Consider the following 57,573-nt stretch of genomic DNA (forward strand, 5'->3'; position numbering starts at 1 on the left):
GGATGATGGGCGGGATGGGGATGCCCAGCTTCGGTGGTGGCGGCATGCCCACCGGAGGTGGCGGTGGTGGTGGTATCCCCGGACTCAACGCCTTGGCCGGCCTCACCTCACTCGGCCGCGGCCAGAATGGTCACCGCGGCGCATCCGGCGCGGAGCAGCAGGTCAATGCGCTGTTCGGACAGGGCCGCGCCCCTAACGGGACCATCGAGCAAGCTATCGCGTTCGCCAAAGCTCAGCTGGGTAAGCCGTACCGTCTCGGAGCGAATGGCCCTAATGTCTGGGACTGCTCGTCACTGGTCCAAAAGGCCTATGCGAGTGCGGGTATCTCGTTGCCGCGCACAACATATGAGCAGATACGTGTGGGTATGCCGGTGTCGCGCAGCGACATCCAGGCCGGCGACATCATCCTGCAGAACTTCTCGGCTCCCGGGGTTCCTGAGCATGTGGCGCTGGCGGTGTCACCGACGATGCAGATCGAAGCGCCGAATTCGCGCGAGGTTGTGAAGTACTCGCCGATTCCCTCCGGGCCCATCGTGGTCAAGCGGGTCGCCTGACCACCCGGTCATCCGCCTCAATCCCGGGGCGCAGTGATCGCGCGAGAATCGATGGATTTTGGTGTGGTTGAGGGTGCTGGCCACCGTTAGTTTGGGGATACGCGAATGCGTTCGCCCAGGCGGACGGGGAGGTAGACGGGGTGGCTGAGCAGCAAGAACCGGATCAGAACGCGACTTCAAGCGGGTCGCGGTGGCGGGGCCGCGGGCTGGGCTATGCAACTCGAGTGCAGGTGACCGCACACCAGTTCAATGCGCGGCGTGCCGTCACGGCATTGACCCGCTGGTATGTCGGCATGGAGTCCGATCAGCACCGCAGGCAGTCGATGGCTCATCTGGCCGGTGCGACCGTCGTGGTGGTGATCTGCCTCGGCGCCCTGTTCTGGTCGTTTCTGCGCCCGGCAGGGTCGGCGGGCCAGGCCAAGATCATCGCTGACCAGAACACGAACGCCCTGTATGTGCGGGTCGGCGAAACACTGCGGCCCGTTCTGAATCTTGCCTCGGCGCGATTGATCGCGGGATCTCCGGACAACCCTGTGCGGGTCCGCAACAGCGAGATCGAATCACGACCGCGAGGAACGCTGGTGGGCATCCCCGGCGCCCCGGACCAGTTGGCGGTGACGTCCCCGCCCACATCGTCGTGGCTGGTGTGCGATGCGGTCACGAAGGCATTCGGCGCCGGCGCCCCCGAACCGGTGACGGTGACCGTGATTGACGGCCAACCTGACCTGTCCGACCGCCGGCGGGTTCTCGACCCGCAGGATGCCGTGCTGCTGCGCTACAACGACGGGGTATGGCTGATCCGCGACGGCCGCCGCTCCAAGGTTGACCCGGCCCAGCGTCCGGTGCTGCTGGCGTTGGGGGTGAGTGCTGACGACATCTCCTCGGCTCGGCCGATGAGCAAGGCGTTGTTCGACGCGATACCGGTCGGCTCGGCGTTGTCGGTGCCGGTGATTCCCAAACTCGGTGAGCCAGCGAGCTTTCCGAAGGCCCCGGGTCCGGTGGGCACGGTGGTGTCGACACCGCAAGTCGGTGGAGATCTCACGTACTCGGTGGTGTTGGCCACTGGGATGCAGACGGTCTCACCGGTGGTGGCGCAGATCTTGCAGAATGCCAACGGATCAGGTGCAGCGATGCCAGTCCTGGCCGGCCCGGCGCTTGCAGACCTGCCGGTGACCGACAGTTTGGACGTCTCGGCCTATCCGGATCAACGGTTGCGGCTGGTGGATACCGAGGCCAATCCGGCCACGTGTTGGTGGTGGCAGAAGACGATCGGAGAGGGCCGTGCGCAGACCTCGCTGGTGTCGGGTCCGACGGTGCCGATCGCGGCTGACAAGGTCGACAGGGTCGTCTCCAGGGCCAAGCCCGACCCCTCCGGCGCGTTGGCCGACAAGGTGTATTTCGGGCCGGATGCGGCGAACTACGTGGCATCCACGGGCAACGATCCGGCCGCGGCCACCGTGGAAACCCAATGGTTCATCTCTGAGTGGGGCGCTCGGTTCGGGGTGCCTCGCGACCAGGACACAGAGCGCGCGCTGGGGTTTGGCACAGCGACCATCCCGGCACCGTGGGTGGTTCTCAAGCTGCTAACGCTGGGCCCAGTGTTGTCGAAAGCGGATGCGGCGGTGACCCATGACATTTTGCCGACAGATCAACAGCCAGGGGAGTTGAGGCAGCCGAAGTGAAAAAGAGTTTTGGTCGCGAAACGGTTCTTGAAGCCCCGCGCAAAATCACGCCCAGGCAGATCAATCTGCTGGCTCCCTTGAAAGTTCCTGTGCCCGAGGGCAAGCCGTGGTGGCTGGTCGTGGTGGCCATCGGCGTCATCGGTCTTGTCGGCGGCATCGTGGTGGTCTCGTTCGCCAGCGGTGCACGAACCTTCAACGGGGTCGGTGCGCTGTTTCCGATCCTGATGGTCGGCGGCATCATCGCGATGCTGTTCGGTAGCCGGTTCGGCGGCGGCAACCAGATGTCGCGAGGCAAGATGGACGCGCTGCGCGCCCAGTTCATGGTGAAACTTGATGAGCTGCGGCGGGACTCGGACCGAGCCGCCGATGATCTGGATGAGAACTTCCGCTGGTATCACCCGCCGACGTCGACGTTGGAAGCCGGACTCGGTGGGCGCAGGATGTGGGAGCGCAGCCCGGCCGGGCGCGATACCTGGTTCGGCGTGATCCGTGTGGGCGTGGGAATGACGTCGTTGAAGCAGGCACAAGCGGTGTCCTTCAACGAGCCGGCCGACATGCCCACCGATATCGAGATGGAGCCGGCGACCGGGGTTGCATTGCAGGAGTTCGTGCGTGCCCAGCAGGTCACCTATGGAACGCCGGCATTGATTTCGCTGCTCGTCGAACCGGGCTGGCGGCTGGATGGCGATCGCGAACGTGTTCTGGCGTTGATGCGCGCGATTGTGTGCCAGATGGTGTTCTCTCATGGGCCCGATCATCTGCAGCTGATCGCGATCACCGACGACATGGAGGAATGGGATTGGCTCAAGTGGCTTCCCCATGTCGCCGACAACCGCGTCCAGGACGCCGCGGGCGGTTTGCGGATGGTCTACCCGTCAGTGCGCGACTTCTACGACGCGCAATACAGCGCAGTTCTGCAGGGCCGGGACCGGTTCAATCCGCGCCACGGCGCGGCCAAGGATCAGATCCAGCCGCTTCCGCACACGGTGATCATCAGCGACGTGACCGAGGGGTCCGCGTGGAGCTCGTTGATCAACTCTGAGGGCGTCGCGGGTGTCACGGTCTTCGACTTACGCGGCCAGGTGCCCACGAGCGCAAATCCACAGCGCCTGCTGCGGGTGAGTCCAACCGGCGACATCGACGCGGTCCCGCGTGATCTCAACACCTTCGCCCCCGAACTCGACAACGAGCCGACGTTCTTCGCCCGCGCCGACCAGATGGACCGGGAGGACGCGGAGAATTTCGCGCTGGGTATGGCGCGGCTGCGGCTGTCCGAAGCGTACGAAATGATCGATGTCGCTGAGGATCTGGGCACCGGGCCTGCCCGCGACATACTCAGCTACTACGCCATTGACGACCCGGCGAACATCGACTTCAACGCGTTGTGGGGGCCCCGCAGGGACATCTTGTCCGACGACCGGATGAAAGCTCCGTACGGCACGCGAGCAGACACCGGGGAGTTGCTGATACTCGACATCAAGGAGACTGCTGCCGGCCCGCACGGAATCATGGTCGGCACAACTGGATCCGGCAAGACCGAGGGCCTGAAGACCTTCGTGCTCAGCCTGCTTTTGGGTCACTCGCCGGAGATTTTGCAACTGGTTCTCGCTGACTTCAAGGGCGGAGCCGGTGTGAAGCCGTTCACCGGAGCACCTCACGTGTCGTGCGTCATGACCGACCTTGAAGATGACCAGACGCAGCTGGGCCGGTTCGTCGACGCGCTGTTCGGCGAGATCGCCCGACGCAAGGCGATGTGCGATGCGATCGATGCCGGCGACGCGGAGGACTACAACCGCCGTCGAGCCGACGCCGCCCGCGACCCTAACGGTCCTCAGCTGGCTCCGATGCCTCGGTTGTTCGTTGTGGTCGACGAGTTCACCGAGGGCTTCAAAATGGACCCGAACCTACCGGTCATCTTCGACCAGATCGTCCGACAGGGCCGTTCCCTATGGGTTCATCTTCTGCTGGCCAGCCAGGAGGTGGACTCACGAGCGGACAAGCTGACGACGAACATTCGTTATCGGCTGGCCCTGCGAACCGACTCAACGGCCAGTGCAGCGGCGTCCGGAGTTCCGCAGTCTGCGAACCTGCCGAACAAGAAGGGACTCGGGTATCTGCGGATCGGCCTGACAGACGATCTGACCAAGATTCAGTTCGAGTACATGTGGCGGGACTATCGCAAACCCGGCACAGTCAAAGACGACGACAGCGACGCCGACCTGTCGACAGGTTCGTTGGGATACTTTGAGCCGCAGCTGTTCACGGTGGCACCGATCATCGTCGACGAGCCCAGCGACACAGCAGTGGACGAGCAACCGGCGCGGCCTGTTGAGACAGACAGCGCACCGTCCTCGTCGGACGATGACGGTGCTATTCGTAAGCCCAAGGTCGGTGAAGTCATCATCGACCAGCTCCGCGCGATCCCGTTCGAACCGCATCGGCTGTTCGGTCCGCCGTTGGACACGCCGAGCACTATCGACGACGTCGTGGAGATGTATCTGGGCCGGCCGTGGGATGAGCGCTACGCTGCCCAGCCCAACCTGATGTTCCCGATCGGCGTCATCGACCGACCGTTCAAGCAGGACCAGCAACCGCTATTGGCCGACGGCACAGGTAATTTGATGGTCCTCGGTGGTCAGGGCTCGGGTAAGACCACCACGCTGGTGGACCTGATCTGCGCCGCAGCTATGACCCATACCCCAGAACAGGTGCAGTTCTACGTGCTCGCTTTGTCAGGCACCTCGCTGGCGAGCGTGAGCGATTTCCCGCACGTCGGCCGGGTCGCGACCATTCTGGAAGAAGATGCCATTCGGCGAACGGTGTCAGAGCTATTGGAACTGCTGACCCTGCGCCGTCGCGGATTCCTCGAGTGGGGTGTGACCTCTATGGAGGAGTTCCGCAAGCGCAAAGCAGCTCTGCGCCGGCAAGTGGGGGAGCAGGCCTCCGATGATCCGGTGGCCCAGGACCGGTTCGGCGATGTCTATCTGGTCGTCGACAACTTCGCGGCTCTCTCAGACCCCGCGTCGACATTCCGCGGCAAAGAGGTTCTCGTCGACGAGATCAACAAGTTGATCCGCGAAGGCGGCAGCTTCGGCATCCACGTGGTGGTCGCGGTGAGCAAGCCCCAGGAGTTGTCTCCCCAGATGCGTGACCTCTTCAACGAAGGCCGCATCGAGTTGAAGGCCGACGAGACAAACGTGCGGCTGGTGAAATCCACAGAAGCCAAGAAGGTACCCAGTAACCGCCCGGGCCGCGGCATGGTCAAGCAGAACTATCTGCGGGAAGGGTGGGATGTAGTCGGCCTGCACACCATGATGGCGCGCCCAGCTCTGCGAGGGACCGGAGAGCGGGTATTCGAAGCACAAAGCGTGGTGGCCAGGGTGACTCAGCTGGCCAAGGGTTACCGGCCCGCTCCGCGCGTGCGCCAACTTCCCACTCGCGTCGAGCTCGCACAGCTGCGCCAGTCCGCTGCGGCTCATCAGCACGCTGGTGCGGTGTGGGCGGTCAACGAGTTCTCGTTGCCAGTGGGCCTGGACAACGCCCGCTCGCCGTTCTTGGTGATCACCGGTAACCGGCAATGTGGGCGTACCACGACATGTGCAGCGATCATGAGCGAGATCGGCCGGGTCTATGCGCCCGGGTCGTCGAAAGCGGTGCGCGCTGCCGACGACACCCGTCCCACGGCGCAGGTCTGGCTGATCAGTCCGAGCCGCGGGCTGCTGCGGGTGCTCGACGACAGCTACGTGGAGGCCTTCTCCTACCGCACCGACACCACCGCGCAGCTGGCCGAACGCCTCAGCAAGGTTCTCGCCGACCGGCTCCCGCAGGCGGACCTCACGATCGATGCCACGTTCGAGAAGTCCTGGACAGGTCCGGAGATCTTCCTGGTGATCGATGATGCCGAACGGCTGCCGAGCGGCAATTACAACCACGTGTTCACACCGTTGATCGAGGCAGCAAATGCGGCTGAAGATGTCGGCCTTCACATCATCTACAGCCGTCAATTCGGTGGCTGGATGAGCGTGGCAGGACGCGATCCCCTGCTAGCAACAATGATGCAAGCAAATGCAGATTTGCTGGTGATGGACTCCGATCCGGACGAAGGCTTTGTCCGCGCAAGATGGAAAGGCCATCCCATGCCGCAAGGGCGCGGATTCTTGATGGGTACCGGTGGATCGGGATCATACGTGCAGGTGGGATGGGTTCCGGTGGGTATTGAGAATGCTTGATTTTGGCTACGGCGCAACCCCTAGACCGCCGTTATGCTGAGTCTGAAATCGTGACGTCGGGAGGAAACTCATGTTTGTCAACACCAGCCCTGCAGCAATGCTGGCAACTGCCGGTGAACTGCAAGCACTCGGCTCGACCATGATGGCAGCCAACGGTGCCGTCGCAGCTCCGACCACCGGCGTTCTTCCGCCGGCAGCCGATCCAACCTCGGCGCTGCTGGCTCTGTCTTTCGCCACCCATGGCGGGGTGTACCAGGCGGCGGGCGGGGTGGCCACGGCGGTCAACGAGATGTTCGTGACCACGATGGGCGTGGGGGCCGGCAGCTACGAAGCCACCGAAGCCCTCAACATTCTGGCCTCGATGTAGCAACGGCGAACCTTCGATCTGACTGACAGATGACTGATTACGGTGCTCTTCCCCCGGAGATCAATTCTGGCCGGATGTACGCCGGACCGGGTTCGGGCCCCATGGTCGCTGCCGCGGCAGCGTGGCACGCACTGGCCGCCGAGCTCGGCAGCGTCGGTGCGGCCTATCAGGCTGTCGTCGACAGTCTGATAGCCACCTCCTGGCAGGGACCGTCGTCACTGTCGATGGCGACAGCGGCCGCACCGTACGTGGTGTGGATCCTGGCCACCGCAGCACAGTCAGAGGCAGCAGGTGTGGCCGCCACTCAGGCGGCCGCGGTGTTCGAGACCGCCCGAGCCGGAGTGGTTCCACCGGCGGCCATCGAAGCCAACCGCAATCTCCTACAGGCCCTCATCGCCACGAACTTTCTTGGCGTGAACAGTGGCGCGATCGCGGCCACCATCGCGGCCTACGAAGAGATGTGGGTACAGGACGCCACAGTGCTCTACGGCTATTCCGCCGACGCAGCGGGACTGTCCAGTGGACTTGCGGCCACCCCGTTCATCCCACCGCCGCCGAACACCAACCCGGCGGGACTAGCCGCCCAAGGCTTGGCGGTCACCGAGGCCGGCGGCAAGGCGGCAGGCAATGCCAGCCAGAAAGTCGCCAACGCAAGCCTGCAAACCACCTCGATGCCCGGCAACATGGACGCACAGTCCATGCTGTCCATGGGCCCACAGTTCATGAGCATGATTCCGCAAGCGCTGCAAGGGTTTTCCCAGCCAGCGACGGCACCGCTGCAGAGCATGGGCCAGTTTCAATCGCTGTTGAGCCCGCTCATGGGAGCACTGAACAACCCCGGGTTGACCAGCGCCGTCAACGCCTCGGGCGTCACCGCCGCACCGACGGGCGCCCTTTCAGCACTCAGCAGCGGTGGCGGTGGTCTGGCCAGCGGAGGCGCGGGTCCGGTGTCAGCGGCCCTGGGCCGCGGCGGCAGCATCAGTGGACTGTCGGTGCCGGCAACCTGGGCGGCCGGCACCCAGAACAACGCGACAACCAGCACCACGGTGGTACCAGCGTCGGCGACCACACCGACCGGTGCGGTGCCAGCATCCGGTACCGGCATGGCCGGCGCACCGGTGGGCGCGATGGGAGGCCGTGACGGCCAGGGGGACGGCGGGCAGCCCCGCTACGGAACGGTGGTACGGGTACTTCCGGATCCGCGATGACCAGGCACACACGATCCTGTGCGAGTGACACAAAGAGGGGGTCAAAGATTTTTCCAACTAGTTTCTTTTGACCGTTGCAGTGGCATACCCCGCCACTAGACTTCAAATTGCGGCCAGCAAACACAAAATTGAACTGCCATTTTCCATAACAAGGAGAAACACATGCCTGTGGCGAACTTCCTCAGCGATCCGGCGGCGATGCGCGACTACGCCGGCAAGTTCCACGCACACTCCCAGACGATCGACTCTGAGGCCAACAAGGCCTGGGCGTCGGCGAATTCGATCTCCGGCGCAGGCTGGTCGGGCGCCGCCAACACGACGTCGTCAGGGACGCTCGAAGAGATGATGCGCGCATTCCGCAACATCGTGTCCATGACCCAGGACGTGAGCGACAAGCTCAATCGCAGCGCCGATGAGTACGAGACGCGCGAGCACGAGTCGACCCAGATTCTGTCGAGCTAACGACAACCCCCGACATCTACTGAGGAGAAAATCAACCATGTCAATGCCGATGAAGTACGGATTCGAGGACGTCGACCATCACGGCCTGACCCTGACCGCACAGGCCGGGCAGCTGGAGGCGGTGCATCAGGCCATCCTGCGCGACGTCGAAGCGACGGCGGAGTTCTGGGGCGGCGCCGGCAGCAACGCCTACACCCAGTTCGTCACCGAGCTCGGCCGCAACTTCCAAACCATCTACCAGGCGCTGAGCGAGCACGGCAGCAAGGTGCGCACAGCCGGCAACAACATGGCGCACACCGACAGCGCCGTCGGCGGTTCGTGGATCTAGGCCCACGCCCAACGACTCATCGCGGCGAGAAGCGGCGGCACCCTGCGACACGGGTGCCGCCGCTTTGCCGTATTAACGACACTCAGAAACGAGAGCGACTATGAGCGCGACACGCGAGACTACGGCCGACGTGACCGTCAGCATGAAAGCCCTCTGGGTGCTGCAAGCCATGCTCGGAATCCCCCGCCTGGCACCGGAACTGGCGGCGTGGCCCTACGGCGCTGCCCGCACCGATGACTGGCTCCACGACAACCCTGCGGTCGAAGCCCTGCGCGAGCAAGGCCTGGTCGGCCCAGACGGACGCGTTATCGAGGCACTGACGCGGAGGCTTCGGGTGCTTGCGGTTCCCGACGTCGAGGTGGCCGTGCAGGTTGGCCCGGGCGCGCGGCAACAGTCCGTTCCCGATCTCAACGATCCGAGCACATGGCGGTCGATTCCGGAGGGCGAGTTGAGGGTGGTGCTGGCGCGTCAGGACGGACATTGGGTATCGGCCGTACGCGCGGGCGATGACGTGACGATCGACGACGTCGACGGCGGCGACGCGCGTTGGCTGGCCGACCTTGTCGTGGGATTGCTCGACACGCTGCATCCATGTGGGCCTTCGCGGATGACCGCGATCAATGTGCCCCTGGAGGAGATCCTGACCGCGGCCGCCGAACGGGCCGGCCTTGAGGCGGATTCGCCGCAGCGTGACGCTGCGTTGCGCACCATCGGTGTGCGGGCGGCCGACCTCGCCGAGCTCGGTGAGCTCATGGATGCGCCGGTGGCCGAGGCGGTGCTGTATGCGCGCGCTCACGACGAAGCGGCGGTACATACCAGTTCTTCCACGCTCGACGTCCGAGACAGCGATGCTGGCAGGGTCGTGCTCTATCAGCTGCCCTCGGTGCGCGGGGCTGCGCAGGAATGGATGACGATCGCACCGGGCAGCGCCGCCCAGGTCGAGCAGGGGGTCAAGACGGTACTGGCAGGGGTGGGAGTGCGGTCGTGGGAGACACATCGCCGTTCATGACATGCAACCGATAACGGCTGGTCATAGTGACAAAACGCGAACCGGCAAATGGATCACGGAAAGTCACGGTTGACCGTCGCTAAGCGGTAATTGCGGGCCATAGGATTGGTGCAGAGCCCGACAGAGTGAGCAATTGGGGTGGATTAAGAAATGGACAACCAGGATTTCGCAACGCGCTATTTCAGCGATCAAGCCAGTAGCGGCGACAACGCGGACGAGGCGGCCGAGGGGAAGAAGGATCCGTTGACCGAACCAGCCCTGCCTCCCGAGCCAGAGGTCAGCGAGCCCAGCCGGCCCGTCGATGACCCGACGATCGTCGGCCCGATGCCGGCCGAGGTCGCCGAGGTCATCGCGCGGCACGCCGCTCAACCAGACACGGCCCGACGACCCGACCAGCGGCAGGCCGAGGCTCCCGCGAGCCGGCGCCTACCAGCACCGCCTGCCACTGCAGAGGGCGCCCCGTGGCCGCAGCAATACCCTGGGCAGTACCAGCAGCCGGGCCAGCACCAGCCCGTCAACGGCCAGCAGCAAGCACATCAGGGCAGCCAGACCGGGCAGTGGCACGCGCGGCAGCCGTACCCCGACGCCCATGGTGTTGCAGTCTCACGGCCCGGATCAGACAGTGAAACCGCAGCGCCACTGCAGATTGCGAGTTGGGCGGCGGCCAGTAACGGGTCACTCACGCCGGCATGGGCCAGCGAGGCGACCCGTCATCTTCGTCACGACGATCTGGTCAAGACACGGCGGATACCACCCGAAGAGGGCTGGCGCCACGCGGTTTACGTGGGCAGCGGGCACCTGGTGAATCTCGGTGCGGGACCGGCCGAGCGCCTGCAGCTGGAGCGGCAAGCCCAGATCGCGGGGAACATTCCGGGCAACTACCAGGTTGCGGTGGTGTCGATCAAAGGTGGTGTCGGCAAGACACGCACGACAGCCGGCATCGGCACGGTGTTTGCGATGTACCGCAATGAGCCAGTCATCGCGATTGACGCCAATCCGACCTACGGGGCGCTCGGCCGCGTTGTCGATCCCCGCGCCACGTCCACCATCCGCGAATACCACGCCGATGGCGAGGAGATCGCGAAGCGCAAGCACACCGACACCTATCCGCAGTCGCGCGCCCGGACCGGCCAGAACCCGCAGGGCCTGGAAGTCCTTGCCGGAAACCAGAATGTGGCCAACCCACTGGGTCTGACATCGGACATGTTCAACACGACGCTTGCACGCACGCGCCGGTTCTATCAGCTGGCGTTGATCGACTGCGGCGCCAATGTCGAGCACGAGGTGATGCCGGCGGTGTTGCGTGCTGCGAACGCATTGGTGATCGTGGGCACGGCGAACTTTGACGGCGCCGCGGCCGCCGAACAGACCATCGACTGGCTCGCTGCCCGGGGAAAGCATGATCTTCTTCGCCGGTCAGTGGTGGTGCTCAACGACGTATACGACTGCGCCGAAAAGAAATTCGTCACCGCGGTCACACACTCGTTGGAACAGCGGGTCGGCGCGGTGAAGTTTGTTCCGTTCGACGAGCATCTTCGTGACGGCGCGGTCCTGGACTTCGACGCTCTGCGTAAGCCAACTCGGCTGGCCTACACCGAAATCGCCGCATGGGTGGCGGAAGGCTTTCCCACACCCGGCGGGGTGAGCCCCCGATGACGGCCGTGCAACCGCAGCTGAGCGGGGTATCGGCGTCCCCGTCGCCAGCGGCCAGCCGTGTTCAGGTGGCGTTGATGGTGGCCGACGTGCAGTTCGGGGTCGTGCTCGATGCGGTAGCCCCGGTATCGCGACACATGTCGGCCCTGGTCGATCTGTCCAACCAGCGGCTTGACCAGATCGGACGGCCGAAGCTGCAACCGGCCGGCGCGACCGACGGCAAAGGAAAGGTCGTGCGGGGCCGGTGGGCGCTGTGCTGGGTTGACGGCACCATGCTGCGCCCGTCGCGGTCACTGGCCGAGCAGGGCGTGGTCGACGGCACCAAACTGTGGTTGCAGTTCGTCGACGACACCGAATCACGCACCCCGGTTATCGAGAACGTGACCACAGCCGTCGCGACGGAGTTGCGCCGCAACCGCCAGAAGATCACCCCGGGCCTGGCTGCCCGCATCGGTGTCGGGATGTTGTCGACAAGCGTGTTCGTGGTGCTGGCCGTGCTGGCGCGGTGGCGCTACGGGCACGACGGGTTCCTGCCTGCGGCGGCCGCGGCCGTGATCGCGCTGGCGCTGCTGGTGGCCGCGACCGTGCTCGCGATGCGGTCCGGGCAGACACGGCGTGCGCTCGTCGACGAGGACTCTTCTGACCGGCACGCGTGGGCTGAATGGCAGACCGAGGTCACCGTTGCCGACACGTTGCGGCTCACTGGATGTGCTGCTGCAGCTGTCGCCGCTGCTCTTGTCGTCCCCGGTCCGCTCGGGGCTCCACACGGTGCGTTGGGGGCCACGGTGGCGCTGGCCGCCGCCGGACTGACGTTGCGGTACACGGGCCGTCACATCTCGTTGTGCACGACGGTGATCGTTCTTGGGTTGACCGCGTTGGTGACCGGGGCGCTGCGGATGCTGTTGGTGACGTCGGCTCCGGTGCTACTGGCCAGTGTGCTCCTGGTGGCCATGGTCGGGATGAAGGTCACCCCGGGCCTGGCCCGCATTGCCGGCAAGATCCGGTTGCCGGTCATGCCGCCTCCAGGCCGGCCGTGGGTGTTTGAGACTCGGCCGTATCTGCCCAGTGAGGTTGTGGTGGTCGTGGGTGGCCGGCCGGTGCTGGAAGGCCCGGAGTCGGTACAGCAGGTGGCGCTCAACACCGAACGGGCCCGGGTCCACATCACGGGCATGCTGCTGGCATTCAGCATCTTGCTGGTGATCGCGTGCCTGGGGCTCTGCGATCCGCATGCTGCGCGCCGGTGGCTGATGGTCGCGTTGGCCGGCGTGGTGGCCGCCGCGGTACTGCTGCACGCCCGGTCCTACACCGATCGATGGCAATCGTCGATCCTCGCCGTGACCGCGGTGACGATCGCCGTGGTGGTGGCGCTGCGATACATCTTGCAGCTCTGGTCGATTCCCGCACTGCTCGTCGGATGCGGGCTCATCGTGGCGCTTCCGACCATCGGCTTGATCGCCGCCGTGATTGTCCCACGCAGCACCTACACACCGGTGTTCGAGCAGTTCGTTGAATGGATCGAGTACCTGCTGCTGGCAGCGGTATGGCCGCTGTCGTTCTGGGTGATGGACGTGTTCGCCGCGATCAGGTACCGCTCATGAACCGGCCCAGTCGCCTTCTGGCACCGATAGTTTCGGCCGCCGCCGCGGTGAGTTTGGTGGCCACCTCCACGCTGTGGGGTGCGCCGACCGCCTGGGCGATCGAACCACCCAGCGTCGACCCGGGCGCACTGCCGCCGGACGGTCCACCCGGGCCACCAGAACCGATGCGCCAGGGCGCCTACTGCACGCGCGTGGCCACGCTTCCCGACACCGACTACCGGGTGCAGCCGCGCTACATGGACATGCTCAACCTGCCCGAGGCGTGGCGGTGGGGACGCGGCGCCGGAGTGAAGGTCGCCGTGATCGACACCGGAGTGAGCCCACATCCGCGCCTGCCCAACCTTATTGGTGGCGGCGACTACGTCATGGAGGGCGGTGACGGTCTGTCGGACTGCGATGCGCACGGCACGTGGGTGGCATCACTGATCGCCGCAGCGCCGATGGACGGCAAGACTCCGTTGCCGCCTCCGCGCGAGACCCGCCGGCCGGACACGGTCCCGACCAGCGAGGCGCCGCCTCCGCCTCCGCCGCCCCAAACGGTGATCGTGCAAGTCCCGTCACCGCCGCCACCGCCTCCGCCGGCCCCGGCTGGACCGCCGCCACCGCCAGGGGAACCGGGTGTCGCGCCGTCGGCGTGGCAGCCGACGGGCACGACCGTGCGGGTGCAAGCGGTGAGCAACCGGTTCAACATCCCGCAAGAGCCCGTCGATGACGTCGAGGTGCCGGCCGAACCTGCCCCGCCACCGCCGCCGCCTCTGCCGCCGGCCGACGGATTCTCCGGTGTGGCACCGGATGTGGAGCTCATCTCGATCCGGCAGTCCTCAAAAGCGTTCAGCCCCAAGGATGCGTTCGGCGGTGATCAGGATCCGGCCACCCGGAAGAAGGCCGGCGACATCCAGACGATGGCCCGGGCGGTCCGTCACGCCGCGGACATGGGTGCCCAGGTGATCAACATCAGTGCGGTGTCGTGCATGAACGCGTTGAACGTGATCGACCAGGCTGCGCTGGGTGCCGCCCTGCGCTACGCCGCGGTGGAGAAGAACGCGGTGATCGTGGCCGCCGCCGGCAATACCGGGACGGGCGGCAACACTGATTGCGAACAGAACCCGCCGTACAACCCGATGACACCGAATGATCCGCGCAACTGGGCGCAGGTGAAGACGGTGGTGACGCCGGCGTGGTTCGACCAGTACGTCCTCACGGTCGGGGCGGTGGACTCCGCAGGCAATCCGTTGACCGATCTGAGCGTCGCCGGCCCGTGGGTGGGAATCGCTGCGCCGGGCACCGACGTGGTCAGCCTCTCACCCCGTGACGATGGGCTGATCAACGCCACCGAAGGCCGCGACAACGCCATGGTCGCGCCGGCCGGGACGTCGTTCTCCGCGGCGATCGTGTCCGGGGTCGCGGCTCTGGTGCGCGCCAAGTACCCGGAGCTCACAGCTCATCAGGTGATCAATCGGCTCATCAGTACGGCTCGTCCGCCGGCACGTGGCGTCGATAACCAGGTCGGTCACGGCATCGTCGATCCGGTCGCCGCACTGACCTGGGATTTGAAGGATCCGGGCGCTCGTGTTGGGCCGGAACGTCTTTCGTCGCCGCTGTTCATCCCGCCACCGCCGCCTCCACGGAACATGACGCCGGTGTGGGTCGCTCTCGGCGGGATCGGCGGCGTGCTCGCTCTGTGCGTGATCACTGTGGGGTTGACCGCGATGCGATCGAGGAGGGTCCGATGAAGCCGATGTTCGCGCTTGGCGTGCGAGCGAGTTGGGCGCGGCTGGCTGTGGCGTTCCTCGCCGCTGTAGTGGTTCTGATCGTGGTCTCGTCGACGCTGGCGGGCCCGGCCGCACTGTGGGTGTCGATCGGGGTCGCCGTGGCGGTGGTCGCTGCTCTCCTGGTGACGTGGCGTCACGAGCATGTGCTGACCCTTGTCGGGCGGGTGGCGCGGCGGCGGCCGGCGACGGGGCTGCTGGAGGTTGCTGAGGCTGCCGATCACACGACGCAGTGGCCACCGACGGCCGCTGCGGTGCGGGCCCATGACGAAGAGCTGATCGCGGTGGTTGCGGTCGATGGCCGCTCGCACACTCCCTCGGTGCTTGACCACAACCGCGTGCAATCACCGGCGAGTCTGCCGATCTCGGTTGTCGCCGACGCGCTACGGCAGTTCGATGTGACGCTGTCGGGGATTGACGTGCTCAGCGTCGGTCGGCGCCGAGCGCCCAACCAGCACCACCCGTACGCGGCAACGTACTCGCGCAAGGTTGGCGATCACGGGGCGATGGGCAGTCGCCGCACCGTCTGCGTGCTGCGGATGAACAGCCACGACAACGTCGACGCGGTCCGGTACCGAGAATCGGTGGCCGCCACGTTGACCGCATGTGCGCAGCGGTTGGCCGCCGAGCTCACCGCTCAGCACTGCCCGGCCCGGGTGGTCGACGCCGACGAGCTCGCCGACATCGACGCCATGTTGGGTGCCGGCGTTGGTGAGCCGGCTCGTCCAGGCTGGACGGGGCTGCATCATGATGGCGGTTCGGTCACCGCGTATTGGGTGTCGCCGCAGGATATTTCGAGCGAGACGCTCGACCGGGTGTGGGTTCCCGACTGCGACTACACCGCCACGGCGCTGCAGTTGCGGCCCGGGCCCGAACGGTCCACCGAGGTCGGGCTGTTGGTGCGCTACGCCACCGGTGGTCCGCTCCGCGAAGCCCCCATCCTGGGCCTCAACCCTCTGTCGGGCCGACACGACCTGGGCGTGCGGGCCAGCGTCGCCGACGCGCCCACACCGCAGCTGAGGATTCCTCATCGGCGCCTGGGGGACGGCGAGGATCTGAGGGCGCCGATCGGCTCGACTGGCGTCATCATCGGTTCCACGATGAGCGGGCATCTGCTGCTGGTCAGCCTGGCCAATGCGATACCCGCGTCGACGGCCAGCGTCACTGTGGCCGGTGAAGTCGCCCAGCTGCTGCAACTGGCGATGAGTCACGCCGCGATCGGCTACCAAGTACTGGTGCGGTCGTCGCGGCCGGAGGTGTGGCGCGATGCCACCGGGGCGGGTCTGCACATCGTTCCCGGCCTGCCACCGAAACTGCCGAACAACGGCGATGGCGTGATGGTGGTCTACGACGATCCACGCTCCTCGGCAGGGTCCAGTGCGGCCCGGGCGGCCGCCGGCCCCCGCGCGGCCATCACGGTACGGTTGGTGCCGGCGCGCACCGCCAGCGTCGCTGACGTTCACCTGGAGCAGGACTCGGAGAACACGTGCGTCATCCGCACCGCTGAGTTCACACACCGGTTGAACTCCGACTTGAGCACCGAGCGCAATCTGATCCGGACACAGAAGCGGGGGCGGGTGGCCTGATGACCGTGACGAACATGGCGAACGCGGAGGCGGCCCGCCAGGCGCTGACTCGAGGACTGTTGGCCTCCGGGGTGAGCGTCAACAACATGATGCCCAGCAACAACCCCGAGGTGGCGGCCAAGTCCTTCCGGATCGCCACCGACACCGACCCGTCGATGTGTGACGCCTGGCTGGCCCGCGTGCGGGCCGGCGACGACTCGGCCAAGACACTGGCCGGCGCGTGCGAGGCACGGGCAACGTTCGGCTGGGAATTTCAGCGTCTCGGCGTTTTGCAGTCCTCGTTCTGCCCAATGGTTTTCGACGGGCTGTTCGTGAGCCTGGAGATCACCTCCCGCGATTCCCTGCTGACCGCCTATGCGACGGCGCTGGCCCGCGAAGGCCGATATGCCGACGCCGACGAGGTGCTCTCGGGGCAGACACCGACCGACCCGTTCGACGCCGACCTGCACACCTACGCACAAGGAGTGCTGTACTTCCGGGCCAAACGCTGGCCCGACGTCCTGCGCTTCTTCACCGTCGACAAGGTTTGGCGCAAACCCGTCTACGGTGCCGCGGCGGCCGCGATGGCCAGCACGGCGCTGGCCTCATTGGGCGTGTTCGAGGACGCCTTCCGCCGAGCACAAACCGCGATCGACAGCGAACTGGTGCCGCACGCGGCCACGATCGCGCTCTACACCCAAGCCATGTGCCTGCGCCACCTGGGTAAGCATGACGATTCTGCGCAGCTGTTGCGGCGCGTGTACGCGCGCGACGCGAAGTTCGCCCCGGCACGTGAGGCGCTCGACGACAAGGACCGCCGGCTGACGGTGACCAACCCTGAAGCGATCGAAGCGCGTACCGATCCGTGGGATCCGAACACCGAGCCCACCCCGGAGACCGAGCAGGCCGATCATCAAGCCGAGCTGCTCGCCGAGGCGGAGGCCGAACTGGACAGGCAGATCGGCCTTGTCGAGGTCAAACGGCAGGTGCACAAGCTGCGGGCGTCCGCGAAGGTCAACAAGGTTCGTGAGGAACGTGGGCTGCCGCTGATCGTCCGCAGTCACCACATGGCGTTCACGGGTCCGCCGGGGACCGGCAAGACCACCATCGCCCGCGTGGTGGCCAACATCTATTGCGGCCTAGGAATTCTGCCCACACCGAAAGTGATTGAGGCCAAACGCGCTGACTTCGTCGCCGGCTATCTCGGGCAGACTGCCGAGAAAACGGACAAGAAGATCGACGAGGCTCTTGGTGGGGTGTTGTTCATCGACGAGGCCTACACCCTGATCCAGGAGGGCCTGTCGGGAGGGGACGCCTTCGGTAAGGAGGCCGTCGACACGCTGCTTGCGCGCATGGAGAACGATCGGCACCGGCTCATGGTGATCATCGCGGGCTACGACGACGAGATCGACCGATTCCTGGCGTCCAACGAGGGCCTGGGCAGCCGGGTTCCGCGGCGGATCCGGTTCGCGTCCTACAACCCCACTGAGCTGTCCGCGATCGCGGCTTCCATAGCGGCCCAGAAAGAGTCGACCATCGACCCGGCGGCGAGCGAGCTGCTGGAGCAGGTGTGCGCCAAGCTGGCTGAGCACCAGGTGGAGACCACCGACTCCAACGGCCAACCCGGCAAACCTCGGCCTGTCCTCGACGTCGCCGGCAATGGCCGCTTCATCCGCAACGTGATCGAGGAGAGCTTCGACGAGCAGATGCTGCGTATCGCCGAAGAACTCGACACTGGCGACGTCGACGACACGACCATGACCACCATCACCGAACGCGACATCGCCGCCGCGCTGCGAACTGTCCTGGCCACCGCCGTACCAGGTGCCGTCGACCTCGACTGGATCATTCCGACCACAGCTTGACCTCCCTCATGACCGCCCACGCGGTGGCCACGCGATGGCGGCGAGTGGGTAAACCTGATGACTGAACCAAATCTCCCTCCCGCCAAGCACAGGCTCGGGTTAGACGGCGCCGCGACGCTCAGCTCCCTGTTGTCTGTCGGTACCTGCCACTACTCTCGGTGTGCCCGGAAAGCCTGTCCCCTAACAGCTACTCCAGAAGCGACGGGTGTGCCTGCGGCGTTTCGCGCTCGTTGCCCTCGTGATGGCCGATACCCTCAGGCAGAAGAGAGGTGGTGTTGTGGCCGCGAACAGCGGGATCGAGTGGACTGAAGTCACCTGGAACCCCGTCACCGGCTGCGATCGCGTTGCGGCCGGCTGCGACAATTGCTACGCGCTCGCACTCGCGAAGCGTCTCAAGGCCATGGGCGCCGAGAAGTACCAGAACGACGGGGATCCGAGGACGTCCGGGCCTGGCTTCGGGGTCACGATCCACCCGCGCGCACTGGACCAGCCGTACCGGTGGCGCGCGCCGAAGGTCGTCTTCGTGAACTCGATGAGCGACCTGTTCCACGCCAAGGTTCCCGTCAGCTTCATCCGCGACGTCTTCGACGTGATCCGCGAGACCCCGCAGCACACCTACCAGGCGCTGACCAAGCGCGCCCACCGCATGGCGAGGATCGCCGACAGGCTGGACTGGCCCGAGAACCTATGGATGGGCGTATCGGTGGAGTCGCACGAGGTCGTCGACCGAATTGATCACCTGCGGGCCTCGCCTGCGGCCACGCGGTTCCTGTCCTGCGAGCCGCTCCTCACAGCCCTTCCCGACTTGGCCCTCAACAACATCGACTGGGTAATCGCCGGCGGCGAGTCGGGTCCGCGGGCGCGGCCGATGGATCCGGCCTGGGTCGAAGACATCCGCGACCAGTGCGTCCACGCCGGAGTGGCGTTCTTCTTCAAGCAGTGGGGCGGCCGGACACCGAAGGCCAACGGTCGTGAGCTCGACGGCCGCACCTGGGACGACATGCCGGTGCTGGCAGCAGCGCACTGACCTGGCCGGCCGTCAGCCTTCCAGAGCGGGGAACTCGACGAAGGTTCCGTCCGGGAAGGTTCCCTTCCTCTTCTGGTTGGGCGACGAGATGCGCCCGGCGGCCTGCATCGGCTTGAGGGTCTTGACCTTCACCTGACCGCTGTGGAACGGCGTCTTCGTGACGACGTACTGGATGACCTCGTGTACGGGTACGGTGCGGCCGGCGAAGTGCTGTGCCAGCTCGTCCTGAAGCGGTCCGGTGTTCGCCTCGTCCTCGAAGAGAACCTGTTGGCCGGCGAGACGGTCATCGAACCTGTAGCCCCCACCGGGGGCGAGCTTCCACATCGCCTCCTTCATCCGGTCGTAGGCCTGGTCGTCGCGCGTGCAGAAGAAGAGGTAGCTGCCGGTGTGACCACTCTGGTTGACCATCTCGAAGCTGCACACGTGGGCGAAGTCGCATTCGTTGCGAAGCTGCCTCTCGTAGAGGTCGTGGATGAACTGGGCGCGACCCTGATCAGCTGGCGGGGCGTTCTTGTACTCGTCGCACCCGAAGAGCGCCGTGAAGTGCGGGTCGACGTTGCCGGCATTCGCGAACCGGTTGACGCTGTTGAAGTCGAAGTAGATGAACAGCTCGCACGACGGGTGGCTGACCAGGTCGCGGATGAGGGACATCGGAACGTCCTTGTAGCCGAACGGGTCGACGAACGCGAACGTCGGTGCCAGCTGCTTCCCCGCGGGGATGGAGTCCAGCAACTCACGCGCCAACTCCTGGAAATTCAGGTGGCGCTCGTGGATCCGCACGGTCTGCGGCCACGGGGTGCGGCTCGCCTGGACGCCAGCGAGAACCTCCTGCAGCGACGCGAACCGCTCGTCGTCCCACTCGTTGAAGATGAAGTTGAACAAGGTGTCACCGAAGGCTGCGAACGACCGATGGTCCAGCAGCTTGTTGAGGGTCAGGACCGGCGAGCCGGGCTCGTCGTCGTCGTAGCGGCCCGGTCCTGCGAAGCCGTCCAGCACGTTGACCCTCTGGTGGTACCTGCTCGTCCCGAAGATTCCGAACCACGCGCCGAGGTATCGCGTCAGGATGTCGTGCTTGGCCTTGGTGTGCGGAGGGCGTCTCCACACGGTCGGCAGGCTGTCACCCTTCGGCATCGTTGCCTCCTGGTCCCTGGTGGTGTGCGCTACCTATTGCCCTTGGCGCGGTAGTGGGGGACGCGGAGCCCGGTCACAGGTTGACCGGGCTCCGCGAGCCGCTCTGGGAAATCCTATCGGCGGGCTGCGAACAGGGGCGGTAAGCGGGCCCAACACAGTCGAGGTGGCACGCCTGCCGAGCCCGATACCGAGGAGCCGAACCCCACACCGCAACCGTAGGGTTCAGTGCCGCTGGTCTCTGCCGGGTGCCGGTGGCTCATTCCAGTAGTCGTCGGTGTCGGTCTCGAACACCGGTTGCTGCGGTGGCGGTGGGGGAGGTGGCAGGGTCCGTTGTTGTCCGTAAGCCGGCTGGTTTGTGCGACCATCGGCCGGAGCTTGGGAGCCGTAATCTCCTGGTGCCCAAGAATGTTGGGGACCGTTGGCGTCGATGACCGGGGGAGCGTCGGACGAAGGCCTCCCGTTGCCGTTGCTTCGTGGCACCGAGTGTTGTTGACGGCCACCTTGTACCTTTTCGGCTACCGCCAGACCAGCTACGACTTCTGGAGCGACCACTGCGGCTGCACCGCCTGCCGCCGAACCGCCGCCCGCGGCCGCTGCACCGCCTGCGGAGCCTCCGCTGGCTGGGAGAGTGCCACCTCCGCCGCTCGGTACAGGCAGCGATTCAGTCAATCCGCCACCGCCGCCACCGGTGCTCGACGAGGGCTTGTTGACGCCGGAGCGTCCTTGGACGGGCTGGCCGGTGAGTGGTTGATCGTCTCCTTGTTCACCTCCAGATCCACCTCCGCCGGCGGCTCCCTTTTCCATCAGCCAGTCTCTACCGCGTTGGCTGGCGGCCATGCCTTTGTCGATGGCCTCCTGGCCCTTGTCGTAGCCCGCACGAGCGCTGTTGATGACTTGGTGCACCGCATGCACGAGGTCTTGGCGGGTGTGGTCGTTGAGCTCCTTTTTCAACCACCAGAACAGGCCGATGGCCACCGCCGACATGATCGCGATCATCATGAGCTGCGCGACGGGGTGACTCATGCCGACCTGTGCCGCATATCCGTTGGGCGCAACGGTTTTCAGGATGATTACTGCGGCGAAGGAGACGTAGAGCACGTAGACGAAAACGAGGAACGCGTGCTTGAAGAACTCCTTGATCCGCCGCTTGGCCCGCTGGCGGGGCTTGCCGTCGATCATCGCGGGCCCAGCAGCGAACAGAGCCATAAATGCGTTGAGGAACGCTGCACCGCAGACCATGACGTACGAGTAGGCGACATAGCAGATGAAGAACGTGAAGAAGAGCCCCAGGATGCAGAACCCGAAACCGACGGCGAAGCTGCCGAAGTCGAGTTGTTGAGCGTGGGCCAACGCCTGGGGCGCACCGCATTGAGCCATCGCGTGGGCGGGACGGGAGTGGTCGCCGCCGCCGATGAACGGCAACGCATCGATGGCCGACATGGACCCCGGCGCACCGGCGGGCACGCTCGGGGGCAGAGACGGCAGCATCTGTCCGTCTCCAGCCATCAGCGCTTTCGAGTAGGCCGTACCGCAGGTGCCGATGTTGTCGACGACCATGCCGAAATTCATGAGCTGCAACGGGTGCCGTAGGACAGCGTCGGCGGTAACTGCGGTCAGGTGATCGAGATTGGCTGCATTGTCGGCCCCGGGGACGAGCGAGCCGTTGTTCACAGCGCCTTGGGCGGCCGTGAAGGCCAGTGTGCGGGCTTGAAACAGTAGCCCGTGGTCCCCGGAGAGTTCCCCGAGCGGATCGCCTTGGAACACCAGGATCATGCCGATCACGCCGATCGCCACGCTACTGAGCATGATGCTCCAGCCGAGACCGCGCCGGCCATGCCACAACATCTGGTAGGCGCCGTAGCCGAGGGCCAGGACGAGGCAGATCGGGAACACCCACAGGTCGATCAGCAGGGTGCGCAGGACATCGAACAGTGGGCGAAACCAGGTGGCCAGCCAGTACAGCCAAGTCGAGGACATGGCGAACCGCAGCAACCACAAGGCGACGGTGATCATGAAGACGTAGAACGACACCTGGGCCTGCAGCCAGCTGACGACGGTGTCGTGGCTGACGCCGGTGACAACGGCGTTGCCGAGCCACCGCGCCCAACTCACTGGGTTGATGGACAAGTCGGGTCCGGCTTGCGTGATGGCTTCGCCGGCCGAGACCACCGACAGGTAGTAGCTGCCGAGGGGAACACCGTAGGTGTCCTTGATGCCCGTCCAGTTCAGAACGCCGGCCATCGTCGAGGCGAATGCCGGGGGTGCGGCGACGACCGACCAGAGGGTGAGGAGGTGGCCGACCGACCAGAAGATGGTGACGCGACGCATCTTAGGGTGGGTCGCCATGAAGTAGCCGAATCGTTCGGCGGGATGCTGCCGTGCAGCTGCGGTGGCCATGGTTACGCTGCCTCCTGGCCTGGTGTGGTGTCGTAGGCGGCGTGGACGCGTGCGTCGGGTTCGTGAGCCACGACGATCGGTGAGGGCCGGCGGAATTCGTCGATGAAGAAGGCCTTGCCGATCCGGGAGCCCCGATTGGGACGTTCGGTGACCTCGTCTACGTCGTCGTCGAAGTCGGTCGGTTCACGCATGTCTTCGGGATCCGGGTCGGCTAAGAAGTACTCTTCAAGGTCGTCGTAGTCGGCCGCTCGTAGGCCGGCTTTCCGCGCGACTTCTTTTGCCAATTCCTCATTTTCGAACGGGACGATGAGTTGTTGGGTGATGAACCTGTCGCCCATCAGGGTGAGGTCGGCCACCGGATCCTGGGTGATGATCAACAACCCGGTGTAGTGCTTGCGAGCGCGACGGCTGATGAGATGCGCGTCGGCGGCGCCGGCGCGGGAGTTAAGCAGGCCTCCGGCTTCTTCGAGGACGATGAGGCCGAAGCGGGACTTGTTGGCGAAGAAGGTGGTTCGGGCCAGCCGGACGAGCATGCCGTAGATGGCGACGGAGGCCTTCTTCCGGTCGCTGAGGTCGTTGTACAGGTGGGGTGTGCTCATCTCCTCGGCGTCGGGCAGGTCGAGGCTTTCAGTGAGCCAGATCGTCATGTCGAGGTTGGCCAGGTCCGGGATGGGCAGGGTGTCGTCGAAGATGGCGCGGGTGAAGTCGTAGGTCGACCACGATTGCAGCGCGACCAGGATCGGGTAGAGATCCTCAGCAAGCCTGATGACCTGGCCAGGCCGTGTGTCGGGTCGATCGATCGGGGCTTGGATGCTGGCGATGTAGGCCATGAGCGCCGCGGTGCTGGGTATCTGGAGTTGTCGGCGGGCGCGCGCTGTGAGGATGGTGCGCAGTCGTTGCACGGCGACGCTGCGTGAGTCCAGGCCCATCATCGGGATCATGTAGTCGAGCCAGTAGCCGCCCGCGACGGGTTCAGGGAAGATCCGCAGCGGGTCGCAACCGAAGTTGTTGCCGGCCATATCGATCACGGCTTTGCGGTCGGTGGGGACGTCGGCAAATGCCTTGGCCCATTCGATGCCGGGGTCGACGATGAACAATTGGGCGCCGCGCTGATACTCGCCGCGGGCAATGCGTTTGGAGGCATAGGACTTGCCGTAGCCGGGTGCGCCGCTGCAGACCAGGCAGGGGTTGTGGTTGCGCCGCGCGGTGCCGGGAAGGTCGATCAGGACGGCGCTGTTGAGAGCGTTGGACGTGTTGAAACCCAATAGAGTTCCGTTGGTGTTGCCGACCTGCGATGAGGTGATCGGAACGAACCGGGACCATTTTGTTGCCGTGGTTCGGTAGCTGAACTGGTCGACCGAACTCTTGTGGGTGGGAACTCCGGAGTTGAACGCGGCCCAGAGTTTGGCCTGGGCGCCGCGGTGGTGGCGTACCGAGACCTGCCCGGAGGATGCAAGCTGTTCTTTCAGTCGCTTCACGCTACGGTCGAGGGTTGCGGGATCTTTGGCGCCAACGGCGATGACGAAAGCGGTCTCCATCGGGCGTTCGTCACTGTTCGAGTGGAGTTGGCGGTTGTACTCGGCGAGTTGGAGGCCGGTGTCGCGCAGCTCGCGGTCACCATCGCGGGCATCACGTCGCTGCTTGAATTGGTCGTCGAGGTTCTCCTTGGCGCGATCGTTGCGGACGAACTCCACTTCGCGGTGGTGACCGACAAGGCTGATAGCGAAATCAAACTCGGCGCCGGTGTTGAGATCGTCGAGGGCATCGAGAAACTCCGACCCGGGAAATCGGATACCGGCCTTGGGCATATCGGTGACCGGGAGGATGGCTTGATAGCTGTCGGGGTAGAGGCCGTCGGGGCTGCTGACGCGCAGCACTTTTTTCCAGGACGGCACCCGCCGTACACCGGCGCACCACAGGGCGATGAGGCCGGCGGTGGTGAGGCCGAACAGTATTGCGGGGGCGACGATGACAAACACCGCGGTGAGGACGGTCAGGGCGGCCATCACGCCGGCTGCCGGGAGCATGGGCAGTTTGCGGCCGGAGTTGTGCAGCTGGTCGCCGTCGTCGAACTCGGCCACGGGGAAGTTGCGGGGTGCTTGTCGGGCGGTCCCTTGGCGGCGTCGGGGGAGCGGGTTGGTGAAAGTGCCGCGCCAGGCTGTGCGCCGCCAAAACCAGTCGACCATGTCCTCGGTCACCGGCACCGGCGAGAAGTCCTCGGGCAGCGAGGTGACGATGTCGTGGGCGAGGCTTCGGTAGGCGGCAAGGGACTCGTCGGAGTCCTTGTCACGTCCAGCCAGCCAGTCTTTGAGTTTGGTGGCCTGCCCCAAGGGGGTGTGGCCCTCTCGGCCGGCGTCGACGGGAAAACGCAGCCAATACAGGCGGGTTCGGGGGTTCTTCTGCGCGAGCTGGCCACGCAGTCCTTGACAGGTGGCGATCCATTCAGGCTTGTCGCGGTGACCGTGGAGCATGGCCCGCAGCAGTTGGCGCTGGCTTTGCGGTACCGACATGCTGTAGATCCACGCACCTGCTGGGACTTCGCGGGCCATGTTGCGGTGCCGTTCGGCGGCACCGAGGCGGTGTTTGGTCGGCTGCAGGTAGTAGCGCAGCCCGGACACGAGATAGTTGGCGTAGACGCCGTGCTTGGTGAATTCCAGGTGGCCGATGACGTCGTCAGGCGGGGCCAGAATCATGCTGTCACGGCTGGATTCGTTCTTCGGCCGGACCGACCGCCAGATGCTGCGGACCCTGAATCCGAGACTGGGTTTCCCGTACGGGATCATCGCGCCGATGCCTGCGGAGATGAGAGTGAGAAACAGGGGAACGAAGAACAGGGTCTGTGCGTGTCCGGAGTCGAGGAACAGCAACGGCAGTGCGATGGTGGCGGTACCGCCGAGTGCGAGCGGTACCGCCACCCCGATGCGCAACGACTTGTTGAACAGCAGGTCGGTGTAGGTGGGGGTGTCGTGCACCCCTTTGAATACCTGTGCGGATTCGACGGCCATTTAGCCGAACTGCCCTGTGGTGATGCCGCTTTGGTCGACGGTCTTCTTCGTGGAAAGGTAGATCGCGTAGCCCGATCCCACGATCACTGCGACGATGACCGACAGCAGTGCCCACAAGATGGTTTCGCCTTTGCGGCCGCCGAAGAATGCCGCGGTGGCACGGGCGCCGCCGCCGATCAAGATGAGGATGACGAAGACTCCGATGAGGATGGTGTAGAGCGTTCGTGACCCGGATGTCAGGTCGGTCGCTGCGAGAATGGTTGTGGTGGTGCTCGGTTCGGACACGACGTTTGCGGCTAGGGCCGTGAGGTGGCCTGTTGTGGGGAGCATTGGTTTTCCTTTCGAGGGTTAGTTGGTGCGCGTTGATTGATCGGATGCGCTGGGCATCACGGCTTTCCAGTTGTCGGCGAGGGAACGACGGGTGTGAGTTCTGCGCCGGTGGCCAGTTGTGGGGCGTAATCGATGCCGGCAACCATCCAGCGGCCGCTGATGACGGTGAGGCTGAGGGCGTAGTCCTCACGGCGCGGTGAGAACTGGCGGGTAACGGAGTCGACGGTGGCGAACACGTGGATGGTTGTGCCGTCGGCTGGCATGGCGTCATCGGGAACAGCGCGGGTGGACTGAAGTTTCACGATCCGCGGTGCGGGTCCGCCGTCGCGAGTGGAGCGATAGTCGGGAACCGCGACGAGCCCAGATTTCTCGGTGATGTAGCGATCCAGGCCACCGGCATTGGTGAGATAGCTCTCGAAAAACCCTGTCAGCGTCTGGAATACCGGTGACCGGGGCGACAACGTAGTGGAGTAGCCCAGGGGCAGAGTTGCACCGTCCCCGGCACAATCAGCTTTACCTGGCCGGCTCATCGCCTGCAGGCCGTAGCTGCTGTAGAGGACGGGGATGCGGTAGCACTTCTCGGCCGCCGGCGCGGCCACGTAGGGACGCTCAGACACCGAGACGATGACGCTCCACTGTTGGGCGTAGCCGAGGTCGTCCTCGAGTGTCACTGCGGCGACACCGGGCGAGCTGATGACGGCGCCGGGGTTGGTCGGCAGCGGCTGCTGCTGGTCCTGGTTGGCCCAGCAGGATTGCAGGGATGCGCGCTGGGTGTCGGTGACGGTCAGCGCCTTCTCGACGCATTGCCGTGCGAAATTGCCGACCAGCTCGGTGCGGTTGATTTGCTTGCGCGCCGGGCTATCCACGTCGACCGGTTTGTTGAAGATCCATCCCCAGATCGTGGAGATCGCGACGATTGCGCAGGACGCGACCGCCACCACGAGAAACGCGAGGCCTATCCAGCCGCCGGTGGTGTCGATTCGACGTTGCCAGGTCTTTGTGGGCATTGGGTTGTGCCGCCTTTCGTGATGGTCAGGAGGGGATGGGTTGGTGGCCTTCGACGGTGATCGAGGAGACAGCGAATGTGTTGTCGACGGGGTCGGTTTCGGCTTGGCCTCCCGGCATTCCGGGCAAGCCAGGAAGCGGGGCGACGGATGACTCCGGGGGTGTGCCCAGTGGAGCTCCAAGGACGTCGTCGAGCAGTCCGCCTGGGCCAGGTGCTGCGGGGCCCTGGTCGGCTGGTGGGGCGTCGGCGGGGGGACGTGAGGTCTCTTGGACGATCATGGTGATCGTGGAGGCCAGGACACCTTGCCCGGGCATCGGCTGGGGCGCTTCGCCGTGGACGTTTCCGGTGCGCTGCGGAACGACGGTCGGCTTGTTGCCGTGGTCGGTCAGGATCCATGACACGCGGGACACCACGCGGTGCTGGAGCCATTGGTCGGCTCCGGAAGCGTCCGTACCTACCCAGCCCGGGGTGATGCGGATGGCGGTGACCACCATGGTCCGGCCGAGCTCGATGGTGAGAACCTGGCCGTCGACGCCGCCGCGTACACAGACCCAGGCCTGGGTGGGGTCGCCGCTGGCCACGGCTTGAGCGGCAGTGGAACCGGGCAGGCATCCTGGTGCGCTCGCGGTGAACGGGATACCTGTGGGGCCTGCGCCAGCACCCGGCGGGGGAGGCGCAGGTTCTGCCGGTGCGGCCGTGATTTTCGTGACCGCCTCGGACTGCTCACTGTCTACCTCTGGGCCGTTCTTCATGCCGAGCAGAACGCTGGTCACCGCGATCGTCGTGACGGCTACGAACGCGACGAAGCCGATCGCCAGGGGTTTGTTGAATCGAGGCGCTGGGGCGTCTTCGGTTTTGGCAGAACCGGCCGCGTCCTGGCCGTTCCCGGTGTCGTAGATGTCGGCATCGTCGACGATCGGCACGACCTCGTCATCGCTGTCACTCTCGGCGCCGGGCGGCGGGGCGAGCTCGTAGTCCTCGATCCCCTCGGGGTCAGGTGTCGGCGCGGAGCCGCCGTCGTCGTCGGGATCGTCATAGTCCGGCTCGTCGCTTGGGTCGTAATCCTCTGGGGTGTAGTCCGATTCGTTGCCGTATCCGGTGTCATCGGGATCTCGGTCGAGATCGGCAAGCCACTCCTGGGTGGCCGACCATGCCGGTCCGTCGTGCGTGGCTTTGTCGGGGTGGGTCATCAGACGACCTTTCGCATGTGAGCGGTTGGAGCGGGGTGGGCGCCGGCGAGGCGGCCGGCCTTGAGGGTCACCGGACGGTGACGGCGCGGTGACGGCGACGATGTGTGCAGCGGCGGTCGGGCACCGCAGCGCCGACGGCTGGCAAGGACCGCGGCCATCACCAGTACGGTTGCCAAGCCGATAGCAAAGATGTGTTCGAGGATGTAGGTGACGGCGGTGGCGAGCATTGCCAACCAGAACACGATGGTGCCGATCGCGACGCCGATAATCGTTCGCATGGGTTCTCCTAGTGAGTTCACGCTGAGGCTAAGGGGTGGTAATACGGTTTTGCGATAGCTGTCGCTAAACGTGATGAGCAATTGCTACGTTCTGCGTTGTGAGACCAATACCGCAGGACGGACCGGCCCGGCTGATGTTTTTTGTCCAGCGCAGACTGGTGCAATTGGGCTGGTCTCGTGATGACCTCTTCGCCCATGGTGGCCCGTCGCCGTCGACCCTGTACAAGGCGTACCGGCTCAACCGGGAAATGGACGAACGCACCATGCACAAGCTGGAGCAGGCTGCGGGGTGGGAGGAGGAGTCCTGCAGGATCACCCTTGACGGGGGTGAGCCAACTATTCGCCTGTCAGACCAGGTAGAGACGGTGAAAACCCGTGTGGATGCCGCGGTGGCGGAATCTGAGAGGGTTGCCGTCGGACGTACTGCAGCAGAGTTACGCGACTTTCTGATGGGTGTCGCTGAACAGCTGCGCGAGTTCTATCCTGATGATCAAGCACCCCGTCAGGAGGTCGCTGATGCCGGCGCCCACTGATCGGTTCGACGAGGTCCGCCGAAAGTGGATCGCTCGGCATCAACACACGTTCATATTTCAGAAAAGGCGAGCAGAAATTCTTGCTCGTCAAATTCGCGACCGCGCACAAGAAAATACCGGTGCGCGAGTTGACCCTGCCGACGACGACATCATTCATCCGATGTGGGCACGGTCCCCGGAAACTATTTATGCGGCGGTGGACTGGGTCATTGTTCTGACCGCCGCGGTTTTCGCGCCGATCGGCTGGGCTGTCGGCCGCGGTATCTACGCCTTCACGGTCCAGCTAATACCAGAGAACCTGCGGTCGTATCCCATCACGGCGTTCATGTGGAGTGCGGTGGCGGTGGGCGTGCCACTGCCGGTCATCTACTGGCTGGTCTATTCCGGCAGCGGCACGTTCGCCTCGACGGTCGTTGTGCCATGGATTGTCGCCCAAGTTCCGGCCGCACTGCTGGCGGCCGGGGTGTACGGAATCCTGGAGGGTTGGCTGGCTGTTGACGGTTCGCGCGACTGGTGGCCGATGCGGCCGCCCCAGGACCACGACGAGGTCGACTTCGGCTTCCACACGGAGATCGAGATGTTGCCGAGCGTGTTTCACACCCGTTCGCGCCAACCGGTAGGGGAGCGCACTCCGATCAAGCGAGATCGCGATGGCCTATAAACCGCCCCCGACTCCGTACTGCGGGTTCGTGCTCGACGAGGAGACCAACCGTCGCACGGTCGCGGAATCGGCTGCCCACGTGCTGGTCTCAGCGCCGACCGAAACCGGGAAAACGCGGCGCATCCTGGCTCCGGCCGCCGTGTTATGGACAGGGCCCGCGGTTGTAGTGAGTCCGAAAGACGACCTGATGCAGCTGGTGATGCAGCGGCGCTACGGTCCGAGCGCGCTGATCGACTTCCGTCCCGACTACGACGCCGACTATCCCGACGTCAACCTGCTGTCGTTCGATCCGACCAAGCTCATCAGCACACCTGATCAGGCCGTGACGATCGCGAACACAATGATGCAGATGTCGGCGGTGGGCATGGGTTCGGGCGCAGACCAGGTTAGCGACGCCGGGATCTGGGAGTCGAACACTGAGACACCGCTGGCGGCGATGCTGTACGCAGCCTCACCGCGTGGAAACAAGGCCGGGATCGGGTGGGTTCTGCTGGCTGTCAACAACACTCGCATGACCAAGCAGGGCCAGCAGAAGTCGACCGACCCCGGCTGGGAACACGCCGCTGACATCGTGGCCGACATTCCGCTCTTCAGAGATGCGCTGATGGCGACACTGGTGATGGATCCCAAGCAACGCGACAGCATCGCATTGACGATGCGAAAGTCGGTGACGCCGTGGATGCGTCTGCAACTGCGCGGGAATCTCCCACCGGCGTTTGATGAATCGATCCTGGAGGATCCCACGTCAACGCTGTATGTCCTCACGCCAGCTGAAGGCTCGATCGCCGGCGCCGCGGTGACACTCATCGACCACCTCGTGCGACTGTGTCGAGCGAAAACAGCACGCAAGGAGATGCGACACCGCCTGCTCATCGTGATCGACGAGGCCGCCAACACCGCTCCGATGCCGGCACTTCGCCGCTACATCAGTGAGGGCCGAGGGCTCGGCGCGAATCTCGTGCTTGCTGTGCAGGCCAGCTCCCAGCTGGAAACCGTGTACGGCACCGCCTACATGAAGGAGCTGCGCGACACCTTCCCGTCGGCATTGATCATGTTCGGCGCACCGGAGATGGAGATCTTGCAGCGCGCCGAGGAATGGGAAGGCCAGACCACCCGGCGCCAAGAGACATTCGACCAGGTCACCACTCACAAGACGCTGTCGTCGCACCTGGGCAGCACGCTGGAATACCGCCGGCTGCTCCCGCCGAACCGTGATCATGCCCGGCTGGTCCGCCTGGGGACGGCGGGCGTGCTGACCGAGATCCCGGATTGGTCGAAGTTTCTCGCGATCTATGACCGGGCGATCAAGAACGTCCTGAACGAGCCGTCGTCGCGATCGCGTGACAGTTTCTGGACTCGACTGGCCGACCGTCATCAACGCGGACTGGCGGCGGCCGGAACCGGGGCACGATGAGTGGCCAGGACACCACCGCGCTGAATGCGCGTCAGGCGGCGATTCTCGACGTCCTGCGATCCACCAGAGGGTTTCTGAGCACGACCGAGATCCGCGAGCAGGTGAACTCGATGGCCGGCGTAGTCCTGGTGGCCGAGCAGGTCTACCGCGCCCTGCTGACCCTGGAGCGGCGCGGCCTGGTCGAGCGGATTCGGGTTGAGGGATCAGTCAAAGCGCATTGGGGGCGGGCCGGACGGCACGTCGACCTCAGGATCCGAGAACCCAGCAGCAAGCCAAAGGAGACTGCATGATGGCGCGAAAGAAAGCCCGAAAAGGGCCGTGGCTCAGTGGTTTATTGATTGCGCTGCTCGGCGCGGTGTGGATGATCGGTCAGGTCGCCGCCGGAATCGTCGGACTGATCGCGAACCTTTTATCGGCACCGGTCATCTGACTACCTCAACGCGAACAGGAGCGCTGGCCATGACAATGCAATCGGTGTTTCAGGTTGCCGGCAGCCGGATTGACGATGTGCACACACCGGCGGCCCAGGAGGCTCTTGGTCGAGCGAAAGCTGCGCGGCTGCGGCCGCTGTGCTTGTGCCAGTCACCGGGTGTGGAGATGTACATCGCCGCCGCCGGACCCGACCTCATCGTCAAGCGGATGCCCGGAACGGCAGTCGCACATGACCACCGGTGTCGATCCTGGCTGCCCCCGGGCGAGCTTTCGGGCTACGGAGCAGTCGCCGAGCAGTCAATCATCGACAACCCTGCCGATGGCACAACCGCTTTGAGGTTGGGATTTTCACTGTCGAAGTCCGCAAATCGCGCTGCGCCTGAACCTTCCGGTTCCCCGTCAGACACGGTGCAGACCCACGGGAACAAGCTCTCGCTGCGCGCTGTGCTGCACTACTTGTGGGACGAGGCTGAACTGACGAGCTGGCATCCTCGTTTCGCCGGGCACCGCTCCTGGGCGGTCGTCTACCGACGTCTGCGGGCGGCCGTGGACGGCAAGCTGGTCCGCAAGGATCCACTGGCCGCGTCTTTATTTGTGCCCGAACCGTTCTCGGCCGACCACAAGACCGACATCGAGCAGCGCCGGATCAAGGCCTGGGCTCCAGCCCGCCGTCAGCCAGGAAAGCCAACGAAACTGCTGATCGGGGTGGGCGAGATCAAGGCAATCGAGCCGGCCGGCCATGGGTTCAAACTGCAAGTACGGCACCAACCCGGACACCCATGGTTTCTCAATGAAGACCTCTATCGCAAGCTCGCGAAACGGTTCGCCACCGAACTGGAACTTTGGCAGATGGCCGAGGCCGGCGAGGTTCGACTGGTGGCCATCTGCACCTTCTCGGTTTCCCGGGCGGGATATGCGAACGTCGACCAACTGTCGCTGATGACAACTGATCGCAATTGGCTACCGTTCACAGGCGACGCTGATCGCTGCTCTTATCAGGGGTTAAATTCTCAAATGTGGTCATAAAGGTGTGTTGAACTGCTATTTAACCTGCGCACACATGTAACCTATTAGGTCATGGGCAGCCAAAATTTCGCCGACTGCCGGCGGCGTGGCGCGACGTGGAGTGTGGGAAACCGGGGTAAATGTTTACCCCATGGAGCTACACGACGATCCTCAGCGGCTCGTGGAGGAACTCGTTCGCCAGCACGCGCAGGTTTTGGGCGAGGCGCACGGCGATCTGGCTGCGCGACATCCGGAAGTCCCGGATCGTTTTATCGATCAGGGCAGCCATGTCCGACCGATCACGGTGTCGTGCTCGGTTTTGGAAACGTTTCTGATGTCGCGGTTGCGGCGGCAGACTCCCAACTCGACTCTAAAAGTCAAGGCGGGCAACGGGATGGGGGTTCTTCTTGTCGACGAGAAGGGCTCACGGATTTATGTGCGCAAGCATCCGCGAAACCGGCGGACTGGTCAGCTGATCGACACTGTGCCGTTTGTGCCGGGTGGGGAGCAGTACAGCCTCGAGGAGGTGTTGGGTCACCCGATCGGCGGGCAGGAGGGTATCGCCGAACCCCAGGCGTATCGGGAATATCTGTTGTGGTGGCCGGACGGTCGCGGGTTTTTCGGTGGTGCGGTGCTGGCGGCGGGGCTGCTGCTCGACAATGTGGAGGTTTTGTACGGCCGGACGCCGTTGCCCCCGCCGATCATGGAGGACCGCTCGTTCAACGTTGGTCTCGGCGAGGTCGGTCGGGATGGGTCGTTGGGGACTCGGCGCCGCGACGACGACTTCGTCGACGTCGACGAGGACGCCGCCCGCGAGCAGGACGAGGAGGGCGGTCCGCCGAAATCGTCGTAGCCGTCGTGCACAGTGTTGGGTGCATGTGGGTTTCCCAACCCGGTGACGTTGAATTGAGCGCACGATGATTGAGGTTTTTGGTGCACGGGTCCGGCAGGCCCGGTTGTTGAGGCGGATGACGGCGCGGTCGGTGGTGGCGGCCACAGGCTGGAGTACGTCGCGACAGTCCCAGATTGAGAAGTCGCCGACGGTGCGGCTCAACGACGGCGATGTTGCGCGGATGGCGGGGTTGTTCCGGTTTCCTGCAGCGTTTTTCAGCTCGGAGCCGCAGACACGGATCAGCGCGAACGAGTTGTTGTTTCGGGCGCCGAAGTCGATGACGGTGGGTGAGCAGGAGTTTTTGGCGACGTTCGCGTCGTTGGCTGGCGATTTCCTCGGTGAGCTCGACGGCCGATCGAAGCTGCCTCCGGTGAAGGTTCCGACGGTCAGTCCGGATGAGTTGGCGCACAGTTCGATTCCGGTGGCCGCAGCGCGTCTGCGTGAGGCGATGGGCCTGGAACCCGATGAGCCGCTTGATGATTTGATGTATGAGGCCGAGCGGCTGGGCGCTCCGGTGATTGTCCGGCGCCGGGTCGCCGGTGATTGGGAAAGCGAGTTCGCCGCGACCGGTGGGCGCTCTCGTGATGAGCGGCATTTGGGGTATTCCAGTTGGGTGGGCCGGTTGCGGGACCGCCCATTGTTGGTGCTACGGGATAGCGACTCGTGGGAGCGGACCCGGTTCACGGTCGCCCATGAGCTCGGTCATTTGGTGTTGCACAGTCACGCCTATTGCTCGGTCAGTGCCGCCGATGAGTTGGAGGCCAACCGGTTCGCGACCGAGTTGTTGGCCCCGGCAGGGGTTATCGCCGGTGAGTTGCCGCGGGTGTTGTCGCTGTTGAATCTGCGTCCGCTCAAAGACAAGTGGGGCCTGTCGTTGGGGTCGTTGATCATGCATCTGCGGGATTCGGGGCTGATCGCGCCGGACCGGGCGAAAATGTTGACCACCCAGCTGCATTCACGGATCAACCCGGCCACCGGGCATACGTGGGGTATGACGGAACCGGGGTGGGCTGACCGCGTCCCGGAGCGGCCGCGGCTGCTGCGCAAGTGGGTGGAGCGCTGTTACGGCGGCGCGTCGGTGCGGATGCTGAGCGCCCGGGAATCGATGATCTATCCCGCTGATGTGCTGGATTGGTTTTTGGCCACGCAGCGACCGGCGCCGGCGGCCGAGCATAGGCCGGTCGCGGCCAGTGTCGGCCATGGCCGCACCCCGGCCCCACCCGCTGCCGGTGGCTCCCAGGTGATCCGGTTGGACGATTTCCGCAACGGCAGGCCATCGTGAATATGGTGGGGTGCTACTGACGGTGGCACAGGTGCAGCGGGTGCGTTTTGTGGACCGACCACCCACCTACACGGTGGTCGGCGCCGACAAATTGCCCGTGGCCCCGGCGCGCGAGTACCTGACGTTTCTGCGTAACCAAGGGAGCTCGCCGAACACGTTGCGCGCCTATGCCTATGGGCTGGCGGCGTGGTGGACGGTGCTGGAAGGTACCGGTACGGCGTGGGATGATTTCCCCACCAGTCTGTTCGGCCAGTTCCTGGCCTATCTGCGTACCGGGGATCTGCCCGGGGTGGCCCGTATCGGTGAACCAAAGCAGAGATTGGCCGAGTCGTCGCTGCTGCCGCGCAGCGCGGCGGTGTTGTCGATGTACCGGTATTTCGCCGATGCCCATGACCTGGTGCGCCCCTACCGGCGGTTGTACGCCAGTCATGCTCGGACGTCCCGGCGGGGCCGCTATGCACCGTTTCTGGCCGGAGTCGGCCCGAGACGCGAACACGATGGGCCGATTCACCGGCTGCGCGGGCTGCAGCGCGCTGAAACACCGGTGCTGCTGCCCGTGCAGGTCAACGCGATCTTGGATGCGTGCAGTGTCCAGACAGTCTCGGGTGAATGGTCGGGCGGCGGGGCGGGGCTGCGTGATCGGTTGTTTTTCGCGGTGCTGGCCGAAACCGGCATGCGCATCGGTGAAGCGTTGTCGTTGCGCCACCATGACTTTGATATCGCCGGTGGTGGTACCCCGTCGATACTGGTGGCGGGCCGTGATGATCATCCGCACGGGGTGCGCGCGAAATCGGGCCCGCGCCGGATCTACATCGGCGACGATCTGGTCGCCCTCTACACCGAGTATGTGTGGCAGCTGGTGGCCGCCGGCGCGGATATCGCGGTCGGCGACCTGGCGTCGTGTTTCGTGTTCGTCAACCTGGTGCGCGGCGTGCGCTACGCCCCGCTGCGCCCGGAAACCCTCTACGACAAGGTCGATCTGATCACCGCCCGCCGCGCCGATGTGCTGCCTGAGCAGTGGACGCCGCACTGGCTGCGCCACACCCACGCCACCGCGCTGTTGCTGGCCGGGGTGGACGTGCACGTGGTGATGCGCCGTCTCGGGCACGCCGACGTGCAGACCACGTTGTCGACCTACGGCTGGGTGACCGCCGACGCGCAGATGCGCACGCTGGCCGAATGGAAGAACTATGTCGCCGGGTGGAAGGTGAACCGTGACGGCCAATGACAGTCCTGCACCGGCACACACAGCGCCCACCCATCGTGGCGGCGAGGATCGGTGGACGCAGCAGTGGCAACAGGTACCCGCGCAGTGGCGCACCCTGGTCTATCACCTGGATACCGCCCCGGCCAATACGGTCTTTCAGCACAACCCGCGCTACCGGCCCACCCCGGACGGCCACGACTTCACCCCACAGGGTGTGCCGCAACGGTTCTGCGACGAGCTCGCGTGGTGGGTGTGGCTGTGCGGACACGAACAACGCCGCAAGATCGAACCGTCACTGCTGAAATGGACCAGCGGCGCACTGAGCATCGCCGCCACCGACTACCACCAACGGCACCGGCGTCACCCGGTCAGTATCGCTGATCTGAGCGCCGAGGCCATCGTGCGCCACGGGGTGCGCGAGTTCGAGCGCCGCACCGGCCGGCTGCCGTCGGCCGGATTTCGGCGCAACGTGACCAGTTTCATCGAGCACCTGCACCTGTATGTGTCGGTCCGCTGCACCGACTGGCCATGGTGGGCCCATGACATCTGGGATCTTGACGCTGATCCCCGAATCCCGCAACGTGAGCACGAACCCTGCCACGACCAGGTCGCACGCCTCGGAGGGATCGAACCGGCCTGGCTGCGCGACGGGGTACGGTTCTGGCTTCGCACCTGCTTGACGGCTGAACTGCTGCGCTGGTCGTCGGTGATCGGCCGCACCCGCGGCATCACCCGCCACTTGGGCCCGTTCCTAGCCGAACGCGGGATCGATGACCCGGTGATCAGCACCGACCGGGCGGCGCTGCGGCTGTTGTTCACCGAGTTCACCGACTACCTCAAATCACCTGCCGCGCGGGCCAAACCGGAGCGTCCGCTGTCGGCGGCGACGATCGCGGTCGTCCAGTCCAAGGTTCAGATGTTCTACACGTTCATGGTGGACCATGCCGAGGAAGCCGCGGCAGCGACCGGAGATCCTCGCTGGAGCCGGTTGACCGACACTCATACCCGGTTGTGGGGTGCGGCGTTTCGCAGCCGACGCCCTACCGGCGGCCGGGAGCTGACCTGGTTTTCGACCGCCGAGCTCCAGCGGATGCTGTGCTATCTCGACGTGCTGGCCGCCGACGCGGGTAAACCGGTAGTCATCACCCACCCCGATTCCACGATCTCGGTCGTGTCCGGTCTCGGCGATCCGCAAGCGGCCCGGATCTGGCTGCTGCAAGCGTTGACCGGGCGTCGGGCCTCAGAGATTCTGATGCTCGATTACAGTCCACTGCAACCGATCCCGGGCCACGACCGCCCCGCCGGAGCCACCGACGATCCCGACGGATTCGTGGCCAAACTGCGCTACCAACAGACCAAAGTCGACGGGGTGGTGCCCACCATCCTCGTCGAGCAGGCCGTGGTCAACGTGATCAGCGAACAGCAAGACTGGATCCGGGCGCGCTACCCGTATTTCGAGCCGAAATACCTGTTCCTCGGGGTGCGCTACCAGCACCAGGGCCAACGACCACGCAGCTATGACTCCTACAGCCGGATCCTCAATCGGCTCGACACCATCCACGGCCTCACCGACACCGCCGGCCACCCGCTGCGGTTCTCCCAGACCCACCGGCTGCGCCACACCCGCGCCACCGAACTGCTCAACGACGGGGTGCCCATCCATGTGGTGCAGCGCTACCTCGGGCACGCCTCGCCGGCGATGACCCTGCGTTACGCGGCGACCCTGCAAGCGACGGCCGAAGCGGAGTTCCTGCGACACAAAAAGATCGGCGCTCATGGCACCGACATCGCCATCAGCCCGTCTGACATCTACGACATGACCCAACTCTCGGCCCGTACCGACCGGGTGCTGCCCAACGGGGTATGTCTGCTGCCGCCGGTGGCCACCTGCGACAAGGGCAACGCCTGCTTGTCATGCGGGCATTTCGCCACCGACGCCACCCACCTCGACGAACTGGTCGACCAACGCGCCAAGACCCTGAAGCTGATCGACATCCGCCGCGAGCAGTACCGTGCCCGCACCGGGCGCGAACTCACCGACGACAACGTGTGGATCCACGAACGTCGCCGCGAAATCGCCTCGCTGGATGCCATCCTCGACCGGCTCCGCCGCGACGACGTGACCGATGGCAGCGTGAGCAGTGTCGCGGGAGCCGGTACCGCCAACCGGGCACCCACCATGCGCACCGCGACCCGGGGAAGCCACGAATCCGTGCTGCGCAAGGCCGACCCGGACCCGCCGCGATGAGCCGCCCCAAGCCGCCACCGCCCACCCAGAAGGCACTCGATGCGCTGGCCGAATACCGCCGGGCCCGCAGCGATGAGAAGCGCCGCGACATCGAGAAGGCGATCGCCCACCTGCGCAAGACCAACGCCACCATCAACTTCTCCACCGTGTCCCGCCGCGCCAAGGTGTCCCGCAAAACCATCTACAAACACGACGACCTGGTGACCGTCATCGAGCAATACCGCGGCCGGCATACCGACCGACAACCGGCATCGACTGGCCGCGAAACCAGCATCCACGCCGCGCTGCGCCACAAACTCGCCGCCAAAGACAAAGAGATCGCCGCACTCAAAGCCACCGTCGCAGAACAACAATCAACCATCGAGCTGCTCTACGGCCAACTCGACACCCTGCACGAACAGACCCCCTGAGCCCAGTACGCCCCCCGAGGTGTGCTGCGGTCACGGCCTGGCCCGCCGTGACGGAGGCCTTCCCGGCCTCCTGGCCAACTCGTGAGTGCCCGCCCGTGCCCGTCGGCCCGATTGCCAGGTCATCGACAAGACCTGGCCCGGCGGGCTGTGGTGGGGAGATCTTTCCAGGGCGTGTCGGTGTCTGCCGATCGGTTGGTCGCTGAACCGGCGGCGGACCGGCGTTAGTCGGCGGTGACCGGCACACCGTTGTCGCCGGGCGGTGTGGGTGCGGTGGGGGTGGTTTTGCGTTGATGCGTGGTGAGGAAGTCGTCGACGATGCGGGTGGTGTCGTGGGGGGTCATGGTGTGCAGTCCGGTCATGCGGGCGAAGGCGAGCGGCCCGATGAGTTGGCACAACGCGAGGTTCACGTCGAAGTCGTCGAGTTCGGCGCGGGCTTCTGCGCTTTGCAGGATGGCGTCGAAGGGTTGTCGGTATTGGTCGACGACGCGTGCGCGCAGCGTGCCGGCCGCGTGTTCACCGCCGGCGTGGTCGGTGGTTGCGGTCGGCCCGAGGGACAGCCAGGCCAGCATGGTGACGTGTAGCGGGGCGTCGGCGAACAGCGCCGCCTGACGGGTGAGCAGTTCGATGAGGCGTTCGCGCACCGTCCCGCCGGCCGGTGCCGGCGGGGTGACTTGGGGTAGCAGCCGTTCGAAGGTGGCCGCCAACAAGTGCGATGAACTGCCGAAGTGGCGGTAGAGGGTGGTTCGGGCCACCTTGGAGGCTTTGGTGACCGCCTCGACGGTGACGGCCTCGACACCACCGGTGCTGAGCAGCGCGGCCGCCGCGTCCAGTAAGCGATTGCGGGACCGGGTGCGGCGGGGGTCGATTTCGTCGTCGTCTTCGTCGTGGACTCGATCCGGCTGGCTGCTGCTCACACTCACTCTCCTTGCCGCTTCCCCCTTTATGGCCAACGGGTGCCGCCCGCCCGACACTTATGGTACCAACAGTAGCGTTGCGAAACTGGTCGTACTGGAGGTATCGGGTGTCCGAGCATGTGCCGTGTCGGGATGAGGTACCCCACGGTGACCGTGGGGTTGGGTCACCCGCGGAACGGTTGCCCGCCCACACCCCGCACTGTATGGGCTGCGGCCCGGACAACCCCCACGGCCTGCAGCTGGTGGTGTATCGCTGCGGCGAGCAGGTGTATGCCGATGCGACCTTCGACGAACGCCACATCGGGGCGCCGGGATTGGCGCACGGCGGCGCGGTGGCGGCCGCCTGCGATGACGTGCTGGGCTTCACGTTGTGGATCGCCGGCACCCCGGCGGTGACACGCAGTCTGACCGTCGAGTATCTGCTGCCGGTGCCACTGCACCAACCGCACCGGATCACCGCGCACATCACCGAGCGCAACGGCCGCGCCCTGCATGTCCGCGCGACAGGCACCGGCACCGACGGCGTCACCCGGTTCACCGCGAGCGCGGTGTTCGTCGTGGTGAGCACCGAGCACTTCGCCGCCCACGGTGATCTGGCGGCCTTCGATGGCCTGCTGGAACGGTTCACCCGCAGCAGCCGGGCCCACGCCGATCCGCACGACCCGACATCGTGACCGCGACCGACACCGGCGCCCAACCCAAAAGCCAACAATCCCAGGCGGATCCGCGGCCGGTGGCACCACACCCGACCGCGCCGCCGCGTCCGCGGACGCCGACGCGTCACCGAGAGGCGATTCTGGATGCGGCGCTGGTGGTGGCCGCCGCGGGCGGGTATGAGGCGGTGCGGATGCGCACGGTAGCCGAGCGGGCCGGTATCGCGGTCGGCACGCTCTACCGCTACTTCCCGTCCAAGACCCACCTGCTGGTCTCGGCGCTGGCCCGAGAATTCGGGCGGCTGCAAGCCGCCCAGGACTGGGCCGCCACCGGCACGACACCTCAGCAGCGCCTGGATCGGCTGACCGGGTATCTGCACGACCGCTGGCAGCGCGACCTTCATCTCACCGAGGCCATGACACGGGCATTCGTCGCCGCCGACAGCACCGCGGCCGCCGCCCTCGACGAGGCCGCCGCGGTCATCGAGCGCCTGCTCGCCCACACCCTGGGCGGCGACACGCCCGGGCCGCTCGATCAGCCGGTCGCCGAGCTCCTCGCCGACATCTGGCTGGCGAACCTGACCGCGTTCATCGGCCGGCGGGCCTCGGCGGCCCAGACCCGTGACCGCATCGATCGGGCCAGCCGGCGCATCGTGGATCGCCTGGCCTCCCTCACCCCCAACAGTTAACGATACTAATAGTATCGCAGCGATACTTACCGTACCCTTCAGATGCGACCCAAAGACGTGTCGAAGGAGGCGCCATGTTCACCCAATGGATCGAAGACTGCGTCGTGCAACGCGTGTCGCTGCGCGACGGGTTGGTGTTGGACCTCGATGGCTACAGCGAGCTGGTGATTTCGCGTCCCCTGCGGCTGACGCTGCCGCCCGTCGGGGACTTTCCGGCCGAACAAGTGCTCATCGACCCCAACCGGGTCGCGGTGCACGAACGCCCGCTGCTCGACCTGGCCGGCGCGGTGTGTACGCACGCCCGGTACGGCGATGACGGCGCGTTGCACCTGGGTTTTTCCCGAGGGCACCGCATCGATGTGGAGGCCGACGCGCACGCCACGGCCTGGGAGCTCTACGGCAAACGCCACGGATACATGGCCTGCCTGCCGCGTGGCCGGGTCCGGGTGGTCCGCCACGACATCCCCGACGCCGACGACACCGACGCCGGCGTCGGCGCAGGTCACTAGCGGCCCACAGGCGCGCCGCGCGGCCCCGGCGGACGCGCAGCGCGAACCACTGTGGTACTGCTAGTAGCGTAGCGATACCGATAGTTCCTTTTCTCGGGTGGAGGGGTAGTGACCGACAGCGATCCGGATGGTTCGGGCACCGCGATGAATGCTCGGCGGCGATACCGCCGTTCGGCCGAACCGGCGGATTCCAGCGAGTACAGCGCGCGGTTGGCGGCGCTGGCGAGGTTCACGGTGAGGCACAAGACGCTGGTGATCGGCGCCTGGCTCGGCGTCGCGGTGGTGCTGGCACTGCTGTTTCCCCAATTGGAAACCGTGGTGCGCCAGCAATCGGCGGAGCTGCTCCCCCATGATGTGCCGTCGTTTCAGACAGTGGACCGGATGAGCGCGGCGTTCGGCGAACAAGGTTCCAAGACCATGGTGTTCGTCGCGATGGAAGACCCCGCCGGGCTGACCCCCGCGACGCGGGAGCGCTACGAGGACCTGGTGGCGCGGCTACGCGGCGACACCGCCCACGTCTTGCTGGTTCAGGACCTGCTGGCCGACCCGATCACCGCGACGCAGGCGGTCAGCGCCGACCGCAAGGCCTGGTTTCTGCCGGTCGGGGTGGCCGGCACCCTGGGCGATCCCGCCGCCGCCGAATCCGTGCAAGCGGTGCGCGACATCGCCGCCGACGTGTTCGCCGGCACGTCGACCACCGCGTACGTCACCGGCCCGCCCGCCACGTTCAGCGACCAGATCGCGGCCGCCGAACACGACCTGGTGCTGATTTCGATCGCCACCGCCGGCCTGATCGCGGTGATCCTGCTCATCGTGTACCGCTCGGTGTTCACCGCGCTGCTGCCACTGCTGGTGATCGCGGTGAGCCTGGTCGTCGGGCGCGGTGTGCTCTCGGCCCTGGGCCAGCTGGGAATGCCGGTCTCGCAATTCACCGTGGCGTTCATGACCGCGATCCTGCTGGGAGCCGGCACCGACTACACGGTGTTTCTGATCAGCCGCTACCACGAACAGCGCCGCGCACAGGTGCCGCCCGAACAGGCCATCGTGCACGCCACCGCCAGCATCGGCCGGGTCATCCTGGCCTCGGCGGCCACCGTCGCCTTCGCATTCCTGGCCATGGTGTTCGCTCAACTGAGCGTGTTCGCCGCCCTCGGCCCGGCCTGCGCGGTGGCCGTCATGTTCGGATTCCTGGCCACCGTGACGCTGCTGCCACCGGTGCTGGCGCTGGCCGCCCGACGCGGCATCGGCGACCCCAAACCCGACCGCACCCGCCGCTACTGGAACCGCGTCGCGGTCGCGGTGGTCCGCCGACCCGTGCCCCTGCTGATCGCCAGCCTGGTCATCCTGCTGACCCTGGCCGCGGCCACAACAACGATGAAGATCAGCTACGACGACCGCAAAGGCCAGCCCGCCACCACCGCCAGCAACCAGGGCTACCAACTACTCGACCGCCACTTCCCCAAAGACATCGTCATCACCGAATTCCTCGTCGTGGAAAACCCCACCGACATGCGCACCGCAAAAGGGCTCGCCGACCTCGACGAAATGGCCTCCCGCGTCTCCCAGATCCCCGGCGTCACCACAGTGTCCGGCGTCACCCGCCCCACCGGAGCCCGCCTCGAACAAGCCCAACTCTCCTGGCAGAACGGCCAGATCGGCGACAAGATGGCCGGCGCCGTCGCCGACGGCAACGCCAGAAAAGACGACCTCGCCAAGCTCACCGCTGGCGCCGACCAACTCGCCGGCGGCCTGGCCCAACTCGACACCACCCTGCGCACCGCCCTGACCCCCCTCACCGCGACACTCACCCAAGCCCAGTCCGCCGGCACCCAGATTCAACAGTTCCGGCCCCTGCTGCAACAACTTTCGGCCACCGCCCCCGGCGTCGACCGCGCCATCCAATCCGGTCCCGGGCTGCGCCCCCTGGCCGAACAAGCCCAACACGCCATCGCCGTCCTCGACCCCCTCACCGGCGCCCTCAACACCTCCCCGTGGTGTGCCACCACACCCCAATGCGCCCAGATCCGCGACCAAGTCCAGACACTGGTGAGCTTGCGCGACAGCGGATTGTTCACCCAGATCGCCGAACTCGGCGATCGCTACAACCCCGACACCAACGCCACCGTCGCCGGCACCCTGGCCACCGTCCACACCGCGGTCACCTCCCTCAACAAAGCCTTCGCAACCCTCGGAGACCCCGCCGACCTGGCCGGCAACATCCGACGCCTCCAAGACGGCATCAGCCAACTCGCCTCAGGCGCCCAAGCACTGGCCACCGGCGTCCACGCACTGGCCGACAGCAACATCGAAATGCTGTCCGGGATGAGCCAGATCGCCACCCAACTCCAAAACGCCGCCCGCGCCACCGCCAACTCGGACTCCTCCAGCGGCTTCTACCTGCCCGCCAACACCTTCCAAAACCGCCAATTCACCGATATGGCAAAACAATTCCTCTCCCCAGACGGAAAAACCGCACGCTTTGCCATCGAAACCAGCCACGACCCCTACAGCGCCGAAGCAACCCGCCTCGCACACGAAATCACCGACGTCGCCAACGCCGCACGCCCCAACACCTCACTGCACCAAGCCACCGTCTCCGTTGCCGGGTTCCCCGCCGTCAACTCCGACATCCAACGACTGCTGCGAGCCGACTTCACCCAACTCGCCCTCGCCACACTGCTCATCGTCGGACTCATCCTCGTCCTACTACTGCGCGCCCTGCTCGCCCCGCTCTACCTGCTCGGCACCGTCGTGCTCAACTACCTGGCCTCACTGGGCATCGGCGTCCTCATCTTCCAATGGGGACTCGGACACGAAATCGCCTGGCCAGTACCACTACTCGCGTTCATCATCCTGGTCGCAGTCGGCGCCGACTACAACATGCTGCTCGTCTCACGACTACGCGAAGAATCAGGACACAACATCCGCGTCGGCGTACTGCGCACCGTCGCCAACACCGGCTCCGTCATCACCTCAGCCGGCCTCATCTTCGCCGCCAGCATGTTCGGCCTCATGGTCGGCTCAGTGGCCATCATGATCCAAGCCGGCCTCATCATCGGCTGCGGACTCCTACTCGACACCTTCCTCGTGCGCACCCTCACTGTCCCCGCCATCGCCACACTCCTACGCGAAGCCAGCTGGTGGCCCCAACGAGCCACCCACCGCCCAACAACCACCAGCCACTCCACACCACCACAACTAGCCACCCGCCATTAAGAACCAACACCCGCACCCACCCCCAACAAGTCACCGCACCCGTCACCGACGGCAGCCCGCCATGATGGCGGCGACGAAGCGACGGGCTCCCGAACCATCGCGCCAGCCAGACCGCACCAACCAACCCCTAACCGGAAACACCGGCAGCCCAGCCTGTTACCCATCACGCCAAGCCAGGCCAACTCGCCTCAGCGGGAACAACAGTGAACATCAGAATCTGACCCCAGATAACACTCTGCTCAACACCGCGCTCAACGAGGAGCGCTCGTTCCGCAAAATGTTGTCGTATAACGGCAGCGCGGCCCCGATGGCGTCCTTGATTTTCACCGACACCGCTCCGGCGATCGCCGCGTTCATCGACCGTCCTGCTGGTGATGTGGACGGCGACGATACCTCGCTGATCGCCGGACTGCCGGTATGGAACTGGCGTACGGACGAGGATATGCCGGATTTGCCGTCGCCGATGTCCTGACGAAACCGCGGCCGTCGCGGACGGCAGCTGTCCAGGGCGACGAAGAACGGCGGTCCGACCGCTACCGTGGGCCACCGTGACCGGTGCGCCAGCTCTCAGCCCTGATTGCTTGGGGTGGGCCCGGACGGCCGGCTTCGTTCATCGCCGCGACGACGAGGCCGGCATTGTCGAGCTCAGGTCGGAGGTCGGCGCGCCGATTCGATACGTGATCCGGCGGCCGGCGGTGGGTCGTGTGGAGCTCGTCGAAGTCGATGAACTGGGTGATGAGCGGTTGGTGCTGTTCGTAGCGGAGATGAAGGTTCTCGAGCGCTTCTTGTTCGGAGTGTTTGGTGACGATATCCGCGCTGAGGTCGACCTGCCGTTTGTCGAACTCCCTTGGGACAGAGAATCACTAGCCACTGGGTATGAGCCCGACGATACGAACCCGGCCTACCAGATTCTGACGGCTAGCGGTCGGGGTCCGGTTGCGGCGGTTCCCCGCTCGGAGGTCGGCCTGCTGGCGTTAGTGCCGCTGTCGCATTTCCTCGGCTGGAGTTTGGCGGCGTTGAAGCGGTCGTTTCTCGATGAGAATTTCAGGCCGCTGTTGTCGCCGGACGGTAGCTATGCGCAACCGGATCTACCCAAATCCACATAGTTCGAGGGCCAGATACCGCACCGCGAGCTGCTAGGCATTAGTTATGCGGAAGTGCACAGCACCGGTCAAGGGTCACACGAGTGCCGCGGCGAAAGCAGCTTGCCCTGTACACGGCACACAGGCGTGGCGGGTGAACGCGCCGACACCGCCGGCGCTCACCTCTCGGACACGCGTCACCGGACGAGTAACCGGTGGCGCCAACGGCCTCGTGACGGCGGCCGAACGAAGCGCTCGCCAGACATGGTCGGTTGCCGGCGCGGACCTCGCTGTATGGATCCTCTTGGCCATAATCGTCAGCGACAAGCCCTGGCTTGTCGCCCTCGGTGTGATCGCCGTCGCATTGCCGATCGCGCTAGCGTTCGAGTGGACCTATCAATGTTCGGCCTGGATCAACGACGGCACTGCCCGCTGCCAACGTCGGCGCGACGGCATCTTCAAGCGCTGCCACAGCCACCGTCGAGCGGTCATGACGCAGTACGACGCGGCGGCCGCGACGGCCCTGATCATCGCCATCATCAACGCGATGATCCTGATCGCTGTCCTACAGCGCTAGGGGCTTAGTGCCAGTGTGGCTCTGAGCGCCGGGTCAGCTCGTCGTACGCCGCGAATTAGCGTTTGTTTGAGTGCTTTTCGCAGGCTTCTTGGTGAAGGCAGCGGGTGTCGGCGCCTTGCCTTGAGGCTTCGGCCCCGACGCGTAGCCGCCGCGCTTCTCCCAGCCGCCGCTTGGTTGACTGCGTTCGGGCATTTCTGCGCCACCTTTCAGGACTCGGCCGATCCGGCGCTGGATCCGTCCCACTCGCTGAACTCAAGATAGCGAACTTCGGACCAGCGCACGAGGAGGCCGACGCCGGCCGACTGGTAGTTGCCGTCTCCGTCGGTGAGCAAGATGCCGTCCTCGTCGACCAGGTACTCATAGGCCAGGTAGAGGTCGCCATCTTCGCCGTATCCGCTGGCGAACGAGTCAGCCCACAAACCAGCTTTCCACTCATCGTTTGCCAGCTTCAGCCGCATGATCCCGGACTGGTGCTTGTCAAAGAACCAGTCCCAGGCCCTCGGTTCGGGCGAACTGCCGGCATATAGCGACACGAACCAATTGACAGCCTTTTTCCACCGTTTGGGCGAGTCGCGCCATTTGCGGCCTCTCTCGGTGAGCGCCCCGGCAGCGAACGGCACGAGCAGATAGACGAGGACGACCACCCACCACCACCAGCTGAGAGTGCGACCCTCCTCAACAGCGTCGGCGGCACCGTCCGGCTTGACTAATCGCTGATAGGCGCCATAGGTGATCGGCGCCAGCAATGCGTGGAAGACCGCCGACGCGCACAAAAAGCGCAACACCAGCGCCCCGGTATCGGTCCGCCGCCATGCCCAGCTAGCGCCGCCGCTTTCTCTCGCGATGGTGTAGACGGCTCCAGGCAAGACAGCGATCAACGCGATAGCCAAGGCTTGAAACGTCGAGATCACTCGACGAACCTTACGGCCGGTGGGTGGCGGCACGTCGGGAACTCATCACACTTCGGCGAGCTGCGATGCACGACGCCGTCACCACGCCGGGGGAAACCATGTTGGCTGGTCCGACGTCTAAACGGTCATGGACTTCGCGGAACGGCTGGCGTTGATCGATGAGGGTTTGGATCCCGATGACCCGGCGGTGACAACGGCGCTCGACATGGTCCGTTGGGAGTTGCAGCTGCTGGGCACCGATTAGAGGTCAAGGCCGACGTCAGTGCCGCGGCTGCGATCGCGGTCGGTGTCGATGGCGCGGGCCCGGTAGTGGGTGATGTCGTGGTAGGCGCGGCCCAGTTCGTCGCGGCGAGTCAGTAGGTCGTTGGCCTCTTGCGCCGCCTCGCCGGCGGCGGTGGTGCTGGCGAGGTGGTGTTCGACCCGGTCGAGCGCGGTCCGTGCGGGACGCTCGGCCGGGTCTGCGATCCGGTGTGACCAGGGCAGTTGGTTGTTGAGCATGTCGGTGAGACTGGCTTCGCGCTGGTTGTCGGTGCTGTTGGTGACCAGGAGCAGTTTGGCGTTGGCGTCGCCGGCAGCCTTGGTGAGGGCGCGCAGCTGGCGGGGGTCGAGTTGGTCGGCGTCGTCGACGACGAGCAGGGTGCCGGTGGGCAGTTTCCATTGCCCGTTGTCGAGACGCTCGATCGCTTGGTCGGGGTTGGCGGTGGTGTCGGCGTAGCGATGTTGTGCCGCATAGGTTTCGGCATTCCCGCTGGCGGGGATGGCCAGGATGCGGTGCTGATTGCGTAGTGCGGTCGTGGCCAGGGCGCCGAGGACCGCGGACTTGTCGGCGTTGGCGCCCAGGTGGAGAGGTTGGACGGTTTGAGCGCTGCCGGCGATCTCGGTGACCGCCGCGGCTGCGGGCTTGTCGAGCAGATCGAGGTCGGCGTCGCGGGTGGCGTACATGGCGGCGGGGCTGCGGACACCGGCCTCGTCGAGCATGTCGACTTCGCGGCGCAGCGCGGGAAGGTCAGCGGCCAGGTCGTAGTCCACGCCGGGCCGGGTGCCGAACACGCGGGCAGCGGCGAGCTCGGCGCGCATGAGTTGGTTGTCGAGGTCGGTGGCCTCGATGCGAGCTTGGCGCAGCTGTTCGGCGTCAGCCCGCATAGCGACGCTGCGGCGCTGCTGAATGTCGTGCTCGGTGACTACGCCTGAGGGTCCGCCGGCGATGTTCATCAAGGCCTCCTGAGTGGTGTCGCGCTGGTGGGCGGCATCGGCGAGCGCGGCCGCGACCGCCGGTGTGTGCCGGTCGAGTTCGGCGCGGTGTTCGGTGAGGACCGCGACGAGATCGGCCTTGCCTCCGCGTCGGGCAGCGGTGATCTGCTCGTCGATGGTGGCGAGCAGGCGGTGGTGGGTTTCGCTGGTGTGCTCGGCACGAACCCAGTCGGCGTGCGCATGGCTGTAGGCGTGGGCATAGGGCCGCTGCTCGTCGCGGCGCCGGACAAGTTCGGCGAGCTCGACGGCGAGGGCTTGTTCGGCGGGCCCGCCACCGGTGTGCAGGATGGCGTGCTGCAGCTCGCGGACCCGGTCGCGCGCGCGATCGCGCGCGATGCGCAGCGCGAGGATGTCGGCCGGCCGTGTGGGTGCCGGCCGGTAGGGCAGCAGATCCTCGAACGCCCAGTCGCCAAGGTCGTCTTCGGCGTAGCCGTAGGCGTAGTCGGCGGGATCCGGGGGCGCGTCCTCGGCGTAGCCGGCCTCTTCGGGTGAAGGCTCGGCGAGCAGATCGAGTTGGCTACCGGCAGAGGCCACCCAATCGGCGGGGTGCGGAATGTCGGCGTCGATCGTCGCGGCGTGGGTGAGCAGTTCGATGCGGGTGGTGAGCAGCCGGGCGTATTCATCGGGGCGAAGGCCGCCTTCGGTTTCGGCGATCTCGCGCAGGTGTTCACTGGCCGCCGCCAGGAGGTCGGCCGGTGGCCAGTCGGATGCGGTGACGGCGGCGATGAGCCCGGGCCATGCCGGGTCCGAGATGACGGTTTCGGCGAGCTCGGAGCCGAACAGATGGTGCAGTACGGGGGTCCAGTCCGGACGCAGACGAGGGTTGGAGCGTTCCAGCGTCGGCGGGGCCAGAGTGCCCGACAGCCGCCACCACAGGGCCGCTGCGGGCAGCTCGTCGGGCAGCGGACCCTGAGCGGCCGCGGAGGCGAGCATTCCGGCGACGTCGGCGCCGGCGCGGGCCGCGTCGTCGATGTGGGCGGCCAGCCGCGGCCAGTAGGGGTCGTTGGGAATGTGCGGGTTGACCATCGCGGCCATGGTGCGCCAGCGCGAGACGCTGTCCTGGCTGTGCAGGACCGCGGCGTCGACGCGGCTGTGCAGAAGCTTCTGGAAGGCCGCGGAGCGGTTGGCGTGTTGCTCGCGGCCGGTGATCCGGGTGTCGGCGGCATCGACATCGTGCGCGGCGCGGAACACCGCGATTTCGGCCATCAACTGGGGTTGGCCGTTGAGCAGTGGCCGCGCCCAGGCCGGCGCGGTGGCTCCAGTCCACTCGCGTGCGGTATCTCGGATCTGATCGGCCAGCTCGGTCACGAGTCGCGCTCGGCCCGCGAGGTATTCGGCCCATTGCGGGTTGTGCTGGACCGCGGTCGGGATGGCCGGAAGCCAGCGCAGCGGCCCGACGTTGGCGGCCGCGGAACCTTCGGGCGTAGGCAGGCGCCAGTCGAGCACCGCGGCGACGTCGACGGTGTCACCCAGCGGCTTGGCCGCGGCGTGCTGCAGGGCCGCGACGGGGTCGTGTCCGTCGAGGGCGAGCAGGGCCAGGTTGCGCCGCAGGACGGGCCAGGCTTCGGCGTCGGTGATGTCCCCGACGATGGCGGTGGCGGCCTGGTCGATGCGGGCCATGGTGGCGGGCCCGGCGAGCACTTCGGCAGCCGCGGTGAGGGCGTCGGCGTACATGCTTGCCACGCCGTGCAGTCGGGTGAACGGGTCGAGTTCGGCTTGCGCGGCGGTGCTGGCCGAGACTTGCCGGCCGTCGCGGCGAAGGATCGTCGAGAGGATGTCGACGGCGGTCGGTGGGTGGGTGGCCTTGGGCGCGAGGATGCGGTGCGGGTCGGCTTCGGATGTCGAGAAGTAGAAGTGGTTTTCGTCGCGGGCCCGGGTGCCGGCGACGTAGAGCTGTTGGCGGGTCAGGTGATCGGTGGCGACGATATGGCAGGTGCCTTTGATCTTCTGGGTGCCGGCGGTGAGGCCCTGGGCGGCGTTGATCGTGGACGCGTAGCCGAGGGTGGTGTTGGCCGTGACGTAGTCGGCGGGCAGCCGGATCGTCTTGGCCCGCCGGTCGGCGCCCAAACGCGCGACGGTGATCGATCCGTCGCGGTGCACGGAGCGGATTTCGTAGCGGTGACCGTTCTTGATCCAGGCACCGTTGGGCAGTCGCAGCCACCGGGCATTCTTGCGAGTGATGATCCAGTCCCCGGCCGATGCGGTCAGCCCGTCGGCGAGGATGACGGTCCGTGACGGCTTGGCGTTGGCAGTGCGCAACCGGTCGAGTCGGGCGCGTTCGTTGAGTTCGGCGACCAGATCGTTGGTGGGCGCCAACAGGACACTGCGGTGGCCTGCCTTGATGTCGTCAGCCCACGCTTGGTAGGCCATGTCGGCGGCGGTTTGGTCGGCTCCGACATGCACGCGGCCGTGGTCGATGTAGTAGGCGATGCCGGCGGGATCGCCGTCGCGGATGGCCAAGCTCGCTGCGCTTTGGGCGGGGTCGCGGAAGCGCACCACCGTAGACAGAGTGAGGGTTTCCGGCCGCGAAGCGAGGTCGGTGATGACGCCGCCGGCCGAGATCGACGCCAGCTGTTGATCGTCGCCGACGAGGCGCACGCTGGCGCCGCGGGCAAGGGCGTGGGTGATCATTTCGTCGAGGTCGAAGGTGGAGGCCATGCCCGCTTCGTCGACGATCAACAGGGTGTCGGGACCGATGGTGTTGAACCACTTGAGTGCTGGGTCGTTGGCCGCCACGGGGTGATCGGTGGGGGCGGCGAGCTGAACGAATTTGGCCATGGTGTCGGTGGTGATGTGGGCGTCTTCGGCCAGGACTTCGGCGGCCGCCGCGGTTGGAGCCAGGCCGATGACGTTGCCGCCGCTGTTGGTCCACGCGGACGCGAGAACGGACATGGCGGTGGTCTTTCCGGTGCCCGCGGGGGCAAGCGCCAGTTGCAGCCGGGCCCCGGAGGTGGCCATGCCGCGCACCAGTGCCTGCTGGGCTTCGTTGAGTTGCAAGCCGCTTTGGGCGTGCTGTTCGAGCATCGCCAAACCGATGCTGTTGTCGTCTGCGACACGGCCGCCACGTTGTTCGGCGGCGGCCAGGATGCGGCGTTCGGCGGCCCGGATGGCTTCGCTGGTGTAGCGGGTCGAATCGTGTCGGGTATAGACCGAGACGCCATCGCGGCGGCGCAGGACCGCGGGTTCGTTCATCTCGGTGTCGGCGTGGCTGGTGATGGTGATGCTGCAGGCGTCGAGAGCGTGTTTGACGATCCGGTTGAGGATCTCGGGATCGCCGTGGCGGTCGGTGCCCCGCAGTACCCGTTGAGCCTCGGCCCGGACGTGGTTGATGCCCCATTCGGCCCGGTCGTGCGAGACCCGGTTGATGACGGCTTCGGCTTGATCGGCAACCCATTCCGCAGTGATGGCGGGCTGGCGGCGGGGCCGCGCACGGTGGGTGACATCGGTGATCAGCCGGGCCAGTTTGCGGTGGCTGCCGATGACTTCGATGGCCTCGGTTCGCCACGTCTGGCGCTGCTCGCCAAGGCTGCGCGGCTCGTGTTTGGCCTGCCGGGTGTCGAGGGTGGCCTGCTGAGACAGCGCGAGCATTTCGACGGCGCTGGGTTCACGGCCATGCTCGGCCTGGAAGGCCTTCGCCAGGTCCGCGACACGGTTCTCGATCGCGGCGCGCCGGGCTGACCAGCGTTCGATGAGTTCGACCGGGATTCCGTCGATTTCACGCACCGGCCGCTTGTCGTTCTTGGCGCGGGTTTCGGCGAACTGCACACCGAGTGCGGCCATGAGATGAGCCTCGAGTCGGGTGTTGTAGAGCTCGGAGGCGGCGACGGCGGCTTTGTGCAGAGGGTCGCCGTCCAGTGCCAGCCAGCGCGGGATTCCGTCAGGCCCGATGACCCGCACCTTGTTGCTGATCGCGACGTGGGTGTGCAGGTTGGGATCTCCGGCGCGGGAGTCTCGGTGATCGAACGCGGCGGCGATGAATCCGGTGGTGTCGACCTGGGCGATTCCGTTGGCTCCCATACGGGAAAACGCTGCGTGTTCCTCCAGGAATGCGAGGGCGTCGGCGACGGCTTGGTGGTGGGCGGCGAGGATGGTTTCCGAGATTTCCCGGGGCGCAACGGCCCACAGCACCGACACCGATTTGACCGGGGTGAATGTCAGGTCGTATCCGGCGACGGCTTGGGTTTGGGCGCGGGATTTGCGGGCGATGAAGCCGGTCAGTTCTCGCTCGTCGGCCGGTGGGCGGCCGTACTGCTCGGCGAACATTTCACGGGCGATCGCTGTTTTGATGCGGGCGCGTTCCTCGGGTTCGAGGGAGGCCAGGCGGTCGCGGCCGAGGGTGGTGTTGAAGTCCGCGTAGCCCTCGCGCAGGCGGCGCATCCATTCGTTGTCGGTCTTGTTGACGCGGAACGGCCGGCCCAAACGCGCGGCGGCGATGGCGCCGTTGTGGCCGAGTCCGAATCCGGTGAGCCGCTCGGTAATTCGGTCGGCGTTGGGGTGCAGGCCTTCCCCGAAGAGGGCCTTCATCTGGTCTTCGGTGACCTCGGAGCCTTCGGGCACTGACCACAGTTCGGCGACCATCGGATCGGTGGCGTCGCGGCCTGCGGGTTCACCGAGGCCGGGCAGGCCGCTGCCCATCCAGCGACCGGGGGTTTCGCCTTTTTCGCTGTAGTAGTCGGCCAGGCTGGATTTGCCGCGGTGGGTGTCGTCGGACGCGGCGACCTGGCGAATCAGGTACATATACCCGTCGCCCGCGCTGAGTTTGTGCAAGCCCATCACCGCGTCATCACCCGGGTCCGAGCCAAAGGCCGGCCGGGGAGTTATACGACAGCCGTTATCAATTTGTGACCTGAATGCAAGAGGTGTGATGTGCGGTAGTGGGGTGGAGGTTGTTGGGAAAGGCGGCAGGGCTGGTGTGGCCAGGGGCGGCAGGGAGGCGATGGAAGCGATGGGCGGCGAGGGAAGGAAGTTGAGTTTGGGTGCGGCATAAGGGGTAAGCGGGGGGCATGGTGGGCGGCATGGCGAACAGTCGAGTTTCGAAAGCGGCACGTAAGGCGGCTCGCGAGGCGGCAGCTGCGGCGCAAGAAGAGCAGGCGCGGCGACAGAAGGCGAACGTCGAGGATCTGGCGAGGTTCTTTACGGCCAAGCAACGCGTCGACGACGTCGACGACTGGCTGGCCGAAAGGGTCGAGGAGCTGAAGGTGCGCGCAGCGCGGCGCCGCGACGAAGAGCGCACCGCGTGCGGTGTGGCACTGAAGGCGATGCAGGACCGCGGCGAAAGTGTCCGCGAGATCGCGCGCATGGCCGGCGTCGGCGAAAAGATGGTGCGCGAGCTGATCAAGTTGGCGGTCGAGCCGGCCGCGGAGCCGGCCCCGCCGGCGCAGCAGGACGACAAGACCGATGCGGCGCCGGTCGAGGACGCGAGGCCGCAGGCCGACGCGGACGAGACGAGCGGCTTCGCGGTCCGCGCTGCCGGTTGACCGCACATGTCGGTGGTGACCCTCACAATGGTGGGCGCACAAGTCGGTTTCGCGCGGCTGGACGCGGTTCGGGACGAACCGGGTTTCGGCCGGCGCGTTATGGTGACAGGAGACCGTGACCGCCGTGGGGGTTTCGCAACCACTACGCCTGGTGGTGAATCCGACGATTCACGCCGACGAATTGGAGCGGTTCGAATCGGAGATCGTGCGCGGCCCGGGCCCCGAAGATTGCGCCATCTGGACCGGCGCGATCGGCGGCGATGGCTACCCGAGATTTTGGGTGCGCCGTGACGGCGGCGACCGGATCATGCTGCGAGGCAACCGCTACGCTTTGGCCGCAGCGCGGCCAGGAGTGCCACTCGAACCATGGGAACGGGCACTGCACGGCTGTGACAACCCGGTGTGCGTGCGGGTGAGCACGCCTGGTGAGGTCGGCCTGTTGCATCTGGTGACCGGTTCGCAGCGAGACAACATGCAGATGATGGGCCGGTCCCGGCGAGGCGGCGGCAGAACGATAGTTCGCCGCGGCGAGCATGGCGTGGCCGACCGGCGAGCGCGCGCGGTAGCGCTGCGCGAAGCGGTGCGGCACGGCTGGGACGCGGAAGCGGTCGCGGCCGCGCTACTGGGATCACCCGAACCGACGCTGTGGTGAGACCCCGGGCGCGCGGCGCAGGCGAGACGCCGGCCGAAGGCCTGGCGGAGCCGCGGCGCGCAGCCCGCCACCGGCCCGGAAGTCGAACATCGACAACGGTCGACATCTGCGCGCGACGGCCGCGGGGCCGCGGCATGTGATGGTTCCGGGCCCGACCCGAGTGGCGAGCCGGGCCCGGAACGTTGAGACGAATCGTCAAGCAACACTTGCCGCCTGGGTCTCGACGGTGACGGCGTGCCGTGTGGCGGCGTCGATGTCGACGTTGGCGAGCAACACGTGCAGCCCGCGTGCGGGCGTCCAGGAGCTCAGCGACCAGTGCGTGTTGTGCGGGTCGCGACCGGCGACCCAGTCGTGGTTGAGGAAGTACTCGGCGGACCCGGCGGCGGTGAACCCGATGCGGTTGCGCGGCGCCGCGGCGGGCTGGCCGGCGTCGGCGGTGCTGCGCTGCCACCAGTGCGCGGGCGGCGTGATGGCCCGCTTCCAGAGCAGTCCACCGCTGCGGAACTGCGCGATGTGAGAGTCGATGATGCCGCCGTCGAGTGGGGTGGAGGCGACCGCGGATGCGAGCACGTGGGTGGCGTCGTCGCGGGCGACGATGAGCACGTCGTGCTGGCCGTCGCGCAGGCGATGGCGGGCGGTGGTGATGAGGCCGGCCTGGGGGCTGGCGATGCGGTGGGTGCCGAAGGCCCGGAGTTCGACGTTGTCGATTGCGAGTGCTTGGAGTTGGGCGGCGAGCCGGTAGGTGTGCGACATGGTTGTTCTCCGTTCTGGTCGTGAGTGGTTGCGCCGGTTGGCGTGTGTGTCAGGGGGACCGGCAGGGTGGCGCGGTCAATCCCCGAAGAGCGCGCGGTGGTGGGAGCCGGGGTTTCGGCCCGCGAGCGGCAGCGAGCTTGATAGGGCCGAAACGGTCACTCGGCCGGCGGACACCAGCTCGCGCGTGGGTTGACCGTGACGGGCCCCGGCCGGTCAGACTGAGCCACGCTGACAGGCAAAAGAAGGTGAGCAGGCACCCAACCCAAAAGCCCGCCGGAGGCGGGCTATCTGGCGGACGCACCTAGTGCGCCGCCACGAGCACACCGGAAGACAAAAAGAGCCCGGCCAACCCCATGCGGGGCCGGCCGGGCTCGGTGGGCGTTAATTCGCGATCGCGGCGGCGAGTTGGTCGGCGGGGATGGGGTTCCATCCGCTGCTGGCGCACGCCCATGCGGTCTGACCGATCTGGACGACGTCGCCGACGGAGAGACTGCGGTGTCCGGTGAGGTGATATTGCTGGGCCCACATCGTGGTGGGCTCATCGATGTTGAGTTCTTCGAAGATGGTTTCGAGGGCGGCCATGACGGCGGTGCGTCCCGGTCGGGTGTTCTCGGGTACCGGCATGTGGAAGTGGATGACGGGGTGCAGCTGGGCAGGGGCGTGGCGGTTGAAGCCGAGGGTGCTCAGGAGCGCGGTGTTGAGGTACACGGTGGTGGGGATCTGTGTGGTCATGGTTGTGCTCCGTTCGGTGTGGTGACTGGTTGCGCCGGTCAGCGCTGGGGTGCGGTCGATCGGCTGAGGGTGGGCTGTCAACCCCGAAGAGCGCGGGATGGTGGTAGCCGGGGTTTCGGCCCGCGAGCGGCAGCGAGCTGATAGGGCCGAAACGGTCACTCGGCCGGCGGACACCAGCCCGGGCGTGGGTTGACAGGTCGGGCCCCCGGCCGATTAGGCTGCGCGCCCCTGCTGACGGCAAAAAGGTGAGTGGGCTGCCAACTCGAAAGCCCGCCGCAGGCGGGCTATTCGGCGGTCGCACCTAGTGCGCCGGCCGCCACCACAACCGCCGGATCAAAAGAAGAGCCCGACCAGGCACCTCGCGGGGAGGGCCCGGCCGGGCTCGATGGCTAGATGTTGTTTTCGCGGATGGTGTGTGCGATCGCGTAGGCGGCGCGGACGTTGCGCAGGCTGTCGTTGATGAAGCTGGCGACGTCGGCGCCTTGGGGCCCTTCGACGTAGGCGCTGTCGTTGATGGTCTTGTGGGTGAGCACTGTGATGGATCGAGCGGCTCGGTAGAGCGCGGTGAGCGCAGTGTCGAGGGCTTCGTCGAGAGCCATCTGGTGGGTCGTGATGGCGAGCTGGCGTTCGGTGGGGGACATGGTGTTTCTCCGTTTCGGTGTGGTGGGCCCGCGCCGGGTTGGGGTCGGCGCGGGCCGGGGATGGTTGGTTAGTCGAGGCCGGCGTTGTGGATGCGCTGGCGGATGAGGTCGAGGTCGATGGTGTTGTCGCTGCGGCGTGCCCAGTGCTGCCAGCCATCGAGGGCGGCGGCGATGTCGTCGTAGGAGACGTCGGGGCGGCTGATGGGCAGGGTGTCGCCGTGGTCAGCGCGGGAGGCGGCGGCGATGACGGCGATGAGTTGACCGGTGATGGCACCGGAGGCCGCCTGGTTCTCGTGGCGGAATCGCAGCTGGCGGGGCCGGTCGTAGTCCGTGGGGTCGACGAAGTTCCATGCGAGGGCGAAGTCGATGTCCATTGGTGGTGCCTTTCTTGAGGTTTGGTGTGATCGGTGACGGGGTGGGTCAGAGCGGGTGGACGGTGAAGATGACGCCGTGCCCGGGGATGGGGGCGGTGCTGGCGGTGATGCGGTACCAGCCGCCGAAGTGCGGGTGGTGCTGGGGAATGAGTGCGGCGAGGTCGGTGTGGTCGACGCAGAACCGTTCGTGCTCGACGGTGTCGGCGATGATGTCGGCGTCGTGGTGGCAGTGCAGGACGCCGCAGGTGTGGGCGCCGGTGACGTGCCAGGTCTGGGTGTCGGTTTCGACGATGGTTTTCGACATGGTTTGTCTCCGTTCTGGTCGTGAGTGGTTGCGCCGGTTGGCGTGTGTGTCAGGGGGACCGGCAGGGTGGCGCGGTCAATCCCCGAAGAGCGCGCGGTGGT

Annotated in this window: 49 protein-coding genes; 34 read left to right on the forward strand and 15 right to left on the reverse strand. The window is 66.0% G+C overall.

Annotated elements, in window-relative coordinates:
* The 14 genes from ACWEFV_RS31515 to ACWEFV_RS31580 form a co-directional block, all read left to right on the forward strand.
* Positions 1–554, forward strand: a 554-nt coding sequence (locus tag ACWEFV_RS31515) for a C40 family peptidase (RefSeq protein ID WP_450073078.1), incomplete at its 5' end; no start/stop codon positions are given.
* Between the two features lie 140 nt (positions 555–694).
* On the forward strand, positions 695–2,236 hold the full coding sequence (gene eccB / locus ACWEFV_RS31520; RefSeq protein ID WP_214398654.1) for a type VII secretion protein EccB: 1,542 nt from the start codon (positions 695–697) through the stop codon (positions 2,234–2,236).
* On the forward strand, positions 2,233–6,465 hold the full coding sequence (gene eccCa / locus ACWEFV_RS31525; RefSeq protein WP_214398653.1) for a type VII secretion protein EccCa: 4,233 nt from the start codon (positions 2,233–2,235) through the stop codon (positions 6,463–6,465). Before eccB ends, eccCa begins: the two co-directional genes overlap by 4 nt.
* 70 nt (positions 6,466–6,535) lie before the next feature.
* Complete coding sequence (locus ACWEFV_RS31530) at positions 6,536–6,832, forward strand: PE family protein (RefSeq protein WP_214398652.1); 297 nt, start codon at positions 6,536–6,538, stop codon at positions 6,830–6,832.
* Between the two features lie 29 nt (positions 6,833–6,861).
* Complete coding sequence (locus ACWEFV_RS31535; RefSeq protein ID WP_214398651.1) at positions 6,862–8,040, forward strand: PPE family protein; 1,179 nt, start codon at positions 6,862–6,864, stop codon at positions 8,038–8,040.
* A gap of 162 nt (positions 8,041–8,202) precedes the next feature.
* Positions 8,203–8,502, forward strand: a complete 300-nt coding sequence (locus ACWEFV_RS31540) for a WXG100 family type VII secretion target (RefSeq protein ID WP_214398650.1) — start codon at positions 8,203–8,205, stop codon at positions 8,500–8,502.
* A gap of 43 nt (positions 8,503–8,545) precedes the next feature.
* Positions 8,546–8,830, forward strand: coding sequence for a WXG100 family type VII secretion target (locus tag ACWEFV_RS31545; RefSeq protein WP_214398658.1), 285 nt, complete (start codon positions 8,546–8,548; stop codon positions 8,828–8,830).
* A 100-nt stretch (positions 8,831–8,930) separates the two neighbouring features.
* Positions 8,931–9,839 (forward strand): ESX secretion-associated protein EspG, encoded by a 909-nt coding sequence (locus tag ACWEFV_RS31550; RefSeq protein WP_214398649.1) that lies wholly within the window; start codon positions 8,931–8,933, stop codon positions 9,837–9,839.
* Between the two features lie 150 nt (positions 9,840–9,989).
* Positions 9,990–11,495 carry a nucleotide-binding protein gene (locus ACWEFV_RS31555; RefSeq protein WP_450073079.1) on the forward strand — a complete coding sequence of 502 codons (1,506 nt, stop codon included), beginning with the start codon at positions 9,990–9,992 and terminating at the stop codon, positions 11,493–11,495.
* Positions 11,492–13,090, forward strand: coding sequence for a type VII secretion integral membrane protein EccD (gene eccD, locus ACWEFV_RS31560; RefSeq protein ID WP_214398647.1), 1,599 nt, complete (start codon positions 11,492–11,494; stop codon positions 13,088–13,090). The genes ACWEFV_RS31555 and eccD overlap by 4 nt, the downstream gene beginning before the upstream one ends.
* A complete protein-coding gene (gene mycP / locus ACWEFV_RS31565) occupies positions 13,087–14,823 on the forward strand; it encodes a type VII secretion-associated serine protease mycosin (protein WP_214398646.1) in 1,737 nt (578 codons plus the stop codon). Before eccD ends, mycP begins: the two co-directional genes overlap by 4 nt.
* Positions 14,820–16,445 (forward strand): type VII secretion protein EccE, encoded by a 1,626-nt coding sequence (gene eccE, locus ACWEFV_RS31570; RefSeq protein ID WP_214398645.1) that lies wholly within the window; start codon positions 14,820–14,822, stop codon positions 16,443–16,445. Before mycP ends, eccE begins: the two co-directional genes overlap by 4 nt.
* Entirely contained in the window at positions 16,445–18,289 is a 1,845-nt protein-coding gene (gene eccA / locus ACWEFV_RS31575; protein WP_214398644.1) for a type VII secretion AAA-ATPase EccA, read from the forward strand. The genes eccE and eccA overlap by 1 nt, the downstream gene beginning before the upstream one ends.
* Before the next feature lie 277 nt (positions 18,290–18,566).
* Complete coding sequence (locus ACWEFV_RS31580) at positions 18,567–19,316, forward strand: DUF5131 family protein (protein WP_370466424.1); 750 nt, start codon at positions 18,567–18,569, stop codon at positions 19,314–19,316.
* Between the two features lie 12 nt (positions 19,317–19,328).
* Here the strand turns inward: ACWEFV_RS31580 and ACWEFV_RS31585 are convergent, their stop codons facing one another.
* The 7 genes from ACWEFV_RS31585 to ACWEFV_RS31615 form a co-directional block, all read right to left on the reverse strand.
* On the reverse strand, positions 19,329–20,420 hold the full coding sequence (locus ACWEFV_RS31585) for a three-Cys-motif partner protein TcmP (RefSeq protein WP_450073080.1): 1,092 nt from the start codon (positions 20,418–20,420) through the stop codon (positions 19,329–19,331).
* Positions 20,421–20,669: 249 nt separating this feature from the next.
* On the reverse strand, positions 20,670–22,844 hold the full coding sequence (locus ACWEFV_RS31590; protein ID WP_214398641.1) for a hypothetical protein: 2,175 nt from the start codon (positions 22,842–22,844) through the stop codon (positions 20,670–20,672).
* A gap of 2 nt (positions 22,845–22,846) precedes the next feature.
* Positions 22,847–25,849: an ATP-binding protein gene (locus ACWEFV_RS31595; RefSeq protein WP_214398640.1), complete on the reverse strand. Its 3,003-nt coding sequence runs from the start codon at positions 25,847–25,849 to the stop codon at positions 22,847–22,849.
* Complete coding sequence (locus tag ACWEFV_RS31600) at positions 25,850–26,134, reverse strand: glycosyl transferase family 39 (protein WP_450073081.1); 285 nt, start codon at positions 26,132–26,134, stop codon at positions 25,850–25,852.
* 101 nt (positions 26,135–26,235) lie between these two features.
* Positions 26,236–27,186, reverse strand: a complete 951-nt coding sequence (locus ACWEFV_RS31605; protein WP_214398638.1) for a conjugal transfer protein — start codon at positions 27,184–27,186, stop codon at positions 26,236–26,238.
* A gap of 25 nt (positions 27,187–27,211) precedes the next feature.
* Positions 27,212–28,375, reverse strand: a complete 1,164-nt coding sequence (locus ACWEFV_RS31610; protein WP_214398637.1) for a hypothetical protein — start codon at positions 28,373–28,375, stop codon at positions 27,212–27,214.
* The gene (locus ACWEFV_RS31615; RefSeq protein ID WP_214398636.1) at positions 28,375–28,653 is read right to left on the reverse strand and encodes a hypothetical protein; all 279 of its coding nucleotides are present in this window, start codon (positions 28,651–28,653) and stop codon (positions 28,375–28,377) included. Before ACWEFV_RS31615 ends, ACWEFV_RS31610 begins: the two co-directional genes overlap by 1 nt.
* A 134-nt stretch (positions 28,654–28,787) precedes the next feature.
* Here ACWEFV_RS31615 and ACWEFV_RS31620 point away from each other — a divergent pair, with 134 nt between their 5' ends.
* The 11 genes from ACWEFV_RS31620 (at position 28,788) to ACWEFV_RS31670 (ending at position 38,737) form a co-directional block, all read left to right on the forward strand.
* Complete coding sequence (locus ACWEFV_RS31620) at positions 28,788–29,186, forward strand: hypothetical protein (RefSeq protein ID WP_214398635.1); 399 nt, start codon at positions 28,788–28,790, stop codon at positions 29,184–29,186.
* Positions 29,170–29,847, forward strand: coding sequence for a hypothetical protein (locus ACWEFV_RS31625; protein WP_214398634.1), 678 nt, complete (start codon positions 29,170–29,172; stop codon positions 29,845–29,847). The genes ACWEFV_RS31620 and ACWEFV_RS31625 overlap by 17 nt, the downstream gene beginning before the upstream one ends.
* The gene (locus ACWEFV_RS31630) at positions 29,837–31,261 is read left to right on the forward strand and encodes a type IV secretory system conjugative DNA transfer family protein (protein WP_214398633.1); all 1,425 of its coding nucleotides are present in this window, start codon (positions 29,837–29,839) and stop codon (positions 31,259–31,261) included. The genes ACWEFV_RS31625 and ACWEFV_RS31630 overlap by 11 nt, the downstream gene beginning before the upstream one ends.
* On the forward strand, positions 31,258–31,551 hold the full coding sequence (locus ACWEFV_RS31635) for a transcriptional repressor (RefSeq protein WP_214398632.1): 294 nt from the start codon (positions 31,258–31,260) through the stop codon (positions 31,549–31,551). The genes ACWEFV_RS31630 and ACWEFV_RS31635 overlap by 4 nt, the downstream gene beginning before the upstream one ends.
* Positions 31,548–31,691, forward strand: a complete 144-nt coding sequence (locus tag ACWEFV_RS31640) for a hypothetical protein (RefSeq protein WP_165608726.1) — start codon at positions 31,548–31,550, stop codon at positions 31,689–31,691. Before ACWEFV_RS31635 ends, ACWEFV_RS31640 begins: the two co-directional genes overlap by 4 nt.
* 29 nt (positions 31,692–31,720) lie before the next feature.
* Positions 31,721–32,719 carry a DUF1173 family protein gene (locus ACWEFV_RS31645; protein WP_450073082.1) on the forward strand — a complete coding sequence of 333 codons (999 nt, stop codon included), beginning with the start codon at positions 31,721–31,723 and terminating at the stop codon, positions 32,717–32,719.
* A 100-nt stretch (positions 32,720–32,819) separates the two neighbouring features.
* A complete protein-coding gene (locus tag ACWEFV_RS31650; RefSeq protein WP_131816137.1) occupies positions 32,820–33,551 on the forward strand; it encodes a hypothetical protein in 732 nt (243 codons plus the stop codon).
* A 64-nt stretch (positions 33,552–33,615) separates the two neighbouring features.
* Complete coding sequence (locus ACWEFV_RS31655; RefSeq protein WP_023861397.1) at positions 33,616–34,872, forward strand: helix-turn-helix domain-containing protein; 1,257 nt, start codon at positions 33,616–33,618, stop codon at positions 34,870–34,872.
* 22 nt (positions 34,873–34,894) lie between these two features.
* Positions 34,895–36,100: a tyrosine-type recombinase/integrase gene (locus tag ACWEFV_RS31660; protein WP_003891614.1), complete on the forward strand. Its 1,206-nt coding sequence runs from the start codon at positions 34,895–34,897 to the stop codon at positions 36,098–36,100.
* The gene (locus ACWEFV_RS31665) at positions 36,087–38,327 is read left to right on the forward strand and encodes a tyrosine-type recombinase/integrase (protein WP_003891613.1); all 2,241 of its coding nucleotides are present in this window, start codon (positions 36,087–36,089) and stop codon (positions 38,325–38,327) included. Before ACWEFV_RS31660 ends, ACWEFV_RS31665 begins: the two co-directional genes overlap by 14 nt.
* Positions 38,324–38,737 (forward strand): DUF6262 family protein, encoded by a 414-nt coding sequence (locus ACWEFV_RS31670; protein WP_003891612.1) that lies wholly within the window; start codon positions 38,324–38,326, stop codon positions 38,735–38,737. Before ACWEFV_RS31665 ends, ACWEFV_RS31670 begins: the two co-directional genes overlap by 4 nt.
* Positions 38,738–38,958: 221 nt before the next feature.
* Here ACWEFV_RS31670 and ACWEFV_RS31675 read toward each other — a convergent pair whose 3' ends face one another.
* Positions 38,959–39,651: a TetR/AcrR family transcriptional regulator gene (locus ACWEFV_RS31675; protein ID WP_003891611.1), complete on the reverse strand. Its 693-nt coding sequence runs from the start codon at positions 39,649–39,651 to the stop codon at positions 38,959–38,961.
* A 203-nt stretch (positions 39,652–39,854) separates the two neighbouring features.
* Here ACWEFV_RS31675 and ACWEFV_RS31680 point away from each other — a divergent pair, with 203 nt between their 5' ends.
* The 7 genes from ACWEFV_RS31680 (at position 39,855) to ACWEFV_RS31710 (ending at position 46,377) form a co-directional block, all read left to right on the forward strand.
* Entirely contained in the window at positions 39,855–40,325 is a 471-nt protein-coding gene (locus ACWEFV_RS31680) for a PaaI family thioesterase (RefSeq protein WP_003891610.1), read from the forward strand.
* Complete coding sequence (locus tag ACWEFV_RS31685) at positions 40,322–40,993, forward strand: TetR family transcriptional regulator (protein ID WP_003891609.1); 672 nt, start codon at positions 40,322–40,324, stop codon at positions 40,991–40,993. Before ACWEFV_RS31680 ends, ACWEFV_RS31685 begins: the two co-directional genes overlap by 4 nt.
* 74 nt (positions 40,994–41,067) lie before the next feature.
* Positions 41,068–41,502 carry a DUF6188 family protein gene (locus ACWEFV_RS31690; RefSeq protein WP_003887008.1) on the forward strand — a complete coding sequence of 145 codons (435 nt, stop codon included), beginning with the start codon at positions 41,068–41,070 and terminating at the stop codon, positions 41,500–41,502.
* Positions 41,503–41,646: 144 nt separating this feature from the next.
* On the forward strand, positions 41,647–44,718 hold the full coding sequence (locus ACWEFV_RS31695) for an MMPL/RND family transporter (protein WP_085976934.1): 3,072 nt from the start codon (positions 41,647–41,649) through the stop codon (positions 44,716–44,718).
* A 61-nt stretch (positions 44,719–44,779) separates the two neighbouring features.
* Positions 44,780–45,190 carry a hypothetical protein gene (locus tag ACWEFV_RS31700; RefSeq protein WP_450073083.1) on the forward strand — a complete coding sequence of 137 codons (411 nt, stop codon included), beginning with the start codon at positions 44,780–44,782 and terminating at the stop codon, positions 45,188–45,190.
* Positions 45,191–45,266: 76 nt separating this feature from the next.
* Entirely contained in the window at positions 45,267–45,824 is a 558-nt protein-coding gene (locus tag ACWEFV_RS31705; protein ID WP_214398631.1) for an Imm61 family immunity protein, read from the forward strand.
* 280 nt (positions 45,825–46,104) lie between these two features.
* Positions 46,105–46,377: a hypothetical protein gene (locus ACWEFV_RS31710; protein ID WP_214398630.1), complete on the forward strand. Its 273-nt coding sequence runs from the start codon at positions 46,105–46,107 to the stop codon at positions 46,375–46,377.
* 206 nt (positions 46,378–46,583) lie between these two features.
* On the opposite strand, the gene ACWEFV_RS31715 is transcribed toward ACWEFV_RS31710, so the two are convergent.
* Positions 46,584–47,288, reverse strand: coding sequence for a DUF6338 family protein (locus tag ACWEFV_RS31715; protein WP_214398629.1), 705 nt, complete (start codon positions 47,286–47,288; stop codon positions 46,584–46,586).
* 240 nt (positions 47,289–47,528) lie between these two features.
* The gene (gene mobF, locus ACWEFV_RS31720) at positions 47,529–53,312 is read right to left on the reverse strand and encodes a MobF family relaxase (RefSeq protein WP_214398628.1); all 5,784 of its coding nucleotides are present in this window, start codon (positions 53,310–53,312) and stop codon (positions 47,529–47,531) included.
* A 242-nt stretch (positions 53,313–53,554) separates the two neighbouring features.
* Here mobF and ACWEFV_RS31725 point away from each other — a divergent pair, with 242 nt between their 5' ends.
* On the forward strand, positions 53,555–54,016 hold the full coding sequence (locus ACWEFV_RS31725) for a hypothetical protein (RefSeq protein WP_214398627.1): 462 nt from the start codon (positions 53,555–53,557) through the stop codon (positions 54,014–54,016).
* 115 nt (positions 54,017–54,131) lie between these two features.
* Positions 54,132–54,668 carry a hypothetical protein gene (locus ACWEFV_RS31730; protein ID WP_372451610.1) on the forward strand — a complete coding sequence of 179 codons (537 nt, stop codon included), beginning with the start codon at positions 54,132–54,134 and terminating at the stop codon, positions 54,666–54,668.
* A gap of 195 nt (positions 54,669–54,863) precedes the next feature.
* On the opposite strand, the gene ACWEFV_RS31735 is transcribed toward ACWEFV_RS31730, so the two are convergent.
* From ACWEFV_RS31735 to ACWEFV_RS31755, 5 genes are all read right to left on the reverse strand, one after another.
* A complete protein-coding gene (locus ACWEFV_RS31735; RefSeq protein ID WP_214398626.1) occupies positions 54,864–55,421 on the reverse strand; it encodes a hypothetical protein in 558 nt (185 codons plus the stop codon).
* Positions 55,422–55,802: 381 nt separating this feature from the next.
* The gene (locus ACWEFV_RS31740) at positions 55,803–56,153 is read right to left on the reverse strand and encodes a hypothetical protein (RefSeq protein WP_064917868.1); all 351 of its coding nucleotides are present in this window, start codon (positions 56,151–56,153) and stop codon (positions 55,803–55,805) included.
* A gap of 389 nt (positions 56,154–56,542) precedes the next feature.
* Positions 56,543–56,794, reverse strand: a complete 252-nt coding sequence (locus ACWEFV_RS31745) for a hypothetical protein (protein WP_214398625.1) — start codon at positions 56,792–56,794, stop codon at positions 56,543–56,545.
* A 68-nt stretch (positions 56,795–56,862) separates the two neighbouring features.
* Positions 56,863–57,168, reverse strand: a complete 306-nt coding sequence (locus tag ACWEFV_RS31750; RefSeq protein ID WP_214398624.1) for a hypothetical protein — start codon at positions 57,166–57,168, stop codon at positions 56,863–56,865.
* A 46-nt stretch (positions 57,169–57,214) separates the two neighbouring features.
* Positions 57,215–57,472 carry a hypothetical protein gene (locus ACWEFV_RS31755; RefSeq protein ID WP_085142305.1) on the reverse strand — a complete coding sequence of 86 codons (258 nt, stop codon included), beginning with the start codon at positions 57,470–57,472 and terminating at the stop codon, positions 57,215–57,217.
* Positions 57,473–57,573: the final 101 nt, after the last annotated feature.

The organism is Mycobacterium sp. NPDC004974 (assembly GCF_053600815.1).

Excerpts from the sequence above, each read along its gene's own strand:
- ACWEFV_RS31530 (WP_214398652.1), top strand. The coding sequence starts at position 6,536 with ATGTTTGTCAACACCAGCCCTGCAGCAATGCTGGCAACTGCCGGTGAA.
- ACWEFV_RS31535 (WP_214398651.1), top strand. The coding sequence starts at position 6,862 with ATGACTGATTACGGTGCTCTTCCCCCGGAGATCAATTCTGGCCGGATG.
- ACWEFV_RS31540 (WP_214398650.1), top strand. The coding sequence starts at position 8,203 with ATGCCTGTGGCGAACTTCCTCAGCGATCCGGCGGCGATGCGCGACTAC.
- ACWEFV_RS31545 (WP_214398658.1), top strand. The coding sequence starts at position 8,546 with ATGCCGATGAAGTACGGATTCGAGGACGTCGACCATCACGGCCTGACC.
- ACWEFV_RS31550 (WP_214398649.1), top strand. The coding sequence starts at position 8,931 with ATGAGCGCGACACGCGAGACTACGGCCGACGTGACCGTCAGCATGAAA.
- ACWEFV_RS31555 (WP_450073079.1), top strand. The coding sequence starts at position 9,990 with ATGGACAACCAGGATTTCGCAACGCGCTATTTCAGCGATCAAGCCAGT.
- eccD (WP_214398647.1), top strand. The coding sequence starts at position 11,492 with ATGACGGCCGTGCAACCGCAGCTGAGCGGGGTATCGGCGTCCCCGTCG.
- mycP (WP_214398646.1), top strand. The coding sequence starts at position 13,087 with ATGAACCGGCCCAGTCGCCTTCTGGCACCGATAGTTTCGGCCGCCGCC.
- eccE (WP_214398645.1), top strand. The coding sequence starts at position 14,820 with ATGAAGCCGATGTTCGCGCTTGGCGTGCGAGCGAGTTGGGCGCGGCTG.
- eccA (WP_214398644.1), top strand. The coding sequence starts at position 16,445 with ATGACCGTGACGAACATGGCGAACGCGGAGGCGGCCCGCCAGGCGCTG.
- ACWEFV_RS31590 (WP_214398641.1), bottom strand. The coding sequence starts at position 22,844 with ATGGCCACCGCAGCTGCACGGCAGCATCCCGCCGAACGATTCGGCTAC.
- ACWEFV_RS31595 (WP_214398640.1), bottom strand. The coding sequence starts at position 25,849 with ATGGCCGTCGAATCCGCACAGGTATTCAAAGGGGTGCACGACACCCCC.
- ACWEFV_RS31605 (WP_214398638.1), bottom strand. The coding sequence starts at position 27,186 with ATGCCCACAAAGACCTGGCAACGTCGAATCGACACCACCGGCGGCTGG.
- ACWEFV_RS31610 (WP_214398637.1), bottom strand. The coding sequence starts at position 28,375 with ATGACCCACCCCGACAAAGCCACGCACGACGGACCGGCATGGTCGGCC.
- ACWEFV_RS31615 (WP_214398636.1), bottom strand. The coding sequence starts at position 28,653 with ATGCGAACGATTATCGGCGTCGCGATCGGCACCATCGTGTTCTGGTTG.
- ACWEFV_RS31620 (WP_214398635.1), top strand. The coding sequence starts at position 28,788 with ATGTTTTTTGTCCAGCGCAGACTGGTGCAATTGGGCTGGTCTCGTGAT.
- ACWEFV_RS31625 (WP_214398634.1), top strand. The coding sequence starts at position 29,170 with ATGCCGGCGCCCACTGATCGGTTCGACGAGGTCCGCCGAAAGTGGATC.
- ACWEFV_RS31630 (WP_214398633.1), top strand. The coding sequence starts at position 29,837 with ATGGCCTATAAACCGCCCCCGACTCCGTACTGCGGGTTCGTGCTCGAC.
- ACWEFV_RS31635 (WP_214398632.1), top strand. The coding sequence starts at position 31,258 with ATGAGTGGCCAGGACACCACCGCGCTGAATGCGCGTCAGGCGGCGATT.
- ACWEFV_RS31640 (WP_165608726.1), top strand. The coding sequence starts at position 31,548 with ATGATGGCGCGAAAGAAAGCCCGAAAAGGGCCGTGGCTCAGTGGTTTA.
- ACWEFV_RS31645 (WP_450073082.1), top strand. The coding sequence starts at position 31,721 with ATGACAATGCAATCGGTGTTTCAGGTTGCCGGCAGCCGGATTGACGAT.
- ACWEFV_RS31655 (WP_023861397.1), top strand. The coding sequence starts at position 33,616 with ATGATTGAGGTTTTTGGTGCACGGGTCCGGCAGGCCCGGTTGTTGAGG.
- ACWEFV_RS31670 (WP_003891612.1), top strand. The coding sequence starts at position 38,324 with ATGAGCCGCCCCAAGCCGCCACCGCCCACCCAGAAGGCACTCGATGCG.
- ACWEFV_RS31680 (WP_003891610.1), top strand. The coding sequence starts at position 39,855 with ATGGGCTGCGGCCCGGACAACCCCCACGGCCTGCAGCTGGTGGTGTAT.
- ACWEFV_RS31690 (WP_003887008.1), top strand. The coding sequence starts at position 41,068 with ATGTTCACCCAATGGATCGAAGACTGCGTCGTGCAACGCGTGTCGCTG.
- ACWEFV_RS31695 (WP_085976934.1), top strand. The coding sequence starts at position 41,647 with ATGAATGCTCGGCGGCGATACCGCCGTTCGGCCGAACCGGCGGATTCC.
- ACWEFV_RS31700 (WP_450073083.1), top strand. The coding sequence starts at position 44,780 with ATGATGGCGGCGACGAAGCGACGGGCTCCCGAACCATCGCGCCAGCCA.
- mobF (WP_214398628.1), bottom strand. The coding sequence starts at position 53,312 with ATGGGCTTGCACAAACTCAGCGCGGGCGACGGGTATATGTACCTGATT.
- ACWEFV_RS31725 (WP_214398627.1), top strand. The coding sequence starts at position 53,555 with ATGGCGAACAGTCGAGTTTCGAAAGCGGCACGTAAGGCGGCTCGCGAG.
- ACWEFV_RS31735 (WP_214398626.1), bottom strand. The coding sequence starts at position 55,421 with ATGTCGCACACCTACCGGCTCGCCGCCCAACTCCAAGCACTCGCAATC.
- ACWEFV_RS31740 (WP_064917868.1), bottom strand. The coding sequence starts at position 56,153 with ATGACCACACAGATCCCCACCACCGTGTACCTCAACACCGCGCTCCTG.
- ACWEFV_RS31745 (WP_214398625.1), bottom strand. The coding sequence starts at position 56,794 with ATGTCCCCCACCGAACGCCAGCTCGCCATCACGACCCACCAGATGGCT.
- ACWEFV_RS31750 (WP_214398624.1), bottom strand. The coding sequence starts at position 57,168 with ATGGACATCGACTTCGCCCTCGCATGGAACTTCGTCGACCCCACGGAC.
- ACWEFV_RS31755 (WP_085142305.1), bottom strand. The coding sequence starts at position 57,472 with ATGTCGAAAACCATCGTCGAAACCGACACCCAGACCTGGCACGTCACC.